At 71.0% G+C, this 57671-nt stretch carries 42 protein-coding genes and 5 pseudogenes (1 of these 47 running past the window's edge); 25 read left to right on the top strand and 22 right to left on the bottom strand.

Features of this window, described 5'->3' with window-relative positions:
- The 3 genes and pseudogenes from AB0B02_RS27535 to AB0B02_RS27525 all read left to right on the top strand — a co-directional run.
- Positions 1 to 76 (top strand): annotated as a pseudogene (locus tag AB0B02_RS27535) (alpha/beta hydrolase); its annotated part reaches 222 nt to the left of the window's first position; the annotation flags it as partial.
- 29 nt (positions 77 to 105) lie between these two features.
- Positions 106 to 381, top strand: a complete 276-nt coding sequence (locus AB0B02_RS27530; protein ID WP_357305056.1) for an FAD-dependent oxidoreductase — start codon at positions 106 to 108, stop codon at positions 379 to 381.
- Positions 381 to 2207, top strand: a complete 1827-nt coding sequence (locus tag AB0B02_RS27525; protein ID WP_357305053.1) for a glycoside hydrolase family 15 protein — start codon at positions 381 to 383, stop codon at positions 2205 to 2207. The genes AB0B02_RS27530 and AB0B02_RS27525 overlap by 1 nt, the downstream gene beginning before the upstream one ends.
- 230 nt (positions 2208 to 2437) lie before the next feature.
- On the opposite strand, the gene AB0B02_RS27520 is transcribed toward AB0B02_RS27525, so the two are convergent.
- Positions 2438 to 2971, bottom strand: coding sequence for a cupin domain-containing protein (locus AB0B02_RS27520; protein WP_357305050.1), 534 nt, complete (start codon positions 2969 to 2971; stop codon positions 2438 to 2440).
- Positions 2972 to 3266: 295 nt separating this feature from the next.
- Here AB0B02_RS27520 and AB0B02_RS27515 point away from each other — a divergent pair, with 295 nt between their 5' ends.
- On the top strand, positions 3267 to 4214 hold the full coding sequence (locus tag AB0B02_RS27515) for an SDR family NAD(P)-dependent oxidoreductase (RefSeq protein WP_357305047.1): 948 nt from the start codon (positions 3267 to 3269) through the stop codon (positions 4212 to 4214).
- Between the two features lie 482 nt (positions 4215 to 4696).
- Here the strand turns inward: AB0B02_RS27515 and AB0B02_RS27510 are convergent, their stop codons facing one another.
- Together AB0B02_RS27510 and AB0B02_RS27505 are read right to left on the bottom strand one after the other, a co-directional pair.
- Positions 4697 to 5623 (bottom strand): alpha/beta hydrolase, encoded by a 927-nt coding sequence (locus AB0B02_RS27510; RefSeq protein WP_357305044.1) that lies wholly within the window; start codon positions 5621 to 5623, stop codon positions 4697 to 4699.
- 395 nt (positions 5624 to 6018) lie between these two features.
- Positions 6019 to 6933, bottom strand: a complete 915-nt coding sequence (locus tag AB0B02_RS27505) for a hypothetical protein (RefSeq protein ID WP_357305041.1) — start codon at positions 6931 to 6933, stop codon at positions 6019 to 6021.
- A 2210-nt stretch (positions 6934 to 9143) separates the two neighbouring features.
- On the opposite strand from AB0B02_RS27505, the gene AB0B02_RS27500 reads away from it, so the two are divergent.
- From AB0B02_RS27500 to AB0B02_RS27475, 6 genes are all read left to right on the top strand, one after another.
- The gene (locus AB0B02_RS27500; RefSeq protein ID WP_357305038.1) at positions 9144 to 10046 is read left to right on the top strand and encodes an alpha/beta hydrolase; all 903 of its coding nucleotides are present in this window, start codon (positions 9144 to 9146) and stop codon (positions 10044 to 10046) included.
- Positions 10047 to 10244: 198 nt separating this feature from the next.
- A complete protein-coding gene (locus AB0B02_RS27495) occupies positions 10245 to 11030 on the top strand; it encodes an ABC transporter ATP-binding protein (protein ID WP_357305035.1) in 786 nt (261 codons plus the stop codon).
- Complete coding sequence (locus AB0B02_RS27490) at positions 11027 to 11800, top strand: ABC transporter ATP-binding protein (RefSeq protein ID WP_281940129.1); 774 nt, start codon at positions 11027 to 11029, stop codon at positions 11798 to 11800. The genes AB0B02_RS27495 and AB0B02_RS27490 overlap by 4 nt, the downstream gene beginning before the upstream one ends.
- Before the next feature lie 27 nt (positions 11801 to 11827).
- Positions 11828 to 12706: a branched-chain amino acid ABC transporter permease gene (locus AB0B02_RS27485; protein WP_281940131.1), complete on the top strand. Its 879-nt coding sequence runs from the start codon at positions 11828 to 11830 to the stop codon at positions 12704 to 12706.
- The gene (locus AB0B02_RS27480) at positions 12703 to 13803 is read left to right on the top strand and encodes a branched-chain amino acid ABC transporter permease (protein ID WP_357305031.1); all 1101 of its coding nucleotides are present in this window, start codon (positions 12703 to 12705) and stop codon (positions 13801 to 13803) included. Before AB0B02_RS27485 ends, AB0B02_RS27480 begins: the two co-directional genes overlap by 4 nt.
- Positions 13804 to 13885: 82 nt before the next feature.
- A complete protein-coding gene (locus tag AB0B02_RS27475) occupies positions 13886 to 15175 on the top strand; it encodes an ABC transporter substrate-binding protein (RefSeq protein ID WP_357305028.1) in 1290 nt (429 codons plus the stop codon).
- 77 nt (positions 15176 to 15252) lie between these two features.
- On the opposite strand, the gene AB0B02_RS27470 is transcribed toward AB0B02_RS27475, so the two are convergent.
- Positions 15253 to 16473, bottom strand: coding sequence for an acetyl-CoA C-acetyltransferase (locus AB0B02_RS27470; RefSeq protein ID WP_357305025.1), 1221 nt, complete (start codon positions 16471 to 16473; stop codon positions 15253 to 15255).
- Positions 16474 to 16670: 197 nt separating this feature from the next.
- Between AB0B02_RS27470 and AB0B02_RS27465 the strand changes: the two are divergent.
- The 3 genes and pseudogenes from AB0B02_RS27465 to AB0B02_RS27455 form a co-directional block, all read left to right on the top strand.
- A pseudogene (locus AB0B02_RS27465) lies at positions 16671 to 17207 on the top strand (acyl-CoA dehydrogenase family protein); the annotation flags it as partial.
- A 46-nt stretch (positions 17208 to 17253) separates the two neighbouring features.
- Positions 17254 to 17862 (top strand): TetR/AcrR family transcriptional regulator, encoded by a 609-nt coding sequence (locus AB0B02_RS27460; protein WP_357305022.1) that lies wholly within the window; start codon positions 17254 to 17256, stop codon positions 17860 to 17862.
- A 48-nt stretch (positions 17863 to 17910) separates the two neighbouring features.
- Positions 17911 to 20667 (top strand): AAA family ATPase, encoded by a 2757-nt coding sequence (locus AB0B02_RS27455; RefSeq protein ID WP_357305019.1) that lies wholly within the window; start codon positions 17911 to 17913, stop codon positions 20665 to 20667.
- Positions 20668 to 20696: 29 nt separating this feature from the next.
- On the opposite strand, the gene AB0B02_RS27450 is transcribed toward AB0B02_RS27455, so the two are convergent.
- Genes AB0B02_RS27450 through AB0B02_RS27440 form a run of 3 tightly spaced genes read right to left on the bottom strand, consistent with a single transcriptional unit; the run spans position 20697 to position 23896 of the window.
- Complete coding sequence (locus AB0B02_RS27450) at positions 20697 to 21770, bottom strand: alcohol dehydrogenase catalytic domain-containing protein (RefSeq protein WP_281940142.1); 1074 nt, start codon at positions 21768 to 21770, stop codon at positions 20697 to 20699.
- Complete coding sequence (locus tag AB0B02_RS27445) at positions 21767 to 23185, bottom strand: aldehyde dehydrogenase family protein (protein ID WP_357305016.1); 1419 nt, start codon at positions 23183 to 23185, stop codon at positions 21767 to 21769. Before AB0B02_RS27445 ends, AB0B02_RS27450 begins: the two co-directional genes overlap by 4 nt.
- A 45-nt stretch (positions 23186 to 23230) precedes the next feature.
- On the bottom strand, positions 23231 to 23896 hold the full coding sequence (locus AB0B02_RS27440; protein WP_357305013.1) for a TetR/AcrR family transcriptional regulator C-terminal domain-containing protein: 666 nt from the start codon (positions 23894 to 23896) through the stop codon (positions 23231 to 23233).
- Positions 23897 to 23987: 91 nt separating this feature from the next.
- On the opposite strand from AB0B02_RS27440, the gene AB0B02_RS27435 reads away from it, so the two are divergent.
- The 6 genes from AB0B02_RS27435 to AB0B02_RS27410 all read left to right on the top strand — a co-directional run bounded on the left by AB0B02_RS27435 (position 23988) and on the right by AB0B02_RS27410 (position 30883).
- Positions 23988 to 25136: an acyl-CoA dehydrogenase family protein gene (locus AB0B02_RS27435; RefSeq protein ID WP_281940145.1), complete on the top strand. Its 1149-nt coding sequence runs from the start codon at positions 23988 to 23990 to the stop codon at positions 25134 to 25136.
- 15 nt (positions 25137 to 25151) lie between these two features.
- Positions 25152 to 25910 (top strand): 3-oxoacyl-ACP reductase FabG, encoded by a 759-nt coding sequence (gene fabG / locus AB0B02_RS27430; RefSeq protein ID WP_281940146.1) that lies wholly within the window; start codon positions 25152 to 25154, stop codon positions 25908 to 25910.
- 32 nt (positions 25911 to 25942) lie between these two features.
- Positions 25943 to 27115, top strand: coding sequence for an acyl-CoA dehydrogenase family protein (locus AB0B02_RS27425; protein WP_281940148.1), 1173 nt, complete (start codon positions 25943 to 25945; stop codon positions 27113 to 27115).
- Positions 27112 to 27576 (top strand): MaoC family dehydratase, encoded by a 465-nt coding sequence (locus tag AB0B02_RS27420; protein WP_357305009.1) that lies wholly within the window; start codon positions 27112 to 27114, stop codon positions 27574 to 27576. Before AB0B02_RS27425 ends, AB0B02_RS27420 begins: the two co-directional genes overlap by 4 nt.
- Entirely contained in the window at positions 27573 to 29117 is a 1545-nt protein-coding gene (locus AB0B02_RS27415; protein ID WP_357305006.1) for a long-chain fatty acid--CoA ligase, read from the top strand. The genes AB0B02_RS27420 and AB0B02_RS27415 overlap by 4 nt, the downstream gene beginning before the upstream one ends.
- 131 nt (positions 29118 to 29248) lie before the next feature.
- A complete protein-coding gene (locus tag AB0B02_RS27410) occupies positions 29249 to 30883 on the top strand; it encodes an Ig-like domain-containing protein (protein WP_357305003.1) in 1635 nt (544 codons plus the stop codon).
- A gap of 244 nt (positions 30884 to 31127) precedes the next feature.
- On the opposite strand, the gene AB0B02_RS27405 is transcribed toward AB0B02_RS27410, so the two are convergent.
- From AB0B02_RS27405 to AB0B02_RS27370, 8 genes are all read right to left on the bottom strand, one after another.
- Positions 31128 to 31955: an SDR family oxidoreductase gene (locus AB0B02_RS27405; protein WP_281940155.1), complete on the bottom strand. Its 828-nt coding sequence runs from the start codon at positions 31953 to 31955 to the stop codon at positions 31128 to 31130.
- Between the two features lie 330 nt (positions 31956 to 32285).
- On the bottom strand, positions 32286 to 33446 hold the full coding sequence (locus AB0B02_RS27400) for a cupin domain-containing protein (protein WP_357304998.1): 1161 nt from the start codon (positions 33444 to 33446) through the stop codon (positions 32286 to 32288).
- Positions 33443 to 34195: a methyltransferase domain-containing protein gene (locus AB0B02_RS27395; RefSeq protein WP_357304995.1), complete on the bottom strand. Its 753-nt coding sequence runs from the start codon at positions 34193 to 34195 to the stop codon at positions 33443 to 33445. Before AB0B02_RS27395 ends, AB0B02_RS27400 begins: the two co-directional genes overlap by 4 nt.
- The gene (locus AB0B02_RS27390; protein WP_281940160.1) at positions 34192 to 35181 is read right to left on the bottom strand and encodes a hypothetical protein; all 990 of its coding nucleotides are present in this window, start codon (positions 35179 to 35181) and stop codon (positions 34192 to 34194) included. The genes AB0B02_RS27395 and AB0B02_RS27390 overlap by 4 nt, the downstream gene beginning before the upstream one ends.
- Positions 35182 to 35985, bottom strand: coding sequence for a DUF5819 family protein (locus AB0B02_RS27385; RefSeq protein WP_281940162.1), 804 nt, complete (start codon positions 35983 to 35985; stop codon positions 35182 to 35184).
- Between the two features lie 25 nt (positions 35986 to 36010).
- On the bottom strand, positions 36011 to 36280 hold the full coding sequence (locus AB0B02_RS27380) for a hypothetical protein (protein WP_281940164.1): 270 nt from the start codon (positions 36278 to 36280) through the stop codon (positions 36011 to 36013).
- Positions 36277 to 37128, bottom strand: coding sequence for a cupin domain-containing protein (locus AB0B02_RS27375; RefSeq protein WP_281940165.1), 852 nt, complete (start codon positions 37126 to 37128; stop codon positions 36277 to 36279). The genes AB0B02_RS27380 and AB0B02_RS27375 overlap by 4 nt, the downstream gene beginning before the upstream one ends.
- Before the next feature lie 14 nt (positions 37129 to 37142).
- Entirely contained in the window at positions 37143 to 38327 is a 1185-nt protein-coding gene (locus AB0B02_RS27370; protein WP_357304988.1) for a cupin domain-containing protein, read from the bottom strand.
- Positions 38328 to 38890: 563 nt separating this feature from the next.
- On the opposite strand from AB0B02_RS27370, the gene AB0B02_RS27365 reads away from it, so the two are divergent.
- Positions 38891 to 39577 carry a hypothetical protein gene (locus AB0B02_RS27365; RefSeq protein ID WP_281940168.1) on the top strand — a complete coding sequence of 229 codons (687 nt, stop codon included), beginning with the start codon at positions 38891 to 38893 and terminating at the stop codon, positions 39575 to 39577.
- Here the strand turns inward: AB0B02_RS27365 and AB0B02_RS27360 are convergent.
- Positions 39543 to 40778: an MFS transporter gene (locus AB0B02_RS27360; RefSeq protein WP_281940170.1), complete on the bottom strand. Its 1236-nt coding sequence runs from the start codon at positions 40776 to 40778 to the stop codon at positions 39543 to 39545. The two genes, AB0B02_RS27365 and AB0B02_RS27360, sit on opposite strands and share 35 nt — an antisense overlap.
- A 205-nt stretch (positions 40779 to 40983) precedes the next feature.
- Between AB0B02_RS27360 and AB0B02_RS27355 the strand changes: the two are divergent.
- Positions 40984 to 43050 (top strand): annotated as a pseudogene (locus AB0B02_RS27355) (S9 family peptidase); the annotation flags it as partial.
- 114 nt (positions 43051 to 43164) lie between these two features.
- On the opposite strand, the gene AB0B02_RS27350 reads toward AB0B02_RS27355, so the two are convergent.
- From AB0B02_RS27350 to AB0B02_RS27330, 5 genes are all read right to left on the bottom strand, one after another.
- Positions 43165 to 43806, bottom strand: a complete 642-nt coding sequence (locus tag AB0B02_RS27350) for a DUF5825 family protein (protein WP_357304984.1) — start codon at positions 43804 to 43806, stop codon at positions 43165 to 43167.
- A 41-nt stretch (positions 43807 to 43847) separates the two neighbouring features.
- Positions 43848 to 45773, bottom strand: a complete 1926-nt coding sequence (locus AB0B02_RS27345) for a RiPP maturation radical SAM C-methyltransferase (protein WP_281940177.1) — start codon at positions 45771 to 45773, stop codon at positions 43848 to 43850.
- Between the two features lie 265 nt (positions 45774 to 46038).
- Positions 46039 to 47844 carry an alpha/beta fold hydrolase gene (locus tag AB0B02_RS27340; RefSeq protein ID WP_357304980.1) on the bottom strand — a complete coding sequence of 602 codons (1806 nt, stop codon included), beginning with the start codon at positions 47842 to 47844 and terminating at the stop codon, positions 46039 to 46041.
- Between the two features lie 3 nt (positions 47845 to 47847).
- Positions 47848 to 49089 carry an MFS transporter gene (locus AB0B02_RS27335; RefSeq protein ID WP_357304976.1) on the bottom strand — a complete coding sequence of 414 codons (1242 nt, stop codon included), beginning with the start codon at positions 49087 to 49089 and terminating at the stop codon, positions 47848 to 47850.
- A gap of 545 nt (positions 49090 to 49634) precedes the next feature.
- On the bottom strand, positions 49635 to 50048 hold the full coding sequence (locus tag AB0B02_RS27330; RefSeq protein WP_357304973.1) for a hypothetical protein: 414 nt from the start codon (positions 50046 to 50048) through the stop codon (positions 49635 to 49637).
- A gap of 129 nt (positions 50049 to 50177) precedes the next feature.
- On the opposite strand from AB0B02_RS27330, the pseudogene AB0B02_RS27325 reads away from it, so the two are divergent.
- Together AB0B02_RS27325 and AB0B02_RS27320 are read left to right on the top strand one after the other, a co-directional pair.
- Positions 50178 to 50347: pseudogene (locus AB0B02_RS27325) on the top strand (IS5/IS1182 family transposase); the annotation flags it as partial.
- A 149-nt stretch (positions 50348 to 50496) separates the two neighbouring features.
- Complete coding sequence (locus tag AB0B02_RS27320) at positions 50497 to 51726, top strand: cytochrome P450 (protein ID WP_281940183.1); 1230 nt, start codon at positions 50497 to 50499, stop codon at positions 51724 to 51726.
- Positions 51727 to 51828: 102 nt separating this feature from the next.
- Here AB0B02_RS27320 and AB0B02_RS27315 read toward each other — a convergent pair.
- Positions 51829 to 52118, bottom strand: a pseudogene (locus tag AB0B02_RS27315) (SDR family oxidoreductase); the annotation flags it as partial.
- A gap of 1277 nt (positions 52119 to 53395) precedes the next feature.
- On the opposite strand from AB0B02_RS27315, the gene AB0B02_RS27310 reads away from it, so the two are divergent.
- Together AB0B02_RS27310 and AB0B02_RS27305 are read left to right on the top strand one after the other, a co-directional pair.
- Positions 53396 to 53908: a hypothetical protein gene (locus tag AB0B02_RS27310; protein ID WP_357304969.1), complete on the top strand. Its 513-nt coding sequence runs from the start codon at positions 53396 to 53398 to the stop codon at positions 53906 to 53908.
- Positions 53909 to 56008: 2100 nt separating this feature from the next.
- A partial coding sequence (locus AB0B02_RS27305; RefSeq protein WP_357304966.1) for a beta-ketoacyl synthase N-terminal-like domain-containing protein occupies positions 56009 to 57671 on the top strand: 1663 nt, incomplete at its 3' end.

The following is a 57671-nucleotide window of genomic DNA, read 5'->3' as shown; positions in this document are numbered from 1 at the left end:
CGGCACGTTCGCTGCGGATCTGGACGTGCTGATGACCGACTTGGACCTTCGCGACGCGATCCTGGTCGGCCACTCGAGGACGGTGGGGCGGTCAAGACCGAGGCCGTGCTCGCGGCGGCCGGTCGGGCGCCCGTGACCGATGGGCTGGGGCTGGACGTGTCGGGTGTCCGGACGGGGGAGGGGGGCTTCGTCACGGTGGACAAGTTCCTGCGAGCCACGGCCGAGCGGACCTGGGCGGCCGGGGACGTCGCCGGCATTCCCCGGTTCACCCACGCTTCCCCGGATGACTACCGGGTCATCCGTTCCCAACTGGTCGGTACAACCGGGCATGGAGCCGGCGCGATGAGCATGCCGGCCTGCCGCCCGCCGGGAGCCCAGTGATGCCCGAGTCGCTCATCGCCGATCATGCCTTCCTCGCCGACGGGCACAGCGCCGCCTTGGTGGACCGTACCGGCTCGGTGAACTGGTGGTGCCCGCAACGGTTCGACGCACCGTCGGTGTTCGGTCGGCTCCTGGACCCGGACGCGGGGCACTGGTCCGTCCGCCCTCTCAGGGACTCCCACACGCAGTGGTCATACCTGCCCGACACACTTGTACTGCGCACCGTCCACATGACGGCGGAGGGCACCGTGGCGGTGCTGGACGCACTTGCGCTGGCACCCGACGCCCGTGGCCACGACGTCGGTCTGAACTCACCCCGCGTGCTGGTTCGGCTCGTGCACGGCCTGTCCGGAGCGGTGCCGATGCGGCTGCACTACCGACCCCGCTTCGAATACGGCCGGGTCGACGCCTACCTGGACAGGCAGGGCGACGTACTGCTGGCCGGTGCCGGCGCCGCGCGGCTGGCATTGCGCTCGACTGTTCCGCTGACCGGTCGCAACGGTGCGGCGTACGCCGACTTCACGGTCCGTGGCGGGCAGCGCGAGTGGTTCACCCTCGGTTACGCACCGGCCTACGACATCGACCCGCCAGCCTGGTACGACGCCGAGGAGGCCGTCGCCAACGCCACGGCGGGGTGGCGATCGTGGTTGAACATCCACGATTACCAGGGACCGCACCGGAACCACGTGCGGCGCAGCGCCTTGGTGCTGCAAGGCATGACCTACAGGCCCAGCGGCGCGGTCGTGGCGGCGGCAACCACCTCGCTGCCCGAGGAACTGGGTGGTGACCGCAACTACGACTACCGCTACGTCTGGGCGCGTGACTTCAGCTTCACCCTTCAGGCCCTCTGGCGCACCGCATGCTCCGACGAGGTCAACCGGCAGTTCGCCTGGCTGGGTCGGGCAATGGGCCGCCTCGGGGAGGAGCCAGTTCCGATCATGTACGGAGTGGCCGGTGAGCGGGACCTCACCGAACACCACCTTGATCACCTCGCGGGATACGCCGGCAGTCGACCCGTCACCATCGGCAACGACGCATGGCGTCAGCGCCAGACCGACGTCCCGGGGGAGGTGCTCGGCGCCGCGTGGCTCATGCGCCAGCACCTGGCCGACCCCCTGCCACCGGACACCCGCCACCTGCTGCGCGTACTGGCCGACCGGACCGTCGTCGAGTGGCGCCTACCAGATGCCGGCATGTGGGAGGCGCGCGACAGCCAGCGGCACCATCTCTCCTCCAAGGTTCAGTGCTGGACCGCCCTGGACCGGGCCGTCCGCTTCGGCACTCGGATCGGCACGACGGCCGACGTCGCCCGCTGGGCCTCCGCCCGCGACGGCGTCCGCAAGGCGATCCTGGCGTACGGGTGGAACGACTCGATCGGCGCCTACACCGGCACGCTGGACGGCGCGGAACTCGACGCCTCGGTGCTGCTCATGCCGCTGGTCGGCTTCCTGCCCGCACACGCGCCGCGGATGCGCGCGACGATCATCCTGATCCAGCAGCAGCTCTCCCACAATGGGTTGGTGCGTCGCTGGGACGGCGACCCTGCCGGATTTCTCATCTGCTCCTTCTGGCTGGTCGGCTGCCTCACGCTGGCTGGCGATCGCGACCAGGTTAGGCGGCTGTTCGAGGACCTGGTCGCCCGTGGCAACGACCTCGGCCTGTTCGCTGAACAGGTCGACCCGTTCAGCGGCGAGCAACTGGGCAACTTCCCGCAGGCCTTTTCGCACATCGGCCTGATCAACGCTGCTGCCGGGTTGGGTGAGTCCGCTGAAGGTCCCGGCGGTGTCGGCGCAGCCGCCGAACACCTGCTACCCCACAAGCCCTGAGCCCGGGTCGAGACGGTGAAGGCGGCCTTCGCAGATCCGTGCAGCAGCTCGAGGCCGCATCGACGAGGGACCCCGGCCACGACCGTGCCACGACGCGGCGGCCCGCCAAGTCAGTCGGTGATCGGGGTCGGGTGACCACGGCGAGGGCGTCGCTGGCGACCGCGGTGCCGGGCTTGGACCCGCCCGGCCGCGAATCGGCGGCGATTCCCTGTCCGGTCAGCGTGGGCCGGCTACCGGCACTGCGTCACCAAGGGCTCGTCTTCGTCAACGAAGTAGGTGGACAGCATCTTCGTGGTGACATCGGGAGTGATGTTGCGGGCGTTGTGCACCACCCCGGGCGGGATCAGAAAGGGCTGCCCCGCGTGGATCGTCAGCGTGGGCCGGTCGTCGAACTCCATGGCGACGCTGCCATGGATGAGGAAGCCCACCTCCTCACCGGGATGCCGGTGTCGCCCCGATGCCATGCCCACAGGGATCTCGAACAGCGTCTGCACGATGAGCCTGCCCGGCACGGAGGCCGGATGCCGCTGCAGCTCGGTTCGCCGAATAGTCGGTGGTTCCGCCACGCCGGGACTGTGCGCCATGGTGCCCTCCTGCCGAATCAGCGCGAAGGCCGATGGAAGCGACGTTAGCGCTCCCTCCGAGATCTGACAGGGAGAACGCCCGAAGCGATGAACCGATCTGGCCGACCTCACCGTCACCCGGAACCGTTCGCTGCCGGCGGACAACTGCTCGACCAGTTCGGTGAGCCGCGGCTTGTCCACCCCGATGCCCGACCAGCGTGCCTGGGCCGGACACCGCGTTCGCCGCGACCGCCTTGGAGGCCGGCCAGAGCGCCGCGGACCACCCGGGCCCAGAGGATCGCACGTAACGGGTTCACCTCACCGCGTGGATCGGAGCCAGCACGGTCGGGCCACGCTAGTCCCGGTCAGCAATGCCAGTTTCTCGCGCCGCAGACCGGGCATCCGCCCTCGGCCGTGGTCGGTCAGCCCGGTGTCACCACCGAATGATCAGATCGTGCCGGCGGGCAGGAATTTGCGTTTACTGACGGGAGCAGCCATGGCAGAGCGAATCGCCACCCCCTTCGGTTTCGCCTCGACCGCTAACGACGTCATCGCCGGGGTCGACCTGACCGGCAAGCGGGCCGTCATCACCGGCGGCGCCGCCGGCATCGGCCTGGAGACCGCCCGTTCACTGGCCGCCGCCGGCGCCGAGGTGGTCCTCGGGGTCCGCCGGGTCGCCGCAGGCGAGCAGGCCGCCGCCGACATCGCGGCCGGCATCGGCGCGGACCGGGTCACCGCCCGCGAGCTGGACCTGGCCGACCAGGATTCGGTACGGCGGTTCGTCGCCGGCTGGGACCAGCCGCTGCACATCCTGATCAACAACGCGGGGATCATGGCGCTCCCCGAGTTGGAACGCACCGCCGAGGGCTGGGAGATGCAGTTCGCCACCAACTTCATGGGCCACTTCGCGCTGACCGTCGGCCTGCACGACGCGCTCGCCGCAGCCGGTGACGCACGGGTGGTCTCGGTCAGCTCCAGCGGTCACCTCTTCTCCCCAGTGATCTTCGACGACCTGCACTTCGCCTTCCGGCCGTACGACCCGCTGCTGGCGTACGGGCAGTCCAAGAGCGCCGAGGCGCTGCTCGCCGTCGAGGTGACCCGCCGGTGGTCCGGTGAGGGCATCTACTCCAACGCGTTGAACCCGGGTGCGATCGCCACCGGCCTGCAGAAGCACACCGGTGGGCTGAAGTCCCCGAGGGAGCTGCACAAGACTCCGCAGCAAGGCGCCGCCACCTCGGTGCTGCTCGCCGCATCCCCGCTGCTCGACGGTGTGGGTGGCAGGTATTTCGAGGACTGCACCGAGGCGCCTGTGGTGACCGTGCGCCCCGCCGACTACACCGGTGTAGCGGCTTACGCGGTCGACCCGAGCAATGCCGAGCGGCTCTGGAGCACAGCGTCGGACCTGCTTGTGGCCGGCGCGACGAAGGCGGGCGGGACCCGATGAGCGCTGTCGGTTCTCACCGGCCCCGGCGATCAGAGCGCGCCGATGGCACGGGCGGTGGGCGACGGATACGAACTGCACGACCGAGCCCGCCGCCCGGAATCACCGGACGCCCGGCTACGGCCCGCTGAAACCCACCGCGGGTGCCGCTACAAGGAGGCACTCGGGACCATCCGGCAGCACCGGCGCGGACACGGGGCGCGGCCGGCCTCCCGTACCGAAGGGCTCGGGAGTACGTGCCGAGGTGGCGGAGGGATCCGGGCGGCTCGGCAACAACGCGTAGCGCAATTCCAAGACGACCCGCAGGATGCCCACCGCTCACGCTGACATCATCGATACCGACCTGCTGGAGCTCCTCCGCTCCTGACGCGTGGCCGGCCGCCTCCGACGCCGCCCGGACGATGGAGTCGATCTGGTGCGAGGCGCCGCCGAGCTGGGTCGGAGCCACCGGGGGCGGGATCAGAATGGTTGCCCCGTGTGGATCGTCAGCGTGGACCGCTGACTTGGAGCACCGCGTCGGCGAATTGCTGGGGCGCTTCCTGCGGCAGGTTGTGCCCGACGCCACCGGCCACCGTCCGATGCTCGTAGCGGCCGGTGAACCGCTTCGCGTAAACGGACGGGTCGAGGTGCGGGGCACCATTGGCGTCCCCCTCCATGGTGACGGTGGGCACGCCGATGCCGGGGTTCCTGGCGAGCTTCTCCTCCCATTCGTCGTACCGGGGCTCGCCGGATGCGAGACCGAGCCGCCACCGGTAGTTGTGGATCACCACGTCGACGTGATCGGGGTTGTCCAGGGCGGCGGCGCTCTGCGCGAACGTCTCCTCGTCGAACGCCCACCTGGGGGACGCGGTGCGCCAGATCAGCCGGGCGAAGTCGTGGCGATCGCGCGCGTACCCGTCGCGGCCCCGGTCGGTGGCGAAGTAGAACTGGTACCACCAGGTCAGTTCCGCCGCCGGGGGCAGCGGGGTACGGCCGGATGCCTGGCTTGCGATGAGGTAGCCGCTCACCGACACCAGTCCGTTGCAGCGCTCGGGCCAGAGGGCGGCGATGACGTTGGCCGTACGGGCACCCCAGTCGAAACCGGCCAGTGTCGCCGACTGGACACCGAGGGCGTCCAGGAACGCGATGGTGTCGTGGGCGAGCGCCGCCGGCTGGCCGTTGCGGATCGTGTCGCCGGAGCGGATCCGGGTGGTTCCGTGACCCCGCAGATATGGCACGAGCACCCGCCGGCCGACTGCGGTCAGACGCGGCACGACCTCGGCGAAGCTGTGGATGTCGTACGGCCAGCCGTGCAGGAGGACCACCACCGGGCCGTCCGGGGGCCCGGCGTCGACGTACCCGACGTCCAGCGCTCCCGCGTCGACCTGTCGCAGGTCGGTGGCGAAGCTCGCCAGGTTGGTGGCCTCGTTCATCCCCGCTACTCCTCGTGCTCGCCCGCGCTGACTGCACGGTAGGGCGGTGCGTCGGGCGCCGGCGAGGTTTCGGAGGAAGCCACTGCGTCGGTCCGGCGTGGTGGCTAGGATCCCGCGTCCCGTTGACGCTGCAGACGATGTCGCGTCCGGTCACCTGGAGAACACGGGTCTGCGACCTGACCATCGTCTGGCACACCGACGCGGCGCTGGCCGACCTCGACCCGATCGATTGGTTCCGTTGAACCACCGTCGCCAGCGCCAGCGTCCGTGCCTGCTCGTTGGGGTCGGTGAGGGAACGGGCGGGGGCCTCGGTCGGTCGGTGGGCTGCAGAGCCAGGCCGGGGGACGTCGCCGAACGCGCCGGCAGCGCCGACGACCAGCGCCCGGCACCGCGGGTCAGCAGAACGGGGTCCCGAGCTCGAAGCGGCCCGGGTTCCGCACATCGTCGATTGCTCCCGAGGCGCCGGTTCGCGCCAGGATCTTCTGGTAGCTGGCGTGCCCCTGAGAGATCAGCGCTCCATCGGCGTCCAACGTGCTGCGGTCGGCACACCTCATCGGACTGACCGAGAACGGATGACCGCCGTCGTCTATGACGATGTGCCTGGCCTCGTCCCCGATGTGGTAGTCGATCTGGATCTCGAAGGACACCGCTGATCGGGTGGTCATCGACCGGATGATCACGACGTCCTGGGCGGCGTCTTTGATCGTGAGGGTCTTCTTCAGGAAGTAGGGCTCGCCCGGTTTGTAGTCTCCATTGTCGTCGTCGAGCGCGATCCGTGCCTGCGGTTCGAGGTCGTCGAAGTTGAACACCATCTCGGCGGTGTTGCCGCCTTCCTGCGGGGGGACCAGCAGCAGCGTGCCGTCGTACGGCTTCCGGTGGCGGATGTTGACGGGCTTGATGCTGTCCACTCGGATTGGCTGGTTGCGGCGCCCTACGACAGCCAGCCGCAGCGTCTGCTTCGGAACCTCGGCGCCGCCGACCGCCCGTAGCTCACCGGCGAGCCGGTCCAGGGTGTACCCGTCGACCTCCGGAGCGGTGTACGACGACTTCGCCAGGAAGCTCTTCTGCGCGGGGGTCAAAGCGACTCCCGCGGGCAGTGCGATGATCCAGCCTTCATTCTCATGGGTGATGGTGTAGCGGACATCGTCCTTCGCCCGGGTGACCTCACGGATCCAGTCCTTGGCGGCCGGCCCGTCGACAACCTCGCGTCCCACCCACACCACGAGCGTGCCGAGGACGCCGGTGACCACCACGGTTGCCACACCGGCGATCCAGGCGGCCGACTTGCTGAGGCGCCGCCACCACGGCACGGGAGGCTGCTTCTCCGGTTGCCTGTTCGGCGGGACCGCCTTCGTCGTACGCGCCGTTGCCTTCCGCCTCTTCCGCGACATCCTGCCCTCTCCTTGGAACCTGCATCCCGCCCTACATCGGGGCGCCCCGACTGCCGGGCGACATCCCGACAGCGCAGAGTACAGAGGCGATCACGCGGCTCGAAGCAAGGTGGCTCTTGTCCGCTATGAGCGTTTCGCATTGCCCCCGTTCATCGGCTGGATCGACTGGTACAACAACCAGCGCCTGCACTCCACCCTCGGGCATGTCCCACCGCGCGCCTGGTGGCGACAGCGCTCGCCTGGTCTACGCCACTCGGGTCAGCAAGGATCAAGGGTCGGGCCGGGTAGCGCCAGCCGCAGCGGGGACCAACCGTCGGACATGACGTCCACATCGGCTGCTGCCGTGGCCATCGCCGCCACGACTGCGGGCGACGAGTGCTGGGCCGCGACGTGCCGGGCCGAGTCATGCCCGAGCGGCATGCAGGGGTCGACTCCCGCTGCCAGACGAGCCCGCACCTCATCCTCGCAACCGCCAGCCCGCCACGGCACTCCATCCCACCCCGTCATGACCAGCCCTCCCGTCGCCTGGCCACGACGCGACGCTGCGGAGCGTAGCGCCGGCCGGACGGTCGCCACCCGCTCCACGACGGCGATCCGGTGGCGGGGCCTGCCGCCGCCACGAGCCGCTCGACGGACGGCGCCCCGGTGGAGCCGCTCCGGGAGCCCGCTCACGATGAGCGGGCTCCCGGCGGCTGGCCGGTGCTGCCATCCCCGGGTCAGGTGACGTGCGGTACCCGCGCCGCAGGTCGGGCAGGACGGACGTCACTGGTGGGTCCGGGCTCTGGCACCGACATGTGCCATTACCTGGGGTGGCGCGACTGCAGGGATGAGTGGGAACCCGGGAGATGCGAGCGCGCAGCAGGCGGGCAGTGGTTGCCGTACCTGCATCCTGGTCGCGCCGGCCGGCAGTCCGGTCGGGCGATCACCTCCGTCGCCGGTATCGGGTAGGCCCTGGCCCTTGACCGCGGCTGGAGTTGAGCGATCGTGCGCGGAGCGCCGCGTGATGCGGTCCGGGGCGGGGCCACCTCGCCTCCCGCCTCGGTTCGGGTCCACGGCGGCCCACCGCGGGACGCACGAGATGCTCCCGTGAGTCCTGCGGCTCAGCGGGCGGGACGAGCGGTTCGCACCATGGCTCCCGCACCAGGGTGGACCGGCTGCGCCGGGCGATCAGGGGCTTGAGAAGGATGCCGGCGGCGAGGCTGGACGAGTTGTCGAGGAGCTCGCGGGTTGTACTGACGTGGAACGTGCCGTGGCCGAGGCCGGGATTGCAGCGGCCCACGAGCAGAAAAGGGTTCGTGCGCCGAAGGATCCGGGACAGCACGGCATGCGGATGCGTAGACATGGTCTGATCTCTCTGAGGACGTGACAGACGGCATGGGAAAGAGCCGACGGCGACGTCGGCGACCGATGCATCGGGAAGGCGTCAGGTCTAGAGAGCAGGCGGCGTCACGCGGGGTGAAGTCCTCTCGTGGGCGGGTGGAGAAGATCCAGTTACAAGCTAGGCCGGGACGAACTGGCGAGGCTACCCATTTTGGGGTACGGACAGCGGAGTCTTCGCTGACCGTCCGGGCCGGCGAAGTGGCCAGGGTGGGAGGCCGAGCACCACCTGCTCGACATCCGCCGCGCTGCCGAGCCGCGGACGGCAGGCAGGGCCTGACGCCTCTCGGCGTCAGGCTTGCGGCGGCGAAGGTAACCGGGACCGGCCGCCGCGACGGCACCTCGCCGACTGGTCGCAGGTCGGTGGATCGGCGGGAGTCGGGCACTGCGCCTTGTGCGTCCGGCCGTCGAGCAGGTGGGACGGCTGCGCCGGCGGCGCGGCAGCAGGGCGGCCGGGTGCCGGTGGGCAGTATCAGCCCGGAGCCCGTGCAGATGGTGGTGACGAAGGTGCCGACGACGAAGTCGAGCCCGCGCTCGATGAGCGATGGCGGCATCGGGACGTACCGGCCGGAGCCGAAGCCGGTGAGTTGTCAGTCAGCGGCTTGAGTCAGATCAGCCGGTTGATCCGTTCGCCGGCGGGCAGTGCCAGCGGCACCAGCAGCGGTACCGGCGATTTTGCCGATGCGGACGAGGGCGGGCAGGGCAAAGGATGACATCTGTCGATGTAAGCCCACCCGTAGGGAGTGCCCGGCATGTCATCACCAACCACCACCCATCCCCGTTCCCTCGCTGCTCGTGCCGTCGGGATGGCGCTGGCCGCCGTTCTGGCCGCCGGCGGCGTGCTCGGCGCGTCGTCCGGCGCCGCGCAGGCCGCGGAAAACCCGTACGAGCGCGGCCCCGACCCCACCGTGGCGATCCTGGAAGCCAGCCGTGGCCCGTTCGCCGTCGCCACGGAGAACGTCTCCTCCCTCAGCGTCACCGGCTTCGGTGGGGGAGTCATCTACTACCCGACCAGCACGAGCGCGGGCACCTTCGGCGCCATCGCCATCTCGCCCGGCTACACCGCCGCCTGGTCCAGCATCGACTGGCTCGGGCCCCGGATCGCCTCACACGGCTTCGTGGTGATCGGCATCGAGACGATCACCCGTCTGGACCAGCCGGACAGCCGGGGCCGGCAGCTGCTGGCGGCGCTGGACTACCTGACCCAGCGCAGCTCGGTGCGTGGCCGGATCGACGCCACCCGGCTCGCGGTCGCCGGCCACTCGATGGGCGGCGGCGGGACGCTGGAGGCCGCCGCGTCGCGCCCGTCGCTGCAGGCCGCCGTGCCGCTGGCGCCGTGGAACCTGGACAAGACCTGGTCCGGGATCCAGGTGCCGACCCTGATCGTCGGTGGCGAGGCGGACACCGTCGCCCCGGTCGCGACGCACTCCGAGCCCTTCTACAACAGCATCCCGGCCTCGGCCGAGAAGGCGTACCTGGAGTTGAACGGGGCCAGCCACTTCTTCCCGCAGACGGTGAACACGCCCACTGCCCGGCAGATGGTGGCCTGGCTGAAGCGGTTCGTCGACAACGACACCCGGTACGAGCAGTTCCTCTGCCCGGGACCGACCGGTCTGGCGATCGAGGAGTACCGCAACACCTGCCCGAGCGCCTGACCCCGTCAGGCGGCCTGACCGCCCCGCCGTCGCCCCGCGCGACGGCGGGCCGGCTGCCGTCCGGTCCCGGTGCACCGTGCCCGGTCGGGTCCGGGCTCGCCGCCGACGCGGGCGCCGGGCGGAGGTATTGACGCCGGAGGCGAGAAACGTACACTCCGAGTGTAAATATCGCGCCCCGCCGGACCGAGGGATGGGCCAATGGAGCAAGGGCTCGCGCTGCACAACATCGGGGTGCGCTTCGGTGGTCTCACCGCCCTCGACGACGTCTCGCTGCGGGTGCCCGCCGGCCGGGTGGTCGGCGTGATCGGCCCCAACGGCGCGGGGAAGACCACCCTGTTCAACGTCATCTGCGGCTTCGTCGCCCCGGACGCGGGCACCCTCACCCTCGACGGCCGCCCACTGCGGCCCCGGCCGCACCGGCTGACCCGGCTGGGCATCGCCCGGACGCTGCAGGGCACCGGGCTCTTCGCCGGGCTCACCGTGCTGGAGAACGTGATGGCCGGCGCCACCCACACCGCCCGTGCCGGCTTCCTGCCGGCGCTGCTCGGCCTGCCCGCCAGCGACCGCGACGAGCACCGGCTGCGCCGGGACGCCCTCGACGTGCTCGACCGGCTGGGCATCGCCGGGCACGCCGCCGCCGCGCCGGGCACGCTGCCCTTCGCCGTACGGCAGCGGGCCGCCCTGGCCCGCGCCCTGGTGGCCCGGCCCCGGCTGCTCCTGCTCGACGAGCCCGCCGGCGGCCTCGGCGCCGAGGACATCGCCGAGCTCGCGGAGCTGATCCGCGAGCTGCCCGGTCGTGACCCGGACCCCTGCGCGGTGCTGCTCGTCGAGCATCACATGGATCTGGTGATGTCCGTCTGCGACGACATCGTGGTGCTCGACTTCGGGCGGGTGATCGCCGCCGGCACGCCGGACGAGGTGCGCGACGACCCGGCGGTCGCCGACGCCTACCTGGGCGCGGCCGTGGACGAGGCCGCCGCATGAGCGGGCGAATCAGCCGGCTCGACGCGCCGGCCCCGCACGGCGGTGGCGCGAGCGGCGGGGACCTGCTCACCGTGCGGGGGCTGGTGGCCGGCTACGGCGCCGCGCCGGTGCTGCGCGAGGTCGACCTCGCCGTCCCCGCCGGTACCATCGCGGCGGTGGTCGGGGCGAACGGCGCCGGCAAGACCACTCTGCTGCGCGCCCTGTCCGGCATGCTGCGCCCGCTGGCCGGCCAGGTCGTGCTCGCCGGGGAGGACCTGCGCGGCACTCCGGTGGAGCAACTGGTGCGCCGGGGGATGGCGCACGTCCCGGAGGGGCGTGGGGTGATCGGCGAGCTCACCGTGGACGAGAACCTGCGGCTGGGCGGGCTGTGGCGCCGCGACAAGGCCGACTCCGCCCGCGCCCGGGACGAGGTGTACCAGCTTTTCGAGCCGCTGGCCCGGCGTCGTGGCCACCTCGGCCACCAGCTCTCCGGCGGCGAACGGCAGATGCTCGCCCTCGGCCGGGCCCTGGTCGGCCGGCCCCGCCTGCTGCTGCTCGACGAGCCGTCGCTCGGCCTGGCGCCGCGGGTGGTCGCCCAGATCATGGCCCTGCTGCGCCAGCTGCGCGACGGCACCGGGCTGACCGTGCTGCTGGTCGAGCAGAACGTCCGCAGCGCTCTCTCCGTCGCCGACCAGGGGATCGTGATGTCCCTCGGCCGGGTGGTCCGCGCCGCCCCGGCGCAGCGGCTGCGCGACGACGTCGACCTGCGGCACGCGTATCTCGGTTTCTGAACCCCTCGTCTCCTCCGAAGGAGGACTGTGGAGCGCTTCGTCTTCCTCACCTTCGACGGCTTCTCCCGGGGCGCCGTCTACGCGGCGTTCGCGCTGGCACTGGTGCTCATCTGGCGGGCCGCGCGGATCGTCAACTTCGCCCAGGGCGCGATGGCCGTCGCGGCCGCGTACGTCGCCTACAGCGTGTCCGAGTCGACCGGCTCCTACTGGCTGGGCTTCCTGGCCGCGCTCGCCGCCGGTCTGCTGCTCGGCGCGGTCGTGGACCGGGCGGTGATGCGCTTCGTCGACCACGCCTCACCGCTCAACCCGGTGATCGTCGCGCTCGGGCTGGTCCTGTTGATCCAGGCCGTCCTCGGCATGCTCTACGGCAACGAGTTCCGCCCCGCCGGGACGCCGTTCAGCCGCGCCGCGCTCACCGTCGGCGGGTTCGCCGTCGGCTCACCGTACGACCTGTTCGTCTTCGCCACGGTGGGGGTGACCATGGTCGCGCTCGCCTGGATCTTCGCGCGTACCCCGGTCGGCCTGCGGATGCGCGCGGCGGCCTTCGCCCCGGAGGTCTCCCGCCTGCTGGGGGTCAACGTGGGCGGCATGCTCGCCCTCGGCTGGGCCCTCGCCTCGGGGGTGGGTGCCCTGGCCGCCATGCTGGTGATCCCCACCGAACTGGGCCTGCACCCGAACGCCATGGACCTGGTCTTCGTCTCGGCGTTCACCGCGGCGGTGGTCGGCGGACTGGACAGCCCGCCGGGGGCGGTGGTCGGCGGGCTGGTGGTGGGCCTGCTGCTCTCCTACGTCAGCGGATACGCCGGCAGCGACCTCACCCCGCTCGCGGTACTGGTCCTGCTGCTGGCCGTGCTGCTGGTCCGGCCCGGCGGGCTGTTCGCCTCGGTCGCCGCGAGGCGGGTGTGAGCGCCACCCGGGCGGCGGCGCCGCAGCGGGCGGCCACCGGCACGCGCGCCGACGACCGCCGCGGGTCCACTCTGCTGCGGCACCTGGCGGTGGCGGCCATCGCGGCCCTGCTGGTGCTGGCGGCGAGCTACGGCCTGGCGCCGTTCCGCAACTTCCAGCTCGCCACGGTGGCCGCCTACCTCTGCGCGACCGCCGGACTGACCGTCCTGACCGGACTCAACGGTCAGCTCTCGCTCGGGCACGGCGCGCTGATGGCGATCGGCGCCTACACGGTGGCGCTGTGCCAGGGCGCGTTCGCCGACCACGGGATGACCGACGGCTGGCTGCTCCCGCTGTCGCTGGTCGCGGCGGTGCTGGTCACGGTGGGCGTCGGTGCGGTGGTCGGGGCGGCCGCCGCCCGCCTGCGCGGTCCGTACCTCGCCGGCGTGACGCTGGCCGTCGCGGTCGTGGTGCCCGCCCTCACGGTCACCTTCGACGACGTCTTCAACGGCGACCAGGGGCTCTCCGTGCCGGTCGAGCCGCCGCCGCTGGCGCTCGGCGCCTACTTCCCCTACGAGCGGTGGCAGCTCTGGATCGCCACGGCGGCCACCCTGGTCGCCCTGGTGCTGCTGGCCAACCTGGTCCGCAGCCGGTACGGCCGCACCTTCCGGGCGGTCCGGGACGACGAGGTGGCGGCCCGCCTCGCCGGCATCCACGTGGCCCGTACCCAGGTGCTCGCCTTCGTGGTCAGCGCGGCCGGCGCCGGGCTCGGCGGCGCGCTGCTCGCGGTGCTCGCGCAGAGCGTCTCGCCCGGGGGGTTCTCGCTGACCCTGTCGCTCTTCCTGCTCATGGCCGTGGTGATCGGCGGTCTCGGCCGCCTCGTCGGGGCGCTCTGGGGAGCCGTCCTGCTGGTCGCCCTGCCCGACCTGACGCACTCCGTGACCGACCTGTTCACCGTCTCACCCGCGGTGGCGCAGCGGCTGGAGGGCAACCTGCCGTTGGCGATCTTCGGGATCACCCTGGTCGTCGTCATGATCGCCGCGCCCGGCGGCGTGCAGGGACTGCTGTCCCGGCTCGGCCGGGAGCTACTGGCCCGGTGGCCGGAGCGGCGGTCCTAGCAAGCCCCGGCGGCGCACCCGCCGGCACCCAACCCACCACCCGATTCAGGAGAACCGGACCGAAGAAAGGTCGGTGTTCCACATGCACCGTACGACACGACGTGGTCTCGCGGTCGTCAGCACCATCGCCCTGCTCGTCGCCGCCGCGGGTTGCGGTGGCGACGAGGGCCCGGGCGGCGCCGGGCGCGGGACGGTGCCCGGCGTCACCGACACCGAGATCGTGGTCGGCACCCACATGCCGCTGACCGGGCCGGCCTCGGCCGGTTACTCGAAGATCGCCCCGGCCACCAAGGCGTACTTCGACTACGTCAACGCCAACGGCGGGGTGCACGGCCGGAAGATCACCTACAAGATCATGGACGACGGCTACAACCCGGCGAACACCCAGCAGGTGGTCCGCCAACTGGTGTTGCAGGACAAGGTCCTCGCCGTGCTCAACGGGCTCGGCACGCCGACCCACACCGGCGTGCTCGACTTTCTCAAGAGCAACCGCGTCCCGGACCTCTTCATCGCCTCCGGCAGCCGTAGCTGGGACCAGCCGGACAAGTATCCCGGCTCGTTCGGCTTCAACCCCGACTACACAGTGGAGGGCAAGATCCTGGCCAACCACGTGAAGACCGCGCTGCCCGGCCAGAAGGTCTGCTTCCTCGGCCAGGACGACGACTTCGGCCGGGACAGCCTGGCCGGGGTGGAACAGGTGCTCGGCGCGGGCGCGGTGGCGGTCAAGCAGACGTACGTCACCAGCAACACGAACGTGGCGCCGCAGATCGGCGCGTTCAAGGCCGCCAACTGCCAGGTGGTCGTCCTGGCCACCGTGCCCGGCTTCACCGCGCTGTCGATCGGCACCGCCGCCCGGCTCGGCTTCAAGCCGCAGTGGCTGGTCTCCAACGTGGGCGCCGACCACCCCACGCTGGCCAAACAGCTCGGCGCGGCGGCCGGCCTGCTGGAGGGCATGGTCGGCGCCAACTACCTGCCGATGCAGAACGACGCGGCCAACCCGTGGATCCAGCTCTTCACCAAGGTGAACAAGGCGCACAACGGGGACGCGCCGTTCGACGGCAACACCGTCTACGGGATGGCGGTCGGCTACCTCTTCGTGCAGGCGCTCCAGGCCGCTGGTCAGGACCTCACCCGGGAGTCCCTGCTCAAGGCGGTCGCCAAGGGCGGCTTCCAGGGCCCCGGGCTCGCGCCGCTGCGCTACTCCGACAGCGACCACTCCGGCTATGGCGGGGAGCGGCTGACCCGGGTCAGCGGGGGCGTGCAGGCCTACTTCGGGCCGACGTACGAGACGGACGAGCACGACGGGCCGGTGCGTGAGTACACCGCCCAGCCGGTGACCCCGCCGGCCAACGGGATCCCGACCGCGTCCTGAGCCACCGCGCCGGGCGGACGGGGTCACCCACGACCCCGTCCGCCCGGCACCGTGGCCGCGCCGGCCGGGCGGTCCGGTCAGCTCAGCCGCTCGACGATCATCGCCATGCCCTGGCCGCCGCCGACGCACATGGTCGCCAGCCCGACCTGCCGGTCGTGCCAGCGCAGCGAGTTGAGCAGGGTCGTGGTGATCCGGGCGCCGGTCATCCCGAACGGGTGCCCGATCGCGATCGCGCCGCCGTTGACGTTGAGCCGGTCCCAGTCGATGCCCAGCTCGTGCGCGCTGGGCACCACCTGCGCGGCGAACGCCTCGTTGATCTCGACCAGGTCGACGTCGGCGACGGACATCCCGGCGCGGCGCAGCGCCTGCCGGGACGCCTCGACCGGGCCGAGCCCCATCACCTCGGGGGAGAGCGCGCTCAGCCCGGTGGCCACGATCCGGGCCAGCGGGGTGACCCCGAGCTCCCGGGCCCGCACGTCGGACATCACCACCAGCGCGGCGGCCCCGTCGTTGAGCGGGCAGCAGTTTCCCGCGGTCACCGTGCCGTCGGGCCGGAACACCGGTGCCAGCGCGCGCACCGCCGCCAGGGTCACCCCGGGACGTGGCCCGTCGTCGGCGGTGACCACCCCGCCGCCGGGCACGGTGACCGGGGTGATCTCCCGGGCCCAGAAGCCGTCGGCGATGGCCTTCTCGGCGAGGTGCTGCGACCGTACGGCGAACTCGTCCTGACTGTCGCGGGAGACCCCGCGTAGCCGGGCCACGTTCTCCGCGGTCTGTCCCATGGCGACGTAGACGTCCGGCAGTTGGCCGTCGTCGCGCGGGTCGTGCCAGCGGGGCACCCCACCGGCGGCCCGGTCGACGGTCCGGGTCACCGCGTCGGCGAACCGCGGGTTGGCGCTGCCCGGGTGCCCGTCGCTGCGGCCCCGGTCGTACCGGGAGACGCACTCCACCCCGGCGGAGACGAAGGCGTGGCCCTCGCCGGCCCGGATGGCGTGCAGCGCCATCCGGGTGGTCTGCAGCGACGACGAGCAGTACCGGTTCACGGTGGTGCCGGGCAGGTGGTCCAGTCCGAGCAGGACCGCCACCACCCGGGCGAGGTTGTGGCCCTGCTCGCCGGCGGGCTGGCCGCAGCCGAGCATCAGGTCGTCGAGTTCCCGGGGGTCGAGCTGCGGCACCTGGTCGAGGGCGGCCCGGACGATGGTGGCGGCCAGGTCGTCCGCGCGCAGATCGCGCAGGGAACCCTTGTTGGCGCGGCCGATCGGGGATCGGGCGGCGGCGACGATGACGGCTTCCGGCATGGCAGTGTCCTCTCCGGACTGCACATTATATTTGCACTGACGGTGCGGTTATGGCCGAGCCCGTGTCAACGGAATGTGAGATACTGGGCGAGATTCGTCGTTGACGTTCACCGAAGTGCCTCATACTGTCTGCATCGTGAATGCAGATTCAGGCCGGCTCGACGGCCGGGTCGCCCTCGTCGCCGGCGCCAGCCGCGGGATCGGCCTGGCAGCGGGAGCGCTGGCTGGTCCCGCTGCTGGACGGCCGGCTCCGTTCGGCGTTCGCGATGACCGGGCCGCACCCGGATCGAGCGGGACGGCGACGAGTACGTGGTCAGCGGCCGCAAGTGGTTCGTCGCCGGTGCGCTCGACCCGACCTGCGCGGTCTTCGTGGTGATGGGCCGGACCGACCCGGACGGACCCCGGCAGCGGCGGCAGAGCCAGCTCCTGGTGCCCCGCGACACTCCGGGTGTCACCGCGCGCCGCGGGCTGCGCACCTTCGGGTACGACGACAGCGACCACGGCGGCCACGCCGAGATCCAGGCCATCAAGATCGCGGTGCCGGGGACCGTCGAGTCGGGCCATCCAGGCGCACGGGGCGGCCGGCCTCAGCCAGGACACCCCCGCTGGCCCGGCTCTGGGTGCGAGCCCGCGCGCTGCGCCTGGCCGACGGCCCGGACGAGGTACACCGGCAGTCGCTGGCCCGTCGCGAGCTGCGCCGACGCCGCCCCGACGCGCCGACGGCGCACGTCTAGACTCGGCGGGCAGTGAGGCGTGACAGCGTCGAGGAGGGCAGCGCGGATGGGTGGGGTGCAGGCGCCCGGCCGGGTGGACGGGCGGACGGCCCGGGCCGCGCGGACCCGGGCGGCGATTGTGGAGGCCCACCTCGCGCTCATCTCCGAGGGGGACCTGCGGCCGACCGGCGAGCGCATCGCGGAGCGGGCCGGCATCTCGCTGCGTACGCTCTGGACGAACTTCAAGGACATGGAGACGCTCTTCGAGGCCAGCGGGGCGGAGGTGCTCCGCCAGCAGGACGCCGCGTACCGGCCGATCTCGCCGACGCTGCCGTTGGCCAAGCGGGTCGACGCGTACTGCCGGCAGCGGGCGCGGCTGCTGCAGCTCATCGCGCCCTCCGCGCGGGCGGCGCAGATGCGGGAGCCGTTCTCCGACCAGCTGCACCGCAACCGGCTGGTGCACATCTCGCGGGTCCGCGAGGAGGTCGAGCAGCTCTTCGCGGCCGAGCTGGCACAGGCCGGGTCCGGTCGGGAGCAGGTGCTGCACGCGGTGGTCGCGGCGAGCATGTGGCCGGCCTGGTCGATGCTGCGCGACGGGCTGGGGCTGGGCGTGGACCAGGCGCGGGCGGTGATGGCCCGGACGGTGGGCGCCCTGCTGGCCGGCGCTCCCCGCTGACCGGTCCGAACTCTTTCCATCCGGTTTCCGATAGGTAACACTCGATGCATGGTTGCTGCATCGTCAGTGCAAATAACTGGGCTGCCGGGTCGGGACACCGAGTGCGGGGCCATCCGGCGGCTGGTCGACGGCCTGCCGGACGCCGGGGGAGCGCTGCTGGTGTGGGGCGAACCCGGCGCTGGCCGTAGCGTCCTCGTCGGCTACGCCCACCGGTACGCCACCCGCTGTCACCGGCTGGCCGGCGCTGGCCTGGCGGACGAGGCCGCGCTGCCGTACGCGGGCCTGCAACGCCTGCTCGACCCGCTGCTCGACCGGGCCGACGCCCTGCCCGAGCCGCAGCGCGGGGTGCTGCGGCGGACGCTGGCCGGCGCGGGCTGCCCGGCCGACCACCGGCTCGCCCTGTCGATGGCCGTGCTGGGACTGCTCGCCGCCGCCGCCCGGGAGCGCCCACTGCTCTGCACGGTCGACGACGTCGATCGCGGCGACCCGCCGACCACGGAGGTGCTCGGCTTCGTGGCCCGCCGGCTGCGGCACCTGCCGGTTGCCATGCTGCTCACCGCCGGCACCGACGCGGTCGCCGCCGGCGTGCCCCGGCACCGGCTGCGCCCCCTCGACGACCGGGCCGGCGCCGCGCTGCTCACCGACCGGCTGCCCGGGCTGGCCCCCCGGGTGGCCCGGGAACTGACCGCGGTCGCCGGCGGCAACCCACAGGCCCTGGCCGACCTCGCCGAGGTGCTCACCCCGGGCCAGTGCCGCGGTGAGGAGCCGCTGCCCGACGGGCCGCCCCTCGACGGCGCGCTGGGTCGCGGGTACCGGGGCCGGCTGGCCGGGCTGCCCGCCGACACCCGGCGCGTGCTGCTGCTCGCCGCGCTCGACGAGCACGGCGATCCGGTCACCCTGGTCCGGGCCGCCCGCGCCGACGGCACGGCGATCGAGGCGCTCGCCCCGGCCGAGGCAGCCGGGCTGGTCCGGGTCGGCCCGGAGCGGGTGGCCCTGGCGCAACCGCTGGCCCGGGCCGTCGTCGCGGCGGACGCGCCGCTGGCCGAGCGGCGTGCCGCCCACCTGCTGCTCGCCGGCGTGCTCGACGGCCCCGGACAGCACCTGCGCCGGACGCTGCACCGCGCCGCCGCGGCGGAGGGCCCGGACCCGGTGCTGGCGGCGGAACTGGAGGCCGCGGCCGGTGGGGCCGGCGGGGACGACGGGGTGGCCGCCCTGCACCGGGCCGCCGAACTCAGCGGCGAGCCGCGGCAGGCCAGCGCCCGGCTGGTCGCCGCCGCCGGTCGCGCCTGGGCGGCGGGGCAGCCGCGGCGTGCCGCGCGGCTGCTCGCCGAGGCCGCCGAGGCCGCCGCGGCCGGACCGGTCGACCCTGTCGTGGCCGGCCGGGCCGAGCTGCTCCGCGGCGAGCTGGAACTGCGCTGCGGCTCGCCGTCGACGGCCTCGACCACCCTGCTCGCCGCCGCCCGGGCGGTGTCCGGGGTCGACCGCATCGCGGCCCTCGGCGCGCTTGTCCGGGCCGGTGAGGCGGCCTGCCACACCGGCGACCAGTTCCGCTACGCCGAGGTGGCGCGCCGAGTGGCGGTCCTGCGCCGGCCCGAGGACCCGCCCGACGCGGAGTTGCTGACCGCGCTGGCCGCCGGGGTGGCGGCGACGCTGCGCGGTGACCACGAGCGGGGCGGCCCGGCCCTGCGCCGGGCGGTCGTGCTCGGCAACCGGCTGACCGGGCCGGCGCTCACCCCCGCCGCGCTGACCGGCGCGGCGGTCGCGGGTCTGCTGGTCGCGGTCGACAGCGCCGCCCACCGGCTCGCCCAGCGGGCCGTCGAGCTGGCGCGTGCCCGCGGCGAGGTGTCGGCGCTGCCCCGGGCGCTGGAGCTGCGCGCGATCGCGGAGTACTGGCTGGGCCGGCACGAGGCGGCGGCGGATACCTCCCGGGAGGGGTTGCGGGTCGCCCGGGACACCGGCCAGGTCAACTCCGCCGGGGTGCACCTGGGCATGCTGGCGGTGCTGGCGGCGGTACGGGCCGACCGGGAAACCAGCCTGTGCCGGATCCGCGAGATCGGCGAGGCGCCCGCCCCGCACAGCCGCCCGCGCGCGCTCGCCCAGTGGGCGCTCGCGGTGCTCGACCTGGTCGACGGGCGGCACGAGGCAGCCGCCGCCCGACTGGCCGCGCTGGCCCGCCCCGGCACCGGCCGAGGGCAGGTGCTGATCCAGGTGATGGCCACCCCGTACCTGGTCGAGGCCGCCGCCGGCGCGGGCCGGCGACCGGCCGCCACCGCCGCGCTCGCCGTCTTCGACAGGTGGGCCAGCAGCACCGCCAGCCCGTCCCGGCGGGCGCTCTCCGCGCGCTGCCACGCGCTGCTGGCCGCGCGCGGCAGCGCCGACGCCGAACGCGGCTTCCGCACCGCGCTACGGCTGCACCCGGCGGATGCGGGGGCGTTCGAACGGGCCCGCACCGAGCTGCTGCTCGGCCGGGAACTGCGCCGCAGCCGCCGCCCCCGGGACGCCCGGGAGCACCTGCACGCCGCCCGGGAAACCTTCGGCCTGCTCGGGCTGACCGTCTGGGCCGAGCAGGCCACCACCGAGCTGCGGGCGGCCGGCGAGTCGGTCGGCACACCGGAGCTGCCGGCCGCCCGGCTGCTCACCGGGCAGCAGCTACGGATCGCGCAGCTGGTCGCGGAGGGAGCCACCAACCGCGAGATCGCCACCCGGATGTTCCTCTCCACCCGGACCGTCGACCACCACCTGCGCAACATCTTCCACCGGCTCGGCATCCGGTCCCGCACGGAGCTCGCCCGCGCGCTGCACTGAACCCGGCGCGCGGCGGCGGGCGGCGAGGGTCAGGGCAGCACGACGGTACGGGCGCCCTCGCCGCGGGCCATCCGGTCGAACGCCGCCGCGGCGCCGTCCAGGTCGGTCCGGTGGGTGATCAGGGCGGCCGGGTCCAGGGTGCCGTCGAGCACGGCACGGGCCAGCTCGGGCACGTCCCGGTCCGGGTCGGACGAGCCGTACACCGAGGAACGCAGTGTCCGCCCGGAGTGGAAGATGTCCAGCGCGCTCAGGCTGACCACGTCGTCCCGTGCGCCCATCCCCACCACGGTGACCTGGCCGCCGCGCCGGGCGGCCCGCCAGGCGGCGCGGATGGTCACGCCGCGGCCGACGCACTCCAGGGCGTGGTCGACGCCACGCCCGTGGGTGCGCTCCCGGACCGCCCGGCTCAGCGCGTCGTCGGCGACGAGGAAGTCGGTGGCCCCGGCGGCGGCGGCCAGTTCGGCCTTGGCGGGCGACACGTCGACGGCGAGGACCGGGTCGGCGCCGGCGGCCCGGGCGGCGGAGACCACCGACAGGCCCACCCCGCCGAGACCGATCACCGCCACCGACTCGCCGGGCGCCACCCGGGCGGTCCGGCGTACCGCGCCGACCCCGGTGAGGACGGCGCAGCCCAGCAGGGCCGCGGTGGCGAACGGTAGCTGCGCCGGAACGTCGATCACCGCCTCCTGCGGCACCACCACCTCCTCGGCCAGCGCGCCGAGGCCGAGGGCGACGTGCAGCGGCGCGCCGGCCGAGGTCCGGCCCCGGGCGGTCGCGGGGGAGCCCGTCCGCTCGCAGAACCACGGCTCGCCGCGACCGCAGTACCAGCACCTCCGGCAGGGCGGCGCCCAGTTCAGCACCACGTGCGCGCCGGGCCGGACGCGGTCGACGCTGGGGCCGACCTCGACCACCTCGCCCGCCGCCTCGTGTCCGAGCACCAGCGGGTACGGCGGCGCGACGGTGCCGTTGACCATGGACAGGTCCGAGTGGCAGACCCCGGCGGCCCGTACCCGCACCCGTACCTCGCCCGGCCCGGGTGCCGGCAGCTCCACCTCTTCCACCGTCAGCGGCTGGTCCACGCCTCGGGCGAGCAGCGCCCTCACCGCTGGATCGCCTTGGTCTGGAGGAACTCGTCGAGCCCGTAGCGACTCAGTTCCCGGCCGAGGCCGGACTGCTTGTAGCCGCCGAACGGGGCGAGCGGGTTGAACGGCGCGCCGTTGATGTCGACGGCTCCGGTGCGGATCCGCCGGGCGACCCGCACCGCCCGCTCCTCGTCGGCGGACCAGACGGCGCCGGCCAGGCCGTACCGGGAGTTGTTGGCGACGGCCACCGCCGCCTCCTCGTCGTCGACCGGGATGACGGCGAGCACCGGTCCGAAGACCTCCTCCTGGGCCAGCGCGCTGCCCGGGTCGACGTCGGCGAGCACGGTCGGGGCGACGAACCAGCCCCGCTCGGGCAGCACCGCGTCCGGGCCGCCGGCGATCAGCCGGCCGCCGTCGGTGAGCGCCCGGCTCACGTGGCCGGTCACCCGGTCCCGCTGGGCCGCGGAGACCAGCGGGCCGAGCCGGGTGTCCGGTGCGAACGGGTCGCCGGTCCGGTAGCTGTCGGCGGCCTTGGCGACCAGACTCAACGCCTCGTCGTAGCGGTCCCGGTGCACCAGCATCCGGGTCCAGGCGGTGCAGGTCTGGCCGGAGTTGAGGAAGGCGTTGCCCACGCCGACCCGCACCGCGGTGGCCAGGTCGGCGTCGTCGAGGATCACGTTGGCGGACTTGCCGCCGAGCTCCAGCGCCACCCGGGCGATCCGGTCGGCGGCCAGGTGCGAGATCCGCCGGCCGGTGGCGGTCGAGCCGGTGAAGGAGACCATGTCGACGTCCGGGTGGGCGGCGATGGCCTCGCCCACCTCGACGCCGGTGCCGGGCACCAGGTTGACCACCCCCGGCGGGAAGCCGGCCTCGTGGATCGCGTCGAAGAGCAGGTACGCGGTCAGCGGGGTCAGCTCGCTGGGCTTGAGCACCACCGTGCACCCGGCGGCCAGCGCGGGCGCCACCTTCGCCATCACCTGGTGCAGCGGGTAGTTCCACGGGGTGATCGCCCCGACCACGCCGACCGGTTCGCGGACCACGAGCGAGTTGCCGACGGTCTCCTCGGCGGGCGGCCGGGCGGCCAGTTCGACGTAGCTGCGCAGCACGGTCAGCGGCAGGCCGACCTGTACCCGGGTGGCCACCCTGAGCGGGGTGCCCAGCTCCAGCACGACCGTCTCGGCGGCGATCGCGGCCCGGCTGGCCAGCGCCGCGTGCAGGCGGTCCAGGGTGGCGGACCGCTGCGCCGAGGTGGTGGCGGCCCAGCGGGGGAAGGCGGCCCGGGCGGCCGCGACGGCCCGGTCGACGTCGGCGGCCGTGCCGGCCGGCACCCGGGCCAGGAGCTCCTCGGTCGCCGGGTTGTGCACCGCAATGGTGTGCCCGGAGGAGGGGGCGACCCAGGCTCCGTCGAGATAGATGTCGGTTCGTGCGAGATCCATCGCGCCCCTCACCGTGGTCAAAAACTAGCGCTGCAAGTTTTGACTCTAGCGCCCCAGGTCGGCCGGTGGGAGGGGTGGCAGCGGCCCGATGTGCTCCTCGTAGGTGCGGGAGAGCCCGTGGATGAGCGCGTCGAGGCCGAGCGCGAAGGCGCCCTCGTCCACCCGTTGCTGATGCTCGGCGAGCCGGTGCGCCTGGGTCAGGTGCGGATACCGCTCGTCGTACAACCCCGGGTCCTCGACGAAGCCACGGGCGAACGATCCGAGCGCGGAGCCCGCCACGAAGTAGCGCATCAGCGCGCCGATGTGCGTCGCGCGCGCGGGCGGCCAGCCGGCAGCGACGAGTCCACCGTAGACCGCGTCGGCCATCGCCAGCGCCGCCGGCCGCCGGCCCGGCCCGCGGGCCAGGTGCGGCACGATGTTCGGGTGCGCGGCCAGTGCCGCCCGGTACGAGTGCCCCCACCGGCGTAGCGCCTCGCGCCAGTCGAGGCGGCCGAAGAAGGAGACGTCGACCTGCGCCGTGACGCTGTCGGCCACCGCGTCGAGGATCTCGTCCATGGTGGCGAAGTGGTTGTACAGCGAGGGCCCGCGCACCCCGAGTTCGGCCGCGAGCCGGCGGGTGGAGAACCCCTCCAGGCCGTCCGCGTCGATCAGCGCCGCGGCGGCCTCGACGATCCGCTGCCGGCTGAGCAGCGCCTGCCTCGGCCGGGGCATCCGTGCCTCCCTCGTTCGCTCGTGGGTTCGCCGCAACTCTGCCACAACGAGGTCTGGACGGAATTAAACTTGCAGCGCTAGTTTATGCCTCATGGACCTTCAGCTCTCCCCGGAGCAGGCGGCCGTCCGGCGACTGGCCGCCGAGTTCGTCGACCGGGAGGTGGCCCCGTACGCGGCGGCCTGGGACCGGCGCGAGTCGGTCGACCCGGAGATCGTGGGAAAGCTCGGCCGGCTGGGCTTCCTCGGGCTGACCATCCCCGAGGAGAACGGCGGGTCCGGCGGCGACCACCTCTCCTACTGTCTGGTGCTGGAGGAGCTCGGCCGGGGCGACTCCGCCGTCCGGGGCATCGTCTCGGTGTCGCTCGGGCTGGTCGCCAAGGCCATCGCCGCGCACGGGTCCGCCGCGCAGCGGGCCGAGTGGCTGCCCCGGCTCTGCGCCGGCACCGCGCTCGGCTGCTTCGCCCTGACCGAACCGGACAGCGGCTCGGACGCGGCCGCGCTGACCACCCGGGCGACCCGCGACGGCGGCGACTGGCTGATCACCGGCGCGAAGACGTTCATCACCAACGGCACGTTGGCCGATGTGGTCCTGCTCTTCGCCCGCACCGGCGGGGCCGGACACCGGGGCATCACCGCGTTCCTGGTGCCCACCACCGTCGCCGGGCTCACCCGGAAAGAGATCCACGGCAAGCTCGGGCTGCGCGGCCAGGCAACCGGTGAGCTGCGCTTCGATGCCGTCCGGGTGCCCGACTCGGCGCGCCTCGGCCCGGCCGGCGGCGGGTTTCGGCTGGCCCTGGCCACCCTGGCCAAGGGCCGGATGTCGGTGGCCGCCGGCTGCGTCGGCATCGCCCAGGGCTGCCTCGACGCGGCGGTGGGCTACGCCGGGCAGCGCACCCAGTTCGGCAAGCCGATCGCCGGGCACCAACTGGTGCAGCAGTTGCTCGCCGCCATCGCCGTGGACACCGCCGCCGCCCGGCTGCTGGTGTGGCGGGTGGCCGACCTCGTCGACCGGGGCGAGCCGTTCGCCACCGAGGCGTCGATGGCCAAGCTCTTCGCCAGCGAGGCCGCGGTCCGGGCGGCCAACAACGCCGTCCAGGTCTTCGGCGGGTACGGCTACATCGACGAGTACCCGGTCGGCAAGTACCTGCGCGACGCCCGGGTCGCCACCCTCTACGAGGGCACCAGCCAGATCCAGCAGCTGCTCATCGGGCGCGCGCTCACCGGCGTCAACGCCTTCTAGCAAAGGGGAGAACCCGTGACCAGATTCGCCGACCGGGTGGCCGTCGTCACCGGCGCCGGGCAGGGCATCGGCGCGGCGACCGCGCACCGGCTGGCCGCCGAGGGCGCCGCCGTCGCCGTGGTCGACCTCGACGAGGAGCGCAGCCAGGCGGTCGCCGACGAGATCACCGCGGCCGGCGGCCGGGCCGTCGGCATCGGCTGCGACGTGACCGATCCCGCGGCGGTCGCCGCGATGACCGACCGGGTGGTGCAGGCGTACGGCGGGCTGCACGTGCTGGTGAACAACGCCGGCATCACCCGCGACGACCTGCTGTTCAAGATGCCCCTGCCACATTGGGAGGCGGTGCTGACCACCAACCTGACCAGCATGTTCCTCTGCTGCCAGGCCGCCCAACAGCACATGGTCGCGGCCCGCTACGGCCGGATCGTCAACCTCAGCAGCCGCTCCGCCCTCGGCAACCGGGGCCAGGTCAACTATGCGGCGGCCAAGGCCGGGGTGCAGGGCCTGACGGCCACCCTCGCCATCGAGCTCGGCCCGTACAACGTCACGGTCAACGCCGTCGCCCCGGGCTACGTGGCCACCGCGATGACCGCCGCCACCGCGCAGCGGGTCGGCAGCAGCCCGGAGGAGCATCAGCGGATGGTCGCCGAGCACACCCCGCTGCGCCGGGTCGCCCAGCCGACCGAGATCGCTTCGGTGATCGCCTTCCTGTCCAGCGACGACGCGTCGTACGTCAGCGGCCAGACCCTGTACGTCAACGGCGGCGCGCGCTGAGGCGCGCCGGCGGACCAGCACCCGGAGGAAACATGGACTTCGCGCTTTCCGACACCGAGCGGGCGATCCGCGACACCGCCCGCGACTTCATCGCCAGGGAGGTCATGCCGCTGGAGCAGGAACTGCTGCGGCGGGAGCGGGCGCACCGGCCCGGACTGGAGCACAGCGAGCTGCGCGAGTTGCAGCTCAAGGCGCGCAAGTTCGGGTTCTGGGGGCTGGCCACCCCGGAGGAGTACGGCGGCATGGACCTGCCGGCCGTCACCCAGTCCCTGATCTGGACCGAACTCGGCCGCTCGTTCGTGCCGTTCCGGTTCGGCGGTGAGGCCGACAACATCCTGTTCCACGCCAACGACGAGCAGAAGCGCGAGTACCTGGTCCCGACCATCGAGGGGGAGCGGCGCAGCTGCTTCGCGATCACCGAGCCCGGCGCCGGCTCCGACGCGGCCAACATCAAGCTCAGCGCCCGCCGCGACGGCGACGACTGGATCCTCAACGGCGAGAAGACCTTCATCACCGGCGGTCACGATGCCGACTTCGCCATCGTGATCGCGGTGACCGACCGGGAGAAGGGCGCCCGCCACGGCGGCGCCACCGCGTTCCTGGTGGACCGGTCGATGGGCTGGCGCTCGGAGTTCATCCAGACGATGGGCGAGGGTGGCCCCGCCTCGCTGGTCTTCGACGACGTCCGGGTGCCCGGGCGCAACATCCTCGGCGAGCCCGGGCAGGGCTTCAGCCTCGGCATGGAGTGGATCGGCAAGGGCCGCTACACCATCCCGTCGCACGCCGTCGGCATCGCCGAGCGGGCGTTGTCGATGGCCATCGACTACGCCAACACCCGGGAGACCTTCGGCGCGAAGATCGGCACCAACCAGGCCATCCAGTGGATGATCGCCGACTCGGAGACCGAGCTGGAGGCGGCCCGCTGGCTCATCCTGCGCGCCGCCTGGACCGTCGACCAGGGGATGGACCCGCGGCACGCCTCCTCGATGGCGAAGCTTTACGGCGCGGGCATGGTCAATCGGGTGGTCGACCGCGTCCTGCAGATCCACGGCGGCATGGGCTACACCCGCGAGCTGCCGATCGAGCGCTGGTACCGGCAGGTCCGGCTGTACCGGATCTTCGAGGGCACCGACGAGATGCAGCGACTGATCATCTCCCGCGACCTGCTACGCGGTTACACGAAGCTGGGAGGGCACCTGGCATGAGGGTCTTCGCGTCCATCGAGGAGTTGGCCGAGGCGACCGGCGAGACCCTGGGCCCCGGCCCCTGGTTCCGGATCGACCAACAACGGGTCGACCGGTTCGCCGACGCCACCGACGACCGCCAGTGGATCCACATCGACCCGCGACGGGCCGCGGCCGGCCCGTTCGGCGGCACCATCGCGCACGGCTACCTCACGTTGTCCCTGCTGCCGGCGCTGGCCGGTGGCCTGTACCGGGTCGAGGGGGTGGCCCTGGGGGTCAACTACGGCCTCAACCGGGTGCGCTTCCCGGCCCCGCTCCGGGTCGGCAGCGCGGTCCGCGCCACCGCGACCCTGGCCGAGGTGTCACCGGTGGACGGCGGTGTGCAGGTGGTCACCGCGGTCACCGTGGAGAGCGACGCCGGCGGCAAGCCGGTCTGCGTCGCCGAGACGGTCAGCCGCCTGGTGCGGGGCGTGGCCCGATGACAGCGCTGTCGCTGGCCATGGTGCTGGCCGAGTCCGCCCGCCGGCACGCCGACACCGTCGCCGTGGTCGACGGCGACACCCGGGTGACGTACGCCGAGCTGTGGCTGGAGGCGCGCAGCTACGCCGCCGGGCTGCGGGAGCTGGGGGTCGGCCCCGGCGACAAGGTGGCCCTGCTGGCCCCGAACGTGGTGGACTTCCCCCGGGTCTACTACGGGGCCCTCGCCGCCGGCGCGGTGCTCGTCCCGGTGCACCTGCTGCTGACCGTGGACGAGGCGGCGCACGTGCTGACCGACAGCGGCACGAAGCTGCTGGTGTGCCACAGCTCCCAGTTCGCCCTGGGCGCCGCCGCCGCGGCGGCGGCCGGCGTGCCGCTGGTGACCGTCGGGCCGGCGGCCGCCGGCGCGGTCGCGCCCCGCCTGGAGGAGCTGAGCCACCCGCTGCCACCGCTGCCGTCGTACGTCACCCGGTCGGCGGAGGACCCGGCGGTGGTGCTCTACACCAGCGGCACCACCGGGGTGCCCAAGGGCGCCCTGCTCACCCACCTCAACCTGGTCATGAACGCCACCGTGAACGTCTTCGACGCCAACGACGCGCGCAGCACGGACGTCGTGCTCGGCTGCCTGCCGCTGTTCCACAGCTTCGGCCAGACGGTGGCGATGAACGGCACCTTCCGGATCGGCGCGACGCTGGTGCTGCTGAGCCGGTTCACCGGGCCGGCCGCCATCGACCTGATGCTGCGCGAGGGGGTGGACGTCTTCCACGGCGTGCCCACGATGTACGTGGCGCTGCTCGACGCCGCCCGGGACCGGGACGACCTGCCCCGGCTGCGGCTCTGCGTCTCCGGCGGGGCGTCGCTGCCGGTGGCCGTGCTGGAACGGTTCCACGCTGCCTTCCAGACGACGGTCTTCGAAGGGTACGGGCTCTCCGAGACCTCACCCACCGCCACCACCAACCAGCCGCACTTCGGCACCCGCGCCGGGAGCATCGGGCACCCGGTCTGGGGCGTGGAGGTGGAGATCGCCCGCGCGGAGGTGGACGAGCGGATCGAGCTGCTACCGACCGGAGAGCTCGGCGAGATCGTCATCCGGGGGCACAACGTCTTCGCCGGTTACCTGGGGCGGCCCGAGGCGACCGCGGAGGCGGTGGTGGACGGCTGGTTCCGTAGCGGTGACCTGGGACGCAAGGACGCCGACGGGTTCATCACCATCATCGACCGGAAGAAGGACATGATCATCCGAGGTGGCTTCAACGTCTACCCACGCGAGGTGGAGGAGGTCCTTGCCGGGCACCCGGCGGTCGGCCAGGTGGCGGTGATCGGGGTGCCCGACCCGCACCACGGCGAGGAGGTCTGCGCGGTGGTGGTGGCGGACCCGGCCGGCCCGGGCCTGCCCGACCAGCAGGAGATGATCGACTGGTCGCGGGAGCATCTGGGCCGGCACAAGTACCCGCGGCAGGTCCGGTACGTCGACGACCTGCCGCTCGGGCCGAGTCACAAGGTGCTCAAGCGGGAACTGCGTCGCCGCATGGCCCCGCCCGACTGACCACCGCCCGCCGTCCGCTGCCCACCCGCCCAGGCCGCGGCCCTCGTCGGTGACGTGCACCACGGTATTGACAGACAGAGTCCCGACCGCCGAGGCTTTATTGAGCGATGTTTGTCGATGAATGCGGGGGCATGATGCGACGCAGGATCTTCGCGCTGGCCACGGCCGCCGTGGTCGTCGTCGGTGGGGCCATGACGATGGTGCTGCCGCCGGCGTACGCCGCGACGGCGTGCACGGTGGACTACACCATCACCCGAGAGTGGTCCAACGGCTTCTGGGCCGAGCTCACCGTCACCAACCTGGGCTCCCCCGTCACCGACTGGTGGCTGCGGTTCCGTCAGGTCAGCGGCCAGACGATCACCATGGGCCTCGACCGGCTGCCGGACGGATACACGCTCGGCAGCGGCGAGTTGTACCCGATCACCATGCTCCGCCCACCGGCGGGGTCCACGCTGCCGACCGGCGCCTCGGTGACGGTGCGCTTCGGCGGCAACTACCGGGACGCGGAGCCCGAGCCGACCGACTGGGTGTTGAGCGGCCAGCCGTGCAACGGGGACGTCGGCAGCCCGACCGGCTCGTCGCAGCCGACGGCTTCGGGGAGCCCGCAGCCCAGCCCACAGCCGGGCGGCCCGTCGGTGTCGCTCACCTCGCCCCTGCCCAACGACTTCTTCGCCGCGCCGGGCGTCATCCCGATCCGTGCCGAGGCCACGGCGGCGGCCGGCCGGCGGATCGAGCGGGTCGAGTTCCGGGAGCGCGGCACGTTGCTCGCCGTGGACACCACCGCGCCGTACGCGTTCGACTGGCGCGGCGCGCCGCCGAACAGCGGCACCCGCGTCACCGCCACCGCCTACGACAGCGACGGCGCCCAGGCCACCGCCGAGGTCCGCGGCATCCGGGTGCTCCCGCCGCCGGCACCCGGTGCCGCCCCCGCGCTGAAGGCGATCGGCAACCGCATCCGTACGGTCACCACCGACCCGAGGCCGTACCGGCCACGCGGAATCATCCGGTCGGACGCGCCCGGCGAGTGCGCGTGGGGACCGATCCGCTGGGACGGCCCGGTCGACGACGCGTCCGTAGGTGCGCTGCGGGCCCGCGGCGTCGACGCGGTGCGGGTCGTGCTGAGCGACGCCTGCTTCGTCTACACCGGCAGCCCCACCGACAGACAGAACCGCGTCGGCTACGTCGACGAGGCGGCCCGGTACGTCGACCGGCTCGTCCGGGCCGGCATCACACCCATCGTGTCGCTGCGCCAGAGCGACCTTCTCGCCACGCGCTCCTTCTGGAGCGCGGCGGCGGAGGTGTTCGGCGCCGACAACGCGGTGATCTTCGACATCTCGCCCTACGACTTCCCGGCGGCCGGTGGCACCGGTCCCGCGGTGGTCTGGACCTGCTGGCGCGACGGCGGCGTCGCGTGCGCGGGCACCAGCCTGCCGAATTTCGGCGTGCAGGAGCAGATCCGCCTGCTTCGCGTGCAGGGCTCGTTCAACCTGGTCCTCGCCGCCGGGATCGACGGCGGCAACGACCTGCGCCGGTGGCTGGAATACCGTCCGGCCGACCCGGACGGCCGCAACGTGGCCGCCGCCTGGCGCGTCGACGACCGCTCGGCCTGCGCCACGCCGGCCTGCTGGCAGTCCACCCTGCTCCCGGTCGCCGCCCAGGTACCGCTGGTCGCCACCGACGTCAGCGCCGGCTCGGCGGCGCCGACGTTCGTGCTGCGGACGGTCACCTGGCTCGACCAGCACGGCATCGGCCACCTGCGCCGGTGACCGGGAAAGAGGTAAGCCTGAGGTTCCCCGATTGGCCGGAACCGTCGTGGCGTCCGTCAACCTGGGTGCAGCCCGGGCCTGTTGCGACGAAGAGGCGGCTCCTTCGCGGCCGGCCAGTCCGGTGACCGTGTCTGGTCCAGCTTGGACTGCGCCTGGTCCGCTGCGATCCCGGCCAGCGCCAGGCGGACTTGCTCATGCGGAAGAACGTCGACGATCTTGGCTCGATCGTTCCTCGCGCGCCTGCTCACGGGGCGATGTGATGGCCCGCCTTGACCACCTGGTCGTACTCTCGGCGTCGGGCGTCGTAGGCGCGCGTCAGGACTACCTCCGAGTCGGATCCCACCGGCAGTCGAAGCGGCGGCGAGTCCATCTGACCGAGCCGCCAGACCACGTCGGCGAAGAGCTCGGGGGAGTTGATCTCCGCATAGGTGTTCATCTCGTGCAGCGCGCGGAACATGCCCTCGCTGACCGGCGTGTAGTCCGCGATACCGTGCTCCGGTCTCCGCAGGTTGGCGCTGTAACCGGTGGCGAAGCCGCCCGGCTGCAGGATGGTCACCTTGACCCCGAGGTGCCCGGCCTCGGCGGCAAGCGATTCGGCCGCTCCCTCCAGCGCATACTTGCTCGCGTTGTACGCGGCGAGCCCTGGGATGGGAACCACGTTGGAGACCGAGCTGACGAAGACGGCGTGCCCGTGGCGCTGCTCCCGCCACAGCGGCAGCACGGCGCGGGTGAGCCGCCACGGCCCGAAGACGTTTGTGGCGAACTGCGCGGCGAGCTCCGCGTCGGAGATCTCCTCGAAGGTGCCGAACTGGCCGTAGGCCGCGTTGTTGACCAGAACGTCGACGCCGCCGAAGGCGTCCACCGCACGCGCGACCGCTGCTGCGCACTGCTCCGGATCCCGTACGTCCAGGGCGGCGGCCACCACGTTGTTCGGATGCCGGGCGACCAACTCGTCCAGGGTCTCCGGCTGCCTGGCGGTCGCCACCACCTGGTCGCCCTCGGCGGCGAGCCGGGCCGCGAGAGCCTGACCGAGTCCGCTCGAACATCCCGTGACCAGCCAACGCTTTGTCATCGCTCTCGACCCGCCTATCCACTGGGTTGTGCCGCGAATGCAGGGTGTCAGAGGTGGCGCAAAAGGTGAAGAGGCGTCGACCTTCGTCAGACTGATTCGTCGGGTATCCGGCATCGGGGCCGGCCCCGTCCTCATCCGGTGCATCAGGAACGTGGCGCGGTGGTTGAGGGGCTCCGGCCCTGTCGAGGGCCACGTCAACCCCATCAAGACGATCGAGGCTGTGACCAGCGAAAAATGGGGCACGGCCTCGATCGCTTGACTGTCGGGTGTCCTCGTAGGGCCGGCCGTGCCGACGGTCCCCATGCACTGCGCAGAAAGGGCTTGTCGGACTCACGCGGCCTGGCGGAGGACGCCGGCCCGTACCAGCGCGCGAATCACGCGGTGCGGATCGGTGGAGACGACGGCCGCCACCTTGCCGGCCGGCCACCGGCCCCCGGTGTCGCGCAGTTGCCGCAAGGTGTCGACCAGCTTTGCGTCCAGGCGATACGTGGTCGCGCCGACGGTCACTGCGCCGTCGGCAACGGTGCAGGACGGGCCGATCTCGATGTCGTCGTCCAGACCGATCCGGTCGGCGTCGGCCAACTGCGCGAACCGGCCCGGCTCACCTGACGATCGCGCGTCGGGAAGGACGCCCAGCGACGGGGTGGCGTCCGGGGCGGTGCGCAGTCGTGCGGCGAGGTCGTCGAGTTCGAGCGCCGACAGTCGGCGCAGCAGTTCGTCGCGCCGGGCCGGCAGACCCGGCCCGAAGGCGTCGACCGGCAGCGGCCGCTCCAGGAAGGCGTCGTCCAGGAGCAGCTCGGCCACCAGGTCCGTCATCAGGTTCCGCCAGGTGGGCTGGCGGAACGTCACGCTCACGTGCAGTGACAGGTTGCCGCCGTAGTCACCCACGTACGGCGAGTGGGAGGGTACGTAGAGGACGTCGCCGGGTTCCAGAGTGGCGTCCACGGCCGGCTCACCCGATGCGCCGACACGGCTGGTGTCGGCGTGCTGCGGCTTCGTCGGCCAGACCCGCCACCGGCGGGTACCGGTGAGCTGGACGATGGCGATCTCCACCGGCCGGTCGTGGACGACCAGATCCATCCGTCCTGCGGGGGTGAGGCAGCCGTCGACCCAGGTCGGGGTTCCCACGGCAGCCGCCACGTCGCGAGCCAGGTCGAACAGAGCCGGCACGAAGCGCTGCAGGTGCGGCCAGATCAGCGTGGCGCCGGCCTCGAAGTAGCGGTACACCCGCTCGGCCACCGCGTATTCGGCATGCACACCGCCCGAGGACTCGGCGACGGCGGTGTACTCGACCGGGACGATGATGTTGTTCTCGGCGGCGATCCGGATGTCCGCTGCGCGGATGGTGCGGGACCGCAGCAGGCGATCCAGGTCGCGCACGGTGAGCAGGTCACCCGGTGGGCACCGCATGGCCTGCCTGCGCACGACGGCCTCGCGGGCCAGCACGGTGGCGAACTCGGTCGGCGACCCGAAGATGTCGGCGAACGTCACTGTAGATCACTCCCGTGCTGGTAGATCGAGATGCAGACGCCGGTTCCGGTGAAGGGCTCCCGTGACCAGCCGCCGAATCGGCCGGTGCGGCGCAGTCCGGCCAGGCGCGCCATCAGGTCCAGCTCGGCGGGCCAGACGTAGCGCATCCGCAACGGCGCGAGGTGCACGCCGTCGGCACGGAAGTTCACCGTCTGCCGCACCAGGGTCTGTTCCGCCGGATCGTGCAGGATCATGACAAGCTCGGTGCGGTCGGGCCGGATCTGCGTGGGTGCGATGATCTTGTTGTTGACGAAGTCGGACAGCCCGATCATCTGTGTCTCCAGCACCAGGCGGCCGTCGTCGGCGAGATGACGCGCGGCGTTGCGCAGGAAGGCGACCTGCGTGTCCTGGTCGGGCAGTGCATAGATGGTGTTGAACACGCAGTACACGAGATCGAAGCGTTCGTCGAGCCGGACGTCGACCATGTCCGCGTGGCGCGTCCGGATCACACCGGCCGGGTCCTTGGTGCCCAGCACGGCGAGCATGTCCGCGGAGTTGTCCACGCCGGTGACGCTCAGGCCCGAGCCGGACCCGAGCGGCAGGGCGATACGGCCGGTGCCGACACCGAACTCCAGGACCCGGCTGCCGGCACCGACGACGTCCCTGAGGAATCGGACCGCCGGCCCGGTGGGCCAGCCGGCACCGATCTCGTCGTCGTAGTGCCGGGCCTCGTTGCGCAGGTACTGCGCGGAGGACGACCAGTCACTCATCGTGCACCACCGACCAGGTCGGGCTCGGGGGCCGGTACCGCCGGTGAGACCGGAGCGTTCCGGCGGTACGCCGACGCGAAGCGCCGCCTGAGCCAGTCGCGGGTCGCGCGGTAGTCGTCGTCGGACAGCAGCGCACAGTCAGCGGCGATCATGTAGAACGCGAAGCTGACGAGGCCCATGGTGGCCCCGATGCCGAGGTGCATGCCGATCACCAGCAGCAGCGCGATCTCGCGGAGCCGCCGGTTGCGGCCGGGCACCAGCAGCACCACCGCCAGCTGCACCGTGATGGTCAGGTAGCAGGCGAGCGTCACCAGCGCCGCGTTGTGCATGAGCGCGGTGGCGGTGTCGCTGTACTGGAACTGGTGCAGTTGGCTGATGTAGTAGAGCGCGTTGCCCTCGCGCCAGCGGGTGTCGACGATCTTCCAGAAGCTGGACATGGCGTAGACGACACAGATCTGGAAGACAACCAGCACCCCGGCGGCGTTGTGCACACTGTTGAGCAGCGTCGGCTTGTCGCTTGTCGCTGTCAGCCGGGCGCGGGTTCGCGCGGCGAGCGGGCTGAGGTACGCGTTGGTGGTGGCGAACACCAGCAGCAGCAACAGGATCCGGGCCAGGTTGTCGCCGCCGTCAAGCACGTTGGGATTGCGCTGGTCAAGTGACCAGATGAAAATCGCGTTCACCAGGGTCAGTGCCCTTCCGCCCAGGACGGTCCAGACCAAGGCAGCCACCAGGCCGGAAAGGTAGACCAGGTTGAACCATGTTTCACCGTCGCTGAGGCGATAGAGGGAGAACACGCTCCCGGAGGAGTGCTGCGAGGCGCTGAAGCTGGCGAAGCTGGTGGTCCCGTTCGGCCCGTAGAGGGCGTCGCGGTACGGGAAGTTGGCCAGATAGATGAGGGCGGTGGTGGCGCCGAGCCCGATTCTGAGCAGGGACAGACCGACCAGTCGTCGGCGGCCGGTGGCGAAACGGTCGAGGAAGGTGGACATTCACCGCTCCGGGGGTTGGTAGGACATCCAGCCGGTGTCGGCGATGCGGATGGGCGGGTCCTGTTCGGGGTCCGCCTCGTGCCGCTCGGAGAAGCGCAGGATCGCGGTCCAGGTGTAGAAGACCCGCACCCGCACCGGTTCGCCGTCGAGTTGGACGCCGGGCACCATCATCGAGGCGAGCCGGCCGATCTGGCCGCTCACCTGCTTGCGGGCACCGGCCAGGCTCTCTCGGGCCGCGGCGAGGTACTCGGTGTCACTCATCTGCCCGGCGCCCTCCAACTCCTGCCAGCCGGCTGGCAGGATGCTGGCCTCCTGCGCGCTGATCGGGTGGCTGGGATCGGCGGGGTCGGTCAGCGGCTGCCCGTTCTGTCGACTCGTGATGAGCCGCTCGAGTTTGGTCTCCGAGGTCGCGATGTCGGAGAGCGAATAGCCCAGGTTCAGCACGGTGCGGTCGACCCGGGGCGGGAAGAGCCGGTGCGCCTTGGCCTCGGCGATCAGCGGCTGCGTGAGCGACAGCACCGGGCTGGTCGTCGTGGTGCCGCCGGTGCGGTACTCGACCTGGAGCCAGCCGTCGTAGTTGCCGTTGGGCGGGTTGGGTGCGAAGAGCCGCCACCGCTGCGTCAGGTAGGGGTCGACGACGGCGTCGAGGGTCGACTGCAACCGCACCTTCAGCGGCGACGGCGGCAGGTTGTACCCGATGACGGACACCGCGTACGCCGTGACGACGAGCAGGGGCAGGATGCGGACGACCCGTTGCGCGACGCGGGCCGGTCCGGACTGCGTCCAGCCGGGGGGTCTGATCACCAACCGCGGCATTCGTGTGCTCCCTTCAGTTGAACTGGCGGTCGGAGTTGGCCGAATCGGGTTGCCGGCGTGGATTGACCTGTCCGATCGCACTCTCGATGGCCTGGTCAGCGGGCAGCATGGTGTTGGCCCCGTCCGCGTCGTGCGACTCGAAGATCACGCCGGTTCGGCTGTCGAGCACGTCGGCGGGGGCGGGCACCTTGATGGTCGGCGTGGGATGGGCGGGTACCGCGAAGGCGGTCAGCCATGCGGCGACCAACGCGCCCAGCGCACCGATCAGGACCTTGCGGATCACGGGAGCTCCCTGGAGTCGATCAGGCGGCGCAGTTCCGCGGCCGCGTCGAGCTGGTCCAGCCGGGCAGCGAAGCGGGCCAGTGCCGCTTCGTCGGGACGAGCGGCGTCGCAGTACTCCCCGCTGTCGAGGAGCCGCCGTACGCTCGCCGCCAGGACGTCGCGCCACAACCGTGGCTGGACGCTCACCGACAGGTGCAGCGACACCCGGTCCTCGGCCACCGCCACGTGGGGCGTGTTGTACGGCATGTACAGCACGTCGCCCGGCTCCAGCACCGCCTCGAACGCCGGCTCGCCCAGTTCGTCGATCCGGTAGTGACCGAAGGTCTCCTTGCGCGGCGCCAGCGTCTCCCACAGCTTCCAGTGCTTGGTGCCTTCGACCTGGATGACGAACACGTCGATCGGGTCGTGGTGCGGAGAGAAGCCCTGCCGCCCGGCCGGGGTGAGGAAGGCGGTCACGCTGCTGCGGGCCGAGAACCTCTCGGCGAGCACCGCCGTGAGCGCCCGGAGCGACGGGCTGAGCTGCTCGGCCGAGCTCCAGGTCACCGTCGCGCCGGTGCGGAACAGTTCGTACACCCGCTCCGGCACGACGACGTCGGTCACCATGGCGCCCTGCACGCGGACCGGCGCGGTGTACGCCGCCAGTGGCGTCGCCTGACCGTCGACGGTCACGCCGAGATACGGCGGCCGGAGCGCTTCGAGGTGCAGCAGGACGTCCAGGTCGGCGATCGAGAGGACGGACCGAGGATCGTCGGACAGCGCTACGCGGCGCAGCAGCGGAGCCTGGTTGAAGTGGTGTGCGAAGAACTGTGTCTCGTCGCCCGCGAGTTCGGCGAACGTCGGGGTGTACATCGGAGTCGGCCCGATCAGCGCGCGACGGTGAGGACGCCGAGTCGCGCGAGCGCCTGGGCGATGCCGACCGAACGCGCGGTCTCGACATCGGGATTGATCTCCCGGGCTGGGACCGACTCGCCGCTGGTCATCCGTGCGAGGGTCGCCGCAACCGCGCTGGGAATCGCGATGGTGTGGCCGTTGACCTTGGTCTTGGTCCGGCCGTCCTGGCTCTCCTGGAACGTCACGGCGACGTCGGTACGTCGCAGCAGCGTGCTCCCGCCGATGGCGTCCAGTGCCGCGATGGTCTGGAACTCGTTGCCCTGGGCGGTGCCCTCGGAGTGTTGTCCGAGCGTCATCAACCGGCGCAGCTCGGCCTCGACGTCGATCTCCCGTAGCCGCTCGGCCAGCAACGCCGCGTGGTCGGTGAAGGCCGGGACGAGGTCGGTGACGGTGCTTTCGTGCAGGTAGGGGAACTGCCAGAACCCCTCGGTGTCCAGCAGCCGTTCGACGGCCAGCCCGAGCAGATCGCGCCACATCCTCGGCCGCACCATCACCGACAGGTGCAGCGAGACCTGGTCCTCGGCCGCCGCCACGTGCGGCGTGTTGTAGGGCAGGTAGAGCACGTCGCCGGCCTGCAGAGTCGTCTCGATCACCGGGGTGCCGAGCTCTTCGAGCTTGTAGTGTCCGATGTCGCCGCGGCGCGTCGCCGGCGGCTCCCACAGCTTCCAGTGCTTGGTGCCTTCGAGCTGGATGATGAACAGGTCGACCGGGTCGTGGTGTGGTGAGAAGCCCTGCCGGCCCGCCGGCGTCAGAAAGGCCACCACGTCGCTGCGGGCCGCGAACTTGGTGGCGAGCATCCGGGTCAGCGCCCGCACCGAGGGCAGCACGTGGTTGAGGGAACTCCAGGTGAGGGTGGCCCCGGTGCGGAACAGCTCGTAGACGCGTTCCGCCACGACCGTGTCGGTGACCGTGGTGCCCTGGACGCGGGTCAGGGTGGTGTATGCCCGTTCCGGGACACCGTCGCCGTCCTTGGTGATGGCGAGGTACGGCGGGCGGATGGCTTCGAGATGCAGGAGTTCGTCGAGGTCCGCGACGGACAGGACGTCGCGGGAGTCTCCGGACAGCGCGGCCCGCCGCAGCAGCGGGGTCTGGTTGAAGTGATTCGCGAAGAACTCAGCCTCGTCGCCGGCGAGCTCCTCGAATGTCGGAGTACGCATCTTCATCCATTCTCAAGAACTGTAACAAGCGAGGTGGTGCTGGTGGAGCGATTCGCTCCACCAGCACCACGGTTCAGTCACGCGATCGCGTTGAAGTACGAGAGAGCCCGCAGGTCGGCGGAGGTCTCGATGAATTCGAGGTCCATTTTCCACACCTCCAATCAGTGATCGACGGAACATTTGCCTCGCGATATCGACGAGCTGGCTGACCAAATGCATCAGTGGGCCAACCGAGAGCAAGCCTGGCACAGGAGAAGAGTGCCGGACATCGCGGAAAGCCGAGATGGGCAGCAGTTGCCAGTGGGCGGGGTCTCTGATATGAGAGGCGCCTGCGGCTCACCGAGCGTCATGCCGCGTGGCGGTCAGATAGGCAATGTTGCTGGTCAATGTCCTGATAGCAAATCATGGACGTTTACGATGCGTGTTTATGGAACTCGGGTCCTTGTTGGGAACTCGGGGTCGAGGTAAGTTCGGCGAAGCTGGCCCGGGCTCGGGTCGCACTCCATGGCAGCTCGTGAGACATATCACTGTGAACTGTGAGTCTAGCCAGTGGAACGGGGACAATGAAAAAGATCATTATTCAGGGCCCCACGTACCCCGGGGTCCAGCCAAGCCAGGTCACCCTGACGTCAGGTCAAAGTGCGACTATTGGCGTCTGCCAATGCAGTCGATGCCCCTTCGATCTGCCGGTGTTGGCTGCGGGCGCGCCACCGCTGAGCTGGCGGATCACCGCCCGGGAGAGTTTCTGGCTGCTCAGCAATCTGTCCGATCGGCATCCGGTCACCGTGCAGAACATGGATGACTGGTACCAGTACGTCATCGTCGACCCGGAGCGGCTGGACGTGCCGGTGCCGTTCGAGCTCGCACATATCGACCTGACCGCTGCGTCTTCCGGACCGAAGGTCTCCGTGTTCGGCCACGAACCGCGATACATCCGCGCGTCGCCCAGGCCGTGCTCCGTTTGCCAGAAGGTGGCGGCCCGCAGGCCGCTGCTCGACCAACGGTCCACGTACTTCGCGGTGCTCGGGGAACTGTGCGTGGAACGGCTGCGCGGCGAGATGGACGCGGTGCTGCCCACGTCGGCCGAGATGGCCCGCCGGCTGTCCAGCAGGGGACACCCGATCAGTGCGGGAGCGGTGGACGCCCACATCAAGTATGTCGCCGAAAAACTCGGCCTTCCCAAGGGGGTCGATCGGGCGACGCTGGTCGCCGTCGTCATCCGTTCCGGCCTGCTGCACCAACCAGCGTGAGGGAATCGTCTGCCGCGTGCCGTTGCCGGCGACTCATCGTCAGGACCGGCACCGCACTTGCGAGCACCAGGGCCAGTGCGGACGCACCGGACCAGATGAGCACCAGACGCGGTGAGATGACCTCGAGGAGTCCACCGGCGATCAGGAATCCGGCTACCATCGCTCCATTGATCACCGCGCCGAGGGTGGCGAACCCCATCCCCCGCGCCTCCTCCGGGGTGCGACGCGCGACGAGCGTTCCGGCCGCGGAGCCCAGCATGCCGTTGCCGATCCCGCCGATCACGAACGCCGGTATCACCCAGCCTGCCTCGCTGACGGTGCCGCCGGCCAGGATGCCAGCGCTGACCAGCGCAAGACCGGTGACCAGCCTGATCAGGTAACCATGGTCGTCGGTCCGGCCACGCGCCGCCGCCCATGCCCCGAACACCAGGCCGAGCATCCAGCTACCCATGACGATGCCGTACATCGACGCGGAGGCATGCAACGTGCCGCGGACGAAGAAGACGACCGCGACATCCATCAGGTTCGCCGCCGCGACGACCGCTGCCACCATGACCAGCGCGACGAGCAGCACGCGGTCGTCGCGCACCCGGTAGGCCACGACCGGCGGGCGGTGCGGTGCGGACGGCGCCGGCTGCCGGCGGGCACGGCTGGTGCGGATCACCAGACCCACCAGCGCGACGGCGAGGAAGCTGGCCGCGTCGAGCACCAGCGGCAACCTCGGTCCGTCGATCGAGACGAGGACGCCGGCGAGCACGGGCCCGGCGAACATCCCCGCGGACGTGAACGTCTGGGTGATCGCGCTTGCCCGTGGGACGTTGTCCACGCCCACCATCGCGGGCGCGAGCGCGGCGAACACCGGTTGGGTGACGGCGACCCCGCATGCCAGCAGCGCGTTGAGGGCGATGAGCATCCCCGGGGCCGACGTGGTGAGCATCGCCAGGCAGCACAACGCCTGGACCGGCGCGACCGCCATGATGATCCGCCGGCTGTCGAGCCGGTCGGCGATCCGTCCGGTCAACCGGGCCAGTAGCACCGGCGGCAGGGCCGCACTGAGCAGCAACGCGGCCACGGTGTATCCGCCGGCACCCTGCTGCTGTAGCACGATAGCCAGCGCCGTCGCGGCGAGCAGGTCACCGCACACCGAGATCCCACGCGCGCTCGCGATCAGATAGACCTCGTTCCAGCGTGGCTGGTCCATCTCCACTCCAATCAACGCCATCGATGCGCCAATAGACCTGGTCACGCAATGGATTGCGGTGCGAAAGAATCAGTCCTCAAGATGGGAGCCCACCTGGACGAATGTCGGGGACCACGTCAACCCGATACGGCAACCGTACTATAAAAGGCTCGGCGTGCCCAGACATTATTGTCGTCCGCGACCGGCACCGCCCTAGCGTGGTCGCATGAAGCGTCCGGTGCCCCCACGAGCCAAGCAGATCGCGACCCAGCGCACCTACCACGGCGACACGGTCATCGACGAGTATGCGTGGCTGCAGCAGCGTGACAACCCCGACACGATCGCCTATCTCCGTGCGGAGGCCGACCACACGGCGACGGCTACGGCGCACCTGGCCAGTCTGAGGGACATGCTGCTGGACGAGTTCCGGTCCCGTACGGCGCCGGCCGAACTGACCGTGCCGGTGCTCAAGGACGGCTACTGGTACTACAACCGCACCGAGGCAGGTCGGCCCTACATCCTGCATTGCCGCGTCCCGGCGTCGGCGGGTGCGACAGCCCCGCCCGAGGTCGGCGGTGCCGCCGGGGCCGGCGGCCCCTTGCCCGGTGAGGAATTGCTGCTGGACCGCAACATCCTCGCGGGTGACTCGCCATACTTCAATCTCGGCATCTTCGACGTCAGCCCGGACGGTCGGCTGCTGGCGCACGGTGTCGACCACACCGGAGACGAGCGGTTCACCCTGCAGATCAAGGATCTGTGCAGCGGCACCCTGCTGCCCGACCGGATGCCCGACGTCAGCTACGGATCGGCCTGGTCCGCCGACGGAACCAGGCTGTTCTACGTCACCGCCGACGACACCGGCCGCCCGTATCGGGTCTGGCGGCACACGATCGGCTCATCGGCCGGCGACCGGCTGGTCCACGAGGAGCCCGACCGTCAGTTCCGGCTCGGGGTCACCCTCAGCCGTTCGCGTGGATTCATCGTCATCACCTCACGTAGTCGAACCACCAGCGAGGTGCACGTGATCGCCGCGGACCGAGCCGACGGCCCGCCGGTCGTCGTCGCACCCCGACGCCCCGGCGTCGACTACACGGTCGACCACCAAGGAGAACGGTTCCTGGTCCTGCACAACGCTGGCGCCCCCGACTTCGCGCTCGCCTGGACCCCGGCCGCCGCCCCGGGCACCTGGCATTCCCTGGTGGAGCACGTCCCCGGTGTCCGACTCACCCAGGTGTACGCGTTCGCTCAGCACACGGTGATGGCGCTGCGCCGCAACGGCCTGACCGGGTTGCGCATCCTGTCCCCGGACGGCACCGGAAACCGTGACGTCGTGTTCCCCGAGCCGATCCACACCGTCCGGCCCGATCGGAACCTGGAATACTCCACCACGCTGTTCCGGCTTCGATACGCGTCGCTCGTCACGCCCGAATCGGTCTACGACTGCGACCTCGGTTCGGGCGAGTTGCTGCTGCGCCGGCAGACCAGGGTGGGGGGCGGATTCCGGCCCGAACACTACGAGCAGCACCGGGAGTGGGCGACGGCTCCGGATGGCGTACGGGTGCCGGTCTCCATCCTGGCCCGCCGTGGCGCTCCCCGTATCGGCGGCGTTCTCTATGCCTACGGCGCCTACCAGGTGCCGGCTGACCCGTGGTTCTCTCCGACGTTGCTGTCCCTGGTGGACCGAGGGGTCGTCTTCGCCGTCGCGCATCCGCGTGGCGGCGGGGAACTCGGCCGTTCCTGGTGGGACGGCGGCCGACTGCTGGCGAAGAAGAACACCTTCACGGATTTCCTGGCGACCGCCGAGCACCTGACGGCCGCGGGGTGGGTCGCCTCCGGCCGTCTCGTGGCTCGGGGTGCGTCGGCGGGCGGACTGCTCGTCGGCGCCGTCGCCAACCTCGCGCCGGATCGATTCGCCGGGATCGTGGCGGAGGTGCCATTCGTGGATCCCCTCACCACGATGTTGGACCCGGACCGGCCGCTGACCGTGCAGGACCGGGATGAGTGGGGCGACCCGGTCGCCGACCCGGACGTCTATGCATACCTCAAGTCGTACGCTCCCTACGACAACGTCGGCGAGCACCGGTACCCTCCGATCCTCGCGACGGCCGGCCTGCACGACACTCGGGTTGCCTGTCACGAGCCGGCGAAGTGGGTGGCCCGCATCCGGTCGCTGTCACCGGCCACAGCGGTGCTGCTGCGCACCGAGATGCACGGCGGGCACAGCGGACCGAGCGGACGGGAGCGGTCGTGGCGAGCGGAGGCGCTCATCACCGCATGGATACTCGACCGGCTGGCCGCGCCCGTCGCCCGGCCGGCTCCGGGTGAGGACGGCGCGGGAAATTCGGACCGTCGGCCGGCGGGCCAGGCCGGCGCCGTCATCACCGGAGCCGGCCCCACGTCCGCCGTACTAGATGATCATGGAAGGCAGCGGCCAGCGACGTAGCCGATACGGCAGCCAGACCAGCATGGTGCCCACCTGCACGACCAGGCCCTCGGCCGCGAAGTCGCGGGCGATGTCCAGGTCGATGTCGGCGATCGGGGCGGCCTCCATGACCTGTGCCAGCATCGCCAGATATGCCGGGTCGTCGATGGTCAGCAGATTGAGCCGGCTGGACCGCCGGTCGCGGACCTGCACGAACCCCGGGCCACGCCGGAAGGTGCACTTGTCGATGTAGTAGGACCGTCGCCACGCGTCGAGCGGCTCCATCTCGTCCCCGGCCGCCGGGGAGAGCTCGGCGGGCGGATAGAGGTGGCAGAAGACCCGCCAGTCCGCCCCGCCGTCGACCGGCAGCAGCAGCCGCCATTCGACGCCGATCCCGTGACTGGTCAGCTCCCGAACCAGCACCAGGCGGCGGACCGCGTCGCGGGACGCGGTGTCGTCCTCGACGGCCAAGTTCACCGGGTCGATCAGGGTGACGTGGCGGATGCCCGCGTCGAACCAGCCGGCGACGGCCTCGCCGGGAGGCCCCTGCAGCTCGGTGACACCGAGGTCGATCCCGGGTACGTCGCCGACCTCGCGGTCGTGGTCGTGGGCGAGACGGACGGGCACGGGGGCCAGGGTGGGTCCGGCGATGGCCACGGTGGTTCTCCTCAGACGGTGGTCAGGGTGGCCGGCTCGGCCGACCGGATCTCGGAGTTGTCGGCCCCCGGCCGCGCGCCGACCCGTTCCGGGTGCAGGTGGTCGATGCGCAGCAGGTGCTGGTTCATCGAGCGGGGCGCGACGTGCACGAACTGCCCGCCGTCGGTGAAGACGACCCCCAGCTCCCGCCAGCGTTGCAGGAGGACCGCCAGTTCCGGTTCGGGCCGGGACAGCCGGCGGGCCAGGGAGCCCAGGCTGTGTGGCTGGTCGAGCAGCCGGAAGGCGGCGACCTCCCCTGCGTCGGTCAGCCGGACGACGCGCCAGTCGAAGTGGCGACGGCGGCTGACCAGGACGATCTCGTGCCCGAGGTCGAGGTGGGTGAGGCGGCTGCGGGCGTACTCGTCCTGCCATTCGGTGACCGCCGCGTCGAGCCGGGCGGCCAGGTCGGTGCCGATGCCCCGCTGGGGTACGTCGAAGATGTACGCCAGGTTCATCAGTTCCGACTCGGGCAGGTCATAGTTCAGGAGGTACTGCGCGGCCGGTCGCAGCTCGCCGAAACCCAGCTCCGGCCGGTTGAAGTAGGGGCTGAACCGCTCGATGGCGATCCGGCTGCTGCCACCCGCCGGGGACAGGTGGTGCAGGGCCGGGAACTGCGCCAGGATGCTCTCGTAGTCCTCCCCGGTCTCGCCCGGGAAGCCGTAGAGGTAGTTCCAGGCGACGGTGATGCCGCTGGTCTCGGCGTCCCGCAGCATCCGCACGTTCAGACAGCCGGTCACGCCCTTGTCCATGATCTTGAGTACCCGGGCGCTGAGGCTCTCGATGCCGGGCTGCACGCTCACCAGGCCGGCGTCGGCCAGCGCCTGCACCTGTGCGCCCTTCATGTTCGACTTGATCTCGTACTGCAACCGCAGGTCGTATCCGGACTCGGCAAGCCGAGGGAGGAGTGTCGACACATAGCTCATGTCGAGGATGTTGTCGACCACGAACATGTCGAGCACCTGATGCCGCTCGGCAAGCCCGATGATCTCGTCGTAGAACGCGCCCGGGTGCTTGCTGCGAAACTCCATGAACGATCCGTTCAGCCCGCAGAACGTGCAGTGGTGCTTCTCGCCCCACCAGCAGCCCCGCGCCCCCTCCACGACCAGTTTCGGCTCGACCCAGTTGCGGGCCCGGGACGCGGCGAGCCGCTCGAAGTAGCCGGTGTAGTCGGGGGAGACGATCTCGGCCGGCGGCAGTGGCTTCGTGCTCATCGGGTTCGCGGTCCGCCGGCCGTCGCGGTCCGTCCAGCACAGGCCCTCGACGGAAGCCAGGGCCCGGTCGTCGCCGGTCAGCGCCGCGAGCAGGCCGGGAAACGCCGCCTCGCCCTCGCCCCGCACGACCAGGTCGACGAAGGGGAAGTTGCGGTGCAGGGCCGCGCCCTGCTCGCCGTCGCAGTTGGCGCCGCCGAAGACGGTACGGATCGTCGGATCGAGTCGCTTGACGTGCTTGGCCGCCGCCAGCGCGGCGGTGTTCTGCTGGAAGGTGGACGTGAAGCCCACCAGGTCCGGTCCCCGTTCGACGATCCTGGCCGCGAGGTCGCCGATGAACTCGGGGGCGCAACGGTGCAGTTCGACGTTGAGCGCCAACTCCCGCTCGGACATCTGGTCGCGGACCCGGCTGGTGAACTCCTCCACCCGCCACTCCGGGTCGTCGTAGAGGGCCGAGGAGAAGACCCAGTCACCGCAGCCGGCGAAGTAGGTGAACAACGAGTAGTACTGGTAGTCGCGTAACCCGAACTCGGTCCGGTCGACCACCCAGTCGACGTAGTCGAGGTTGGCGTGCAGGACCTCCACCTCGGCGTCCGGATACCTCCGGCGGACGCTGTTGGTGAGGATCCCCAACGCCAGGGACGGGACATCGATGGACGCCCACGGCATGTTGACCAGCAGAATCCGCACGTCGTCTCTCCTTGCTCACCATGCCCCGGGCAGGACGGTGGGGGTGGGGGTGGAGTGGGACCGCAGGTCGCCGGCCGAGAGCCCGGACCGTCGGTCCCACTCCACCGTGCTGCGTCAGAAACTGACAGAGACCGTCACCGTCACGGAGACGTCGGAACGGCCCTGGTCGCGGTTACCGCTGATCGGGTCGTTCTCGATGATGTTCTTACGCATGCTCTTCACCTCCCCTCGTCGTGGGTAGACCGTCAGGCCGCCGCCCGGTACGTCAGTCCCTCGGCCGCGCCATGGCGAGCGCGACCGGTGTCCCCTCGTTCCGTGCGCCGTCGAAGTGCTGCTGCATGAACATCAGCACCGCCTGCATCAGGGCGACGTGACCTCGAGCGTCGAAGTCCTCGTGCCCGGCTCGCGTCCGCAGCAGTTTCACGGGAACCCGGCGCCGCATCAGCGCTCCGGCGTACCGCTCCACCGGTGCTGGCGGGCACCGAACGTCGTCGGTGGCGACCGCGAGGAAGGTGGGCGCGCGTACCTGGTCGACGTAGCTGGCCGGGGACGATTCGGCGTACCGCTGGGGGACCTCGCCCGGGGTGCCGCCGAACAGCGCCGTGTCGAGCGCGCGGATCGCCGGGGTGGCCGCCTCGAAGGCTGCCGCATAGTCGGCGATCGGGTTGATCGCCACCCCGAGCCGCCACAGCTCCGGCTGTCGGCCGAGGGCGAGCAGGGTCAGGTAGCCGCCCCACGAACTTCCCCACAGCGCCACCCGGTGCGGGATGATCACACTCCGGTCGCTCAGGTGGGATCGGACCGCCGCGAGATCCTCGAGTTGGGTGAGCCCCACCCCGGCCCGGAAGTCGTTACGCCAGGCGGCACCGTAGCCACTGGACCCGCGGTAGTTGACCCGCACGACCGCGCAGCCGGCGCGGACCAGGACCTCGACCAGCGGTTCGTAGGCGTCCCGGGCATGTTGGAAGGGCCCGCCGTGAACCAGGAAGACCGCGGGCAGCGGCCCGGTCCGGTCGGCGGGCGCGGCCACCAGCGCGTGGATCGGGCCCGCGGCTCCCGCCGCCCAGACCTCGCTCCGCCGGCAGAACTCGGCCAGCGACACCGCCTCGTCAGCCGGCCCGTCGTCCGGTCCCCGCGGCAACTCCAGCCCGGCGACCGAGCGGATCTGTGGTGGAGTGGTGGAGTCCGTCCAGACGTACGCCACGTCGTCGTCGGGCCAGACCGCCGCGTCCAGAATGCTGCCGGCCGGCGTGGGAACTCCCGTCAGCGTGCCGGCGGTCAGGTCGGCGCAGTGCAGGCGGCTGCCGGCGTGCCGGTCCTGCCGGACGAGAACCCGGTTCCCGTCCGGGTACCAACTCGCCGTGATCTCGGTGTCGAACCGCCACCGGTGCCGGCTCAGCCCGTCGGCCCGGGCCCACGTGGCGATCGCGTACTCGTCGTCCTCCTCGACGACCAGCAGCAGCCGGGCGGGGCCGGAACCGGGCGCGAAGCCCAGCGGCCAGATCCGCCGGCCCGCACCCCCCGACAGCACCGCCACCGGTCCGCCGCGGGAGTCGAGGACCGTCGTCCCCTCCGGCGACGCGGCGTCCCGGCCGACCACGAGCAGGTCGCCGGTCGGATCCACGTCGACCAGATGGGCGTATCCGGACATCCGGGTGACCGGCGTGACCCTGCCGTCGGTGGTCCACCGGTACAGCGTCATGCCTTCCTCGTCGGAGAGGCCGACCATGGCCGTGCCGTCGGCGGTCATGGCGAGGCCGGCGTGCCGTGCCGGCGCGATCCCCGGCAGCGCCTCGGACGAGCGTTCCGGATGGTCGAAGTCGCTGATCCGCCACGTTCCGGTCCCGGTCAGGTCGTCGTCGAACCACCAGACAGCGGTGCCGGCGGGATCGACGGCCGCGCGGTTGGTGCCAGCCGTGCGGGCGGTGACCTGGTGGGCCGAACCGGCCGCCCGGTCCCAGGCGAAGACCTGGCAGCGGCCGTCCGCGTCGCCGATGTAGGTGGCCCGGTGCGGTGCGTGCTCGGCCACCAGTGGCAGTGCCGGGTAGTAGACCCGGAAGGGGCGGGCCATCTTTCAGTCCTCCCTGACGGTCGGAGCGCTGTTGCGCAACCGTCGGACATTGACTGTCGCGTATGCAGCGAGCAGGGCCGTGAGCACCGCGAGGGACAGGGCCGCGATGCCCGGGGCGAACCGGGCGACCAGGGCGCCCGCGACGACCGGCGCGAACACCCGCAGGACATCACCGGTGGTGCCGATCACCGTCGCCACCCGCCCCTGGAGATGGTCGGGCGTGACGGTGATGGCGCGGGACTGGAAGACGATGGCCACGATGGGTGTGAGTAGGAAGATCAGTCCGAAGATGAGTCCGTAGCTCCAGGGTTGTCGGGCCACGGCCAGGAGGGCTACCAGGCCCACCGTCACCCAGGACACGACCGGGATGGCCACCACCGGGCGGACCCGACGCAGCACCCCGGGCGCGGCCAGTGCGCCGATCAGGCCGCCCACGCTGGCGATCGCCAGGATCAGGCCGATCGACACCGGCAGGTCGCCACGACGGCCGGTGACCAGGATGGTGTGGTAGACGAGCGCCCCGAGCACGAAATTGATTCCGGCGGCCCAGAACGTGACGAACCGCAGGAATTTTCGTCTCCACACGAAGCGGAGACCGGCCCGGAGATCGGTGAGGAACGAATGACGTGCCGTCCGTTGTGGGGACAGATCCGTCCGGATGGCGGCGACACAGGAAGCGGCGATTAAATAGGTCATCACGTCGGCTAGGAACGGCATCCAGCGCGCCACCTGGAAAAGCGCGCCCCCGAGCATTGGCCCGGCGATCCGCATGGCGTGGTTGCGCGCTTCGAGCCGGGCCAGTGCCTGCTTGTCGTCGGCGGGCAGCACTCGACGGATGGCACCCGCGCCGGCCGATTCGTAGCCGGCCTGGGCCACCCCCTCGACGAACGCGGCACCGGTCAGGACGGCGAGGGTCGCCGCGCCCGCCGCCAGCGTGGCGGTGACCATGCCGATCGCCCCGGCCGCCACCAGCAGTGCGGTGACCATCATGGCCTTGCGGGGCAACCGGTCCGCCAGGACTCCCGCCACCGGCGCGGTGACCAGCCGTCCGGCCAGACCGACGCCGCCGACCAGGCCGGCGGCGGTGGGCGAGCCGCTGATCGCCAGCGCCACCAGCGGGAGCACCAGGCCAGAGGCCTGGGAACCGAGCAGGTTGACTCCGCCGGCGAGCCAGTACAGGCGAAAGTCGCGGGACCGGGAGGAATCGAGTGTAAATGGCGATTCACGAGCCGAGGTGGCGGTCATCCTCGCGGTCGCTTTGATTGCACACGAATCTCCTACGGGCGAGCATGAAGTGAGCGTTCAGGGCAATTTGTGGCGTTGATGGAAGCCATTGTCCTGATTGGTGCCGAAGGGGGATCGAGCTGTATCCGAACGCTAACACTCGGTAGCGTGGCTGACAAGACAATCTCTCTGCCGGCGCCAGGTTGCATCGGTTTAGCTCGATTGTGCCTTGGTGGCGAAATAGTCCTGAGTCGAATGGGTGCCTCGCCCGGCCGGCGGGGCACTGCGCCGTCGGCATGGTCCTGGGGTCCGCCGCCGCCGGAATGCCCGCCGACGTCGCCGGGATGGCCGGGACGGCCAGCTTGCCCGGGGCGGTCGGCGTCCGGACGGCGCAACTCGTCGAAGATGGTGCTCGGACGACCGGGGCGAGCAGCTGGCGTCCTCGGCCGACTGCCGCATCCCGGCCAGCACGGCCTGCTCGCTGTCCTCCACCACCCGAGCAGATTCACCTCTGGCGCCGGCTGCTCGGGCGGGGTCGGCCGGCGAAGGCCACCTCGCGCGCCTGCTCACGGGACGGTGTGATGGCCCGCCTTGACCACCTGGTCGTACTCTCGGCGTCGGGCGTCGTAGGCGAGCTTCAGGAACGCCTCCGCGTCGGGTTCCACCGGCAGTCGAAGCGGCGGCGAGTCCATCTGACCGAGCCGCCAGACCACGTCGGCGAAGAGCTCGGGGGAGTTGATCTCCGCATAGGTGTTCATCTCGTGCAGCGCGCGGAACATGCCCTCGCTGACCGGCGTGTAGTCCGCGATACCGTGCTCCGGTCTCCGCAGGTTGGCGCTGTAACCGGTGGCGAAGCCGCCCGGCTGCAGGATGGTCACCTTGACCCCGAGGTGCCCGGCCTCGGCGGCAAGCGATTCGGCCGCTCCCTCCAGCGCACACTTGCTCTCCCTGGTGAGTGTGGCGACGGTCCTGTGGATCAAGTCAAATATTGGATAAGAGTTACAGCGGTCGATGCAAGCTGAGCGGCCTAATTGCAGCTCAGTGACCATCTCGCGCAAGTAATGACAAGTCCGATCCGGCTACGTTCCGTAAAAGGAGATGTGCACGCCGGTGGCCGGCCACCCACCTCCGACAAGACGACCTGCCGCAAGCGCACCGTCGTGGAACGCTGCTTCAGCCGCCTCAAGCGGCGGCGTGACCTGGCCACTCGCTACGCCAGACGCACATCCGCTACCCGGCCGGCCTCGTCCTGATCGCCGCCATCATCGGGCTTCCATGATCGGCGGACAGGCCCTGGTCGAAACCCGCCCCGACCTGGTTCCCGCCAATTTCCTGCGCTTTGCTGGGAACTTTTCCGGCCGGTCGAGCGACAGGTGCCCGCAGTTGGCGGGCATGGCGCCGGCGTACGTCCCACGTCATAATCACCGGATGGAGGACATGAACGGGCCGATCCGGCAGGACAGATTGTTCACCCTCAAGGCGCTGGAAAACCCGACCCGCCTGTTCCACCGAATTCGGGCGGAAACCCCGGTGACCTGGGTTCCGGAGCTCAACGCGTACCTCGTCACCCGGCACGCGGACATCGTCGCCGGGTTGAAGGACCGCCGCCTGGCCAACGCGAACATGTCCCAGGGGCTCCGGCGGTTGAGTCCCGCCGAGCAGGACGAGCTGCTGCCGCTGCGCGCCTCGATCGACATGTGGATGGGGCACACCAACACCGCTGACCACGTCCGCTTCCAGCAGCTGTTGAAGCGGTACTTCACGCGCCCCACAGTGGACGCGCTGCGCCCGCGGGTACGGGAGTTGACCCACGAGCTGCTCGACGCCGTGGCGCCGCAGGGCCGGATGGACGTGGTCAAGGACCTGGCGTTCCCGCTGCCGGCGAACGTCATCGCCGAGATGCTCGGCATGCCGATCCGCGACCGCGAGCTGCTCCAGGCCTGGTCGCGGGACATCCTCACGGTCTTCAAGATCGCCAACCTGCCCCAGCTGCGCCGGTGCCAGCGCAGCATCCTGGAGATGCAGGACTACCTGCGGCCACTGCTGGCGGAGCGCCGGCAACGGCCGCGCGAGGACGTGCTGAGCACGTTCGCGGCCGCCGAGAAGGACGGCCTGGTCACCGAGGACGAGATCGTCGCCAACTGCGTGCTGCTGCTGTTCGCCGGCCACGAGACGACGGCCCACCTCATCGCGAACGGGCTGCTCCTGCTGTTCCAGAACCCCGAGCAGCTCGACCTGCTCAAGGAGAAGCCGGAGCTGACCCCGTCAGCCGTGGAAGAGATGCTGCGCTGCGACGGCCCGGGCGGGGGCGTCGTGCGGATGACCACCGAACCGGTGGTGATCGGCGACGTGCCCATTGCGGCGCACCAGACCATCTACCTCGCCATGGTGGCCGGCAACCGCGACCCCGAGGTGTTCGACGAACCCGACCGCTTCGACATCACCCGTACCCCCAACCGGCACACCGCGTTCGGCATGGGCGCGTCCTACTGCCTGGGCGCCGCGCTGGCCCGGATGGAAACGGACGAGTGTTTCCGCATCCTGCTTGATCGTTTCCCGGACCTGCGCCCGGTCGACGCGACACCGGACTGGCATGCCAGCTCGCCGTTCCAGCATCACCTGAACACGCTGCGGGTCAAGCTGACCGCCCGCCACTGACCCGGCCGCCCACCCTCCGGCCGCCCGTCCGGCGGTTCAGCCCGCCCGGTGGCAGGCGCCGGCGATCCAGCGGTCCCGGTCGGCGGCCTTGTACTGCATCTACCGGGACACCTCGGGGCGCGGCAGGACGAGGAACCGTTCGGCCGCCAACCCCTCGGCCACCACGCCGCGACGTCGTCCGGCTCAAGCGGCTCGCCGGCCGCGGTGACGGCCTTCGCCGCGGCCGACCCAGCCACGAGGCCGGCCACCAACAAGGGGGTACGCACGCCCTGCGGGCACAGCGCGCTGACCCGAAGGCCGACGTCGCCGTAGGCCACCGCCAGCCATTCGGCGTACGCCACCGCGGCGTGCTTCGTCGCGGTGTACGGCGCGTCGTCCGGGGCCACCAGCACGGGCCGGTCGACCCGAGCTGCCGGTCGACGGCGTCGATCAGCGCGACGACCTCGTACTCGACACCGCCACGCCGGTGCGCGTCGCCAGCGCGGGAACGTCCGCCTACCGGTTTTCGACAGCCGCGCCGTCGCGATCCGCGACTCAGACGCCGGCCGCGCCTCAGCGGCGAACCGGCGCGCCATCGCGGCGCCGATCCCGCTGGCGCCGCTGCGGGTGCCGGAAACCGTCCGGACGCCGGTGAGGACGACCGTCAGCCCTGCCGGTGAAAATCGTGTCAACCAGCGCCGGGTATCTGCCGTCCCGATCCCGGAACAGGAGACGGGCCTGGCAGCGTGTCGTGGAGGTCCATGCCGAGATTGCGGACCGCTCGGGTGACCCGGGCAGCGATCAGGTCACGGTGCCAGCGAAGCACGATCCCGGGACGCACCAACAAACCGGAGCCGGCGTAGCACGTCGCGGGGGAGTCGGTGCAGCATCCGCAGCATCGCCAAGGCGCGAGGTACGCCAAGCGTAGGGGCCCGACCAGGCATCCTCGCCCAGTGGTGGCCACCGATACGAGCAGCCTGGACAGGTCGAGGAGCACAAGTTCCCCTCCTTGCCGTCAAACCTGTCATGACCAGGGCGGACGTCACTGCCGGCACCGGCAGGGCGAAGGACTAGCATGTCGGGATGACTGCATTCCGTGTCGCCATATCAACGGATGACGATGAAACTGCCGGTGCGTTTCAACTCCTGATCAGGGTTGAAGCCAGCGGCGGCGTGCACCGGATCGCTGAGATAACGATGCGCAGCAACGGCCCGGCCGGCTTGACCGTCAGCTCGCTGCCTGAGATAGATCTTGAGGCGATCGGGCGGGCACTCATCGGGGGCGCGGGAGCCTCGCGTGCCGGTGGTTCGGCAGTGGGGGCCGGCGCGGGGACTGGAGTCGTTGGGCCCGGCGCGCCCGCTGGCGGTCGGGTTTCGACCCGCAGGCGGTCCGACACTCAGCAGTCGGTAGACGACGCGGCGGATCATGGCCGACTTGCCGCGGTGCAACCCGCAGAGGCGACGCGCCATCAGGGGACGGGGTCGGGCCGCGCCTACCGGCGCATGCCTGACGCGGAAGAGGTCAGGGCCGTGTACGAGGCCGCTGGTACCGTCACCGGCGTCGCCGAACACTACGGGGTTCCGCGGCACACCGCGAAGGGTTGGATAGGCCGGCTGCGGAAGCTGGACGGTGGACCGTCGTAGCAGTCTGCTGCCCATGGTCGAGCCCACCGCATGGAGGAGAGCTTTGATGAGCGAGTACCTCATCACAGTTGAGCAGGTTGGCGGCAGCGGGCAGATAAAGGTCGTTGTGGACCTGGCCTCAGCCGGCCCTGCCGTCCGGGAGATTTCGGTACGGCCTGACCGCGGTGGCTCCACCGTGCCGCAGACGCTGGCCGAGCTGGACTTTCGACAGATTGTCGAGATTGCGTCTCGGCTGTCCGGAGAGGCGGAAACCCCTGGCTCGGTGCCGGACATCGTTGACGGACATGACATGGAACGAGACGAACCCGCGCAGCTGATCGACGGAGGGCGGACGTCGGCGCCTGCGGACAAGGTACCGCCCGGGCGCGTCGGTAAGCACGTCAGCGACATGCCGCCCGACTTCCCCGTCAGGTACTGGAAGATGGGGAGTGCGGCGAGGGTCGCCGAGCACTACTCGGTTCCCCGGCAGATCGCCAACGGCTGGATCAAGGAGCTGCGACGAACCGGTAAGGCGCCGGATCCATGGCGCCAGGGACGGGCGCGCGGGCGGCCACTCTGAGCCAGGCCATGTCGCACGCCTCCCGCACACGGGTTCAGGCCGCTGCGGGCAGAACGTGAGTGCGAATGACCTTGCCGACGTCGGCTTCGAGGCCAAGAACCGTACGAATCCGTTCCAGGCGTTCCCGCACCGGGACGACGCTCGGCACTGGCGGTCCTACACCCGATTGAACGCGGCCCGTCGGCTCCGGCAGCGGCGGTATTGATCGTCTCCACGTGCCGGCGTTCCTCAACGGCGAGTTCTCCGTGCCGCCTGATGACCGGACTCGCAGGCGTGGCAGTCGCCCGGACCGACTGCCACGTGTGGTGCATCGACCCGGCCGACGCCCCCGACTGGTGCGAAGCCTGCTCAGCGAATCTCGGAGCGGGCCCGCGCCGGTGTTCGCTCCGCCGGGTCGCGGCGCGATGGCGGCTCACGTCGGCCACCGCGCTCCTCAAGGTCGCGGTTGCCGAGTCGGCCGATGACGGTACGCGGAAGGTCAAGCCTCGCCGCGAGTGCCCGGAGTGCCGAGGGCCGCACGGGCGCCCTGAGGTCGTCGGAAGCACGCTCAACGTCTCCCTCAGGCACACCGGCGACCGGATGGCGGTTGCGCCCGGCCCGGACCCGGGCATTCCTCCCCTGTTGGGCGCGCAAGGAGCCGGTGCTGAAGGCGACCGGCGGTGGGCTGCTGATCCCGATGTCTAACCTGACAGTCTGGACGCCGCAGGCCCGGCCCGGCTGACCGGCTTCATCGACCGCCCGAACCTCGTCGGGACGGCGCAGCTCGTCGATCTGGATCCCGGACCGGGTTACGTCGGGCGGTCACAGTGCTGTCGGCCCGGTCCTGCGCGGGTCCGCGAACCCGACGACGCGGAGGCGTTTGCCACCACCGGCTTTGTCCGCTGACCCGGACCGGCGGCCAGAGCCGGCCGAACTCGCCGGTGTCGCCGAACGACACGACCAGCCGGGCCGCTTCATCGCGCCCCTTCTTCGTGATTGCGGTCGTTGCGCCGGACGCTTGACAGGATGCGCGGATATTGAGAATCGTGTATGGACGGGTCGTTCCGTTGAAGAAAACTTCTACGGGGAAGGATCATTGATGCCTCGTCCACGTTTGCCCGTTCGGCCGTGGATCGGCGTTGATCGCCGGGCGGCTCATCACGCTGCCTCGATCGCCGCCGCTCAGGCATCGGTTCCTAGGCCCAGCGACTTAGCTCGGTCATGCGAGCTGCATCGTTCACCTCGAAGTGTCTTTCCGGTCAGGTCGGATAGTCGGCTGCGCCAAGGCGGGCCTAGCCTCAGGTAGACGCTTCCTGGGGGAGGTAAGCGGTTCATGTGAACGACTGCGTAGGCAATCGGCGGGTCTGCCGCACCTCATGGATCGCCTCACAAGACAATCTGGGATCACCAGTCTTCTGTAGACGGCGGCCCATAGTGGATTTGCCATGTGAAAGGGCCACCAGCTGCTATGGACGATTCTGGACGGTTTCTGGGACTAGATCGGGCTGCTGTCGCCCGGCGCGCGCAGTGGTGCCGCCCGCTGGGATCGAAATGGTGACACGAGGCCGAGTGGTGCGAGGCGGGAGCCCGGCAAGTCCTGCACGAGGTGCTGCCGGCCGATCCGCATGCTCCGGACATACTCGACTGACTGTAGGCGCTGCTCGACAATTCGTCCGTGTGGGATCAGAAGGACGACCCAGGGTAGGTCGGCAGCGTCGAGACCGGCTCGAAACGTCATGTCATCGTCGAAGGCGCGAGTATCCCGCTCGATGTCAGTCTGACCGTCGAAAACCAGCTCGACGTCTCCAGTTCACGCCGCTAATCAATGTCGTCCCAATAGCACGAGCACTGCGGCGGCTCTGCCGCCTGCCGGATGGGTTCGATTCCGATCGAGGCCATGGCGACGAGATCCACCACGATCAGGGCGTCGCGCACCAGATTTTCGCTCAACTCGCTACAAAGCGCAGCCGATTGGCGCTGATCGAAAATTACGTGTAGGCCAGGTGACTGTGTGAGCGCAGCCGGGGCGTCACCGGCCTGGCTCACTTCCAGGCCGCTGGTTCGTGTTTCCGCAGGGTGAATGAGAATATCTGAGGATGGCGATGTCTGAGACCTTCAGCGATGTCTGAGATCTCCCGAGACCAGGATAGTGCGATTGCCGTTATTGGTGTGTCGTGCCGTCTGCCACGCGCCGCTGGTCCGGCAGCATTCTGGACCCTGTTACGCGATGGACTGGATGCGATCACGTCCACTCCTGCTGATCGGTGGGGCGTCGCTGCGTTCGATCCGGGTAGTCCGGCCCTGGGTGCGGGGTATGGGGGCTTCCTTGACGGGGTTGATCAGTTTGATGCGGGTTTTTTCGGGATTTCGCCGCGGGAGGCTGCTGCTGTTGATCCGCAGCAGCGGTTGGCGCTTGAGTTGGGTTGGGAGGCGCTTGAGGACGCCGGCGTGGTGCCGGAGCGTGTCAGGGGCGCCCGTGTCGGGGTGTTCATCGGTGTGAATAAGGATGACTACGCCACTCTGTCGCGTCGGTACGGGGTGGAGGCGATAACTGAGCACAGTACTACTGGTCTGCAGCGTGGCATGATCGCTAACCGGGTGTCGTATGCGTTCGGGTTGACGGGGCCGAGCATCACGGTCGATACCGCTCAGTCGTCGTCGCTTGTCGCTGTTCATCTGGCGTGTGAGAGTCTGCGTCGCGGCGAGTGTTCCAGCGCGATTGTCGGCGGGGTTCTTCTGAATCTCAGCGCGGAGGCTGCTGTTGAGTTGTCGAGGTTCGGGGCGTTGTCGCCGGATGGCCGCTGTTTCACGTTTGATGCGCGGGCCAACGGGTTCGTGCGCGGTGAGGGTGGCGGGGTCGTTGTCCTGAAGCCGTTGCGGCAGGCGTTGGCCGATGGTGACCACGTGTATTGCGTGATTCGCGGCAGTGCTGTCAACCACGATGGGGTGAGCGAGGGTCTGACGGTTCCTAGTGCCTCCGCGCAGGAGGAGGTCATTCGGTTCGCGCATGAACGCGCAGGCGTACGGGCGGCGGATGTTCAGTATGTCGAGCTGCACGGCACCGGCACGAGGGTTGGTGACCCGATCGAGGCGGCCGCGTTGGGTGCGGCCGTTGGCAGGCCCCGCCGTGCGCACGGTCCACTGTGGGTGGGCTCGGTCAAGACGAACATCGGCCATCTTGAGGGTGCTGCGGGTATCGCCGGACTCCTCAAGGTGATCTTGGCGATTCGTCATCGTCAGATTCCGGCCAGCTTGAACTTCCGGCAGGCGAGTCCGGGGGTTCGGCTGGAGGAACAGAACCTGCACGTGCAGACGCAGACCGCGGGATGGCCGGACCCTGGCCGGCTGCTGGTCGCGGGCGTCAGTTCGTTCGGCATGGGCGGCGCCAACTGCCACGTCGTCATCAGCGAGGTCGCCGACGGTGAGGCTGGGCAAAGCGTCACGCTCGACGGACCGGTGGGGTCGGCGCCGTTGGCACTGCCGCTGTCGGCGAGAACGGCCCGTGCGTTGGGTGAGCAGGCGGTCAGGTTACGGGCGTTCGTGACCGAGCAGCCGGAGATCCCGGTCCGGGATGTGGCCTGGACTCTGGCCACCGCCCGGTCGGTGTTCGCGCACCGGGCGGTGGTGGTGGCCGCGGATGTGGACGGCCTCCTGACCGGGTTGCAGGACCTGGCCGGCTTGCAGGACCCGGCTGGGTTGCGGGATGTGGATGTTTCGTCTGCGGTGGTGCGTGGTGTGGCGGCGGGTGTGGGTGGGTCGGGTGCGGTGTTTGTGTTTCCGGGGC

This window comes from Micromonospora sp. NPDC049240, from assembly GCF_040647835.1.
GTDB lineage: Bacteria > Actinomycetota > Actinomycetes > Mycobacteriales > Micromonosporaceae > Micromonospora.
The sequence above is the reverse complement of the archived record's forward strand: the minus strand, read 5'-3'. Positions and strand labels throughout refer to the sequence as shown.

Coding starts and splice junctions, on each gene's coding strand:
- AB0B02_RS27335 (WP_357304976.1), bottom strand. CDS start 49,089: ATGACCGCCACCTCGGCTCGTGAATCGCCATTTACACTCGATTCCTCC.
- AB0B02_RS27445 (WP_357305016.1), bottom strand. CDS start 23,185: ATGGATCTCGCACGAACCGACATCTATCTCGACGGAGCCTGGGTCGCC.
- AB0B02_RS27495 (WP_357305035.1), top strand. CDS start 10,245: ATGGAGCAAGGGCTCGCGCTGCACAACATCGGGGTGCGCTTCGGTGGT.
- AB0B02_RS27435 (WP_281940145.1), top strand. CDS start 23,988: ATGGACCTTCAGCTCTCCCCGGAGCAGGCGGCCGTCCGGCGACTGGCC.
- AB0B02_RS27460 (WP_357305022.1), top strand. CDS start 17,254: ATGGGTGGGGTGCAGGCGCCCGGCCGGGTGGACGGGCGGACGGCCCGG.
- AB0B02_RS27425 (WP_281940148.1), top strand. CDS start 25,943: ATGGACTTCGCGCTTTCCGACACCGAGCGGGCGATCCGCGACACCGCC.
- AB0B02_RS27360 (WP_281940170.1), bottom strand. CDS start 40,778: ATGGACCAGCCACGCTGGAACGAGGTCTATCTGATCGCGAGCGCGCGT.
- AB0B02_RS27405 (WP_281940155.1), bottom strand. CDS start 31,955: ATGACAAAGCGTTGGCTGGTCACGGGATGTTCGAGCGGACTCGGTCAG.
- AB0B02_RS27515 (WP_357305047.1), top strand. CDS start 3,267: ATGGCAGAGCGAATCGCCACCCCCTTCGGTTTCGCCTCGACCGCTAAC.
- AB0B02_RS27370 (WP_357304988.1), bottom strand. CDS start 38,327: ATGCGTACTCCGACATTCGAGGAGCTCGCCGGCGACGAGGCTGAGTTC.
- AB0B02_RS27525 (WP_357305053.1), top strand. CDS start 381: ATGCCCGAGTCGCTCATCGCCGATCATGCCTTCCTCGCCGACGGGCAC.
- AB0B02_RS27375 (WP_281940165.1), bottom strand. CDS start 37,128: ATGTACACCCCGACGTTCGCCGAACTCGCGGGCGACGAGACACAGTTC.
- AB0B02_RS27500 (WP_357305038.1), top strand. CDS start 9,144: ATGTCATCACCAACCACCACCCATCCCCGTTCCCTCGCTGCTCGTGCC.
- AB0B02_RS27395 (WP_357304995.1), bottom strand. CDS start 34,195: ATGAGTGACTGGTCGTCCTCCGCGCAGTACCTGCGCAACGAGGCCCGG.
- AB0B02_RS27365 (WP_281940168.1), top strand. CDS start 38,891: ATGAAAAAGATCATTATTCAGGGCCCCACGTACCCCGGGGTCCAGCCA.
- AB0B02_RS27455 (WP_357305019.1), top strand. CDS start 17,911: ATGGTTGCTGCATCGTCAGTGCAAATAACTGGGCTGCCGGGTCGGGAC.
- AB0B02_RS27390 (WP_281940160.1), bottom strand. CDS start 35,181: ATGTCCACCTTCCTCGACCGTTTCGCCACCGGCCGCCGACGACTGGTC.
- AB0B02_RS27510 (WP_357305044.1), bottom strand. CDS start 5,623: ATGAACGAGGCCACCAACCTGGCGAGCTTCGCCACCGACCTGCGACAG.
- AB0B02_RS27470 (WP_357305025.1), bottom strand. CDS start 16,473: ATGCCGGAAGCCGTCATCGTCGCCGCCGCCCGATCCCCGATCGGCCGC.
- AB0B02_RS27490 (WP_281940129.1), top strand. CDS start 11,027: ATGAGCGGGCGAATCAGCCGGCTCGACGCGCCGGCCCCGCACGGCGGT.
- AB0B02_RS27440 (WP_357305013.1), bottom strand. CDS start 23,896: ATGCCCCGGCCGAGGCAGGCGCTGCTCAGCCGGCAGCGGATCGTCGAG.
- AB0B02_RS27340 (WP_357304980.1), bottom strand. CDS start 47,844: ATGGCCCGCCCCTTCCGGGTCTACTACCCGGCACTGCCACTGGTGGCC.
- AB0B02_RS27475 (WP_357305028.1), top strand. CDS start 13,886: ATGCACCGTACGACACGACGTGGTCTCGCGGTCGTCAGCACCATCGCC.
- AB0B02_RS27415 (WP_357305006.1), top strand. CDS start 27,573: ATGACAGCGCTGTCGCTGGCCATGGTGCTGGCCGAGTCCGCCCGCCGG.
- AB0B02_RS27320 (WP_281940183.1), top strand. CDS start 50,497: ATGGAGGACATGAACGGGCCGATCCGGCAGGACAGATTGTTCACCCTC.
- AB0B02_RS27420 (WP_357305009.1), top strand. CDS start 27,112: ATGAGGGTCTTCGCGTCCATCGAGGAGTTGGCCGAGGCGACCGGCGAG.
- AB0B02_RS27310 (WP_357304969.1), top strand. CDS start 53,396: ATGAGCGAGTACCTCATCACAGTTGAGCAGGTTGGCGGCAGCGGGCAG.
- AB0B02_RS27410 (WP_357305003.1), top strand. CDS start 29,249: ATGATGCGACGCAGGATCTTCGCGCTGGCCACGGCCGCCGTGGTCGTC.